52 protein-coding genes, 1 tRNA gene and 1 other RNA gene (2 of these 54 cut by a window edge) are annotated in these 56,519 nt (G+C 65.6%); 24 read left to right on the top strand and 30 right to left on the bottom strand.

Translation table 11 applies throughout. The features are described 5' to 3' along the window. From prfB to NNX34_RS00750, 8 genes are all read left to right on the top strand, one after another. Positions 1-460: the final stretch of a peptide chain release factor 2 gene (gene prfB, locus NNX34_RS00785; protein WP_227933148.1), read on the top strand. The gene continues 659 nt to the left of window position 1, outside the view; only the last 460 of its 1,119 coding nucleotides appear in the window; the start codon falls outside the window, past its left edge; its stop codon occupies positions 458-460. Positions 461-654: 194 nt separating this feature from the next. Then, positions 655-1,410 carry a cell division ATP-binding protein FtsE gene (gene ftsE, locus NNX34_RS00780; RefSeq protein ID WP_255764691.1) on the top strand — a complete coding sequence of 252 codons (756 nt, stop codon included), beginning with the start codon at positions 655-657 and terminating at the stop codon, positions 1,408-1,410. Beyond that, complete coding sequence (ftsX, locus tag NNX34_RS00775; RefSeq protein ID WP_255764690.1) at positions 1,407-2,309, top strand: permease-like cell division protein FtsX; 903 nt, start codon at positions 1,407-1,409, stop codon at positions 2,307-2,309. Before ftsE ends, ftsX begins: the two co-directional genes overlap by 4 nt. A gap of 62 nt (positions 2,310-2,371) precedes the next feature. After that, positions 2,372-3,763 (top strand): M23 family metallopeptidase, encoded by a 1,392-nt coding sequence (locus NNX34_RS00770; protein ID WP_255764689.1) that lies wholly within the window; start codon positions 2,372-2,374, stop codon positions 3,761-3,763. A 44-nt stretch (positions 3,764-3,807) separates the two neighbouring features. Further along, positions 3,808-4,281, top strand: coding sequence for an SsrA-binding protein SmpB (gene smpB, locus NNX34_RS00765; protein WP_230020787.1), 474 nt, complete (start codon positions 3,808-3,810; stop codon positions 4,279-4,281). Then, positions 4,278-4,637, top strand: coding sequence for a hypothetical protein (locus NNX34_RS00760; RefSeq protein WP_255764687.1), 360 nt, complete (start codon positions 4,278-4,280; stop codon positions 4,635-4,637). Before smpB ends, NNX34_RS00760 begins: the two co-directional genes overlap by 4 nt. A 64-nt stretch (positions 4,638-4,701) precedes the next feature. Continuing rightward, positions 4,702-5,073: a transfer-messenger RNA gene (gene ssrA / locus NNX34_RS00755) on the top strand. A 238-nt stretch (positions 5,074-5,311) separates the two neighbouring features. Next, entirely contained in the window at positions 5,312-5,944 is a 633-nt protein-coding gene (locus tag NNX34_RS00750; RefSeq protein ID WP_255764686.1) for a uracil-DNA glycosylase, read from the top strand. Between the two features lie 169 nt (positions 5,945-6,113). Here NNX34_RS00750 and NNX34_RS00745 read toward each other — a convergent pair whose 3' ends face one another. Together NNX34_RS00745 and NNX34_RS00740 are read right to left on the bottom strand one after the other, a co-directional pair. Continuing rightward, a complete protein-coding gene (locus NNX34_RS00745) occupies positions 6,114-6,491 on the bottom strand; it encodes a hypothetical protein (RefSeq protein ID WP_255764685.1) in 378 nt (125 codons plus the stop codon). A gap of 95 nt (positions 6,492-6,586) precedes the next feature. Continuing rightward, a complete protein-coding gene (locus tag NNX34_RS00740; protein WP_255764684.1) occupies positions 6,587-7,087 on the bottom strand; it encodes a DUF1269 domain-containing protein in 501 nt (166 codons plus the stop codon). A gap of 200 nt (positions 7,088-7,287) precedes the next feature. Here NNX34_RS00740 and NNX34_RS00735 point away from each other — a divergent pair, with 200 nt between their 5' ends. Next, positions 7,288-8,991: an alpha-glucosidase gene (locus tag NNX34_RS00735; RefSeq protein WP_255764683.1), complete on the top strand. Its 1,704-nt coding sequence runs from the start codon at positions 7,288-7,290 to the stop codon at positions 8,989-8,991. A 17-nt stretch (positions 8,992-9,008) separates the two neighbouring features. On the opposite strand, the gene NNX34_RS00730 is transcribed toward NNX34_RS00735, so the two are convergent. From NNX34_RS00730 to NNX34_RS00705, 6 genes are all read right to left on the bottom strand, one after another. Further along, on the bottom strand, positions 9,009-10,103 hold the full coding sequence (locus NNX34_RS00730) for a glutamate--cysteine ligase (protein WP_255764682.1): 1,095 nt from the start codon (positions 10,101-10,103) through the stop codon (positions 9,009-9,011). Positions 10,104-10,172: 69 nt separating this feature from the next. Beyond that, a complete protein-coding gene (locus NNX34_RS00725; protein WP_255764681.1) occupies positions 10,173-10,964 on the bottom strand; it encodes a class I SAM-dependent methyltransferase in 792 nt (263 codons plus the stop codon). A 2-nt stretch (positions 10,965-10,966) separates the two neighbouring features. Beyond that, a complete protein-coding gene (hisN, locus tag NNX34_RS00720) occupies positions 10,967-11,776 on the bottom strand; it encodes a histidinol-phosphatase (RefSeq protein WP_227918322.1) in 810 nt (269 codons plus the stop codon). Positions 11,777-11,893: 117 nt separating this feature from the next. Beyond that, entirely contained in the window at positions 11,894-13,009 is a 1,116-nt protein-coding gene (locus NNX34_RS00715; protein ID WP_227918321.1) for a ribosome small subunit-dependent GTPase A, read from the bottom strand. Further along, complete coding sequence (gene aroA / locus NNX34_RS00710; RefSeq protein ID WP_255764680.1) at positions 13,006-14,322, bottom strand: 3-phosphoshikimate 1-carboxyvinyltransferase; 1,317 nt, start codon at positions 14,320-14,322, stop codon at positions 13,006-13,008. The genes NNX34_RS00715 and aroA overlap by 4 nt, the downstream gene beginning before the upstream one ends. 5 nt (positions 14,323-14,327) lie before the next feature. After that, positions 14,328-14,876: a DoxX family protein gene (locus NNX34_RS00705; protein WP_229949595.1), complete on the bottom strand. Its 549-nt coding sequence runs from the start codon at positions 14,874-14,876 to the stop codon at positions 14,328-14,330. Between the two features lie 312 nt (positions 14,877-15,188). Here NNX34_RS00705 and NNX34_RS00700 point away from each other — a divergent pair, with 312 nt between their 5' ends. Together NNX34_RS00700 and rsrA are read left to right on the top strand one after the other, a co-directional pair. Beyond that, positions 15,189-15,872: a sigma-70 family RNA polymerase sigma factor gene (locus NNX34_RS00700; protein WP_227918318.1), complete on the top strand. Its 684-nt coding sequence runs from the start codon at positions 15,189-15,191 to the stop codon at positions 15,870-15,872. Next, positions 15,869-16,129 carry a mycothiol system anti-sigma-R factor gene (gene rsrA, locus NNX34_RS00695; RefSeq protein ID WP_255764679.1) on the top strand — a complete coding sequence of 87 codons (261 nt, stop codon included), beginning with the start codon at positions 15,869-15,871 and terminating at the stop codon, positions 16,127-16,129. The genes NNX34_RS00700 and rsrA overlap by 4 nt, the downstream gene beginning before the upstream one ends. A 105-nt stretch (positions 16,130-16,234) precedes the next feature. On the opposite strand, the gene NNX34_RS16085 is transcribed toward rsrA, so the two are convergent. Both NNX34_RS16085 and NNX34_RS00690 read right to left on the bottom strand, forming a co-directional pair. After that, positions 16,235-16,309: a 50S ribosomal protein bL37 gene (locus tag NNX34_RS16085; RefSeq protein ID WP_104061284.1), complete on the bottom strand. Its 75-nt coding sequence runs from the start codon at positions 16,307-16,309 to the stop codon at positions 16,235-16,237. 81 nt (positions 16,310-16,390) lie between these two features. Then, positions 16,391-17,524, bottom strand: coding sequence for an acyl-CoA dehydrogenase family protein (locus NNX34_RS00690; RefSeq protein WP_255765689.1), 1,134 nt, complete (start codon positions 17,522-17,524; stop codon positions 16,391-16,393). A 310-nt stretch (positions 17,525-17,834) separates the two neighbouring features. On the opposite strand from NNX34_RS00690, the gene NNX34_RS00685 reads away from it, so the two are divergent. After that, entirely contained in the window at positions 17,835-18,341 is a 507-nt protein-coding gene (locus tag NNX34_RS00685) for a MarR family winged helix-turn-helix transcriptional regulator (RefSeq protein WP_255764678.1), read from the top strand. Positions 18,342-18,364: 23 nt separating this feature from the next. On the opposite strand, the gene NNX34_RS00680 is transcribed toward NNX34_RS00685, so the two are convergent. From NNX34_RS00680 to NNX34_RS00635, 10 genes are all read right to left on the bottom strand, one after another. Beyond that, on the bottom strand, positions 18,365-19,144 hold the full coding sequence (locus tag NNX34_RS00680; RefSeq protein WP_255764677.1) for an enoyl-CoA hydratase: 780 nt from the start codon (positions 19,142-19,144) through the stop codon (positions 18,365-18,367). 55 nt (positions 19,145-19,199) lie between these two features. After that, positions 19,200-20,147, bottom strand: coding sequence for a 3-hydroxyisobutyrate dehydrogenase (gene mmsB / locus NNX34_RS00675; RefSeq protein WP_255764676.1), 948 nt, complete (start codon positions 20,145-20,147; stop codon positions 19,200-19,202). Then, entirely contained in the window at positions 20,140-21,213 is a 1,074-nt protein-coding gene (locus NNX34_RS00670; protein WP_255764675.1) for an enoyl-CoA hydratase/isomerase family protein, read from the bottom strand. Before NNX34_RS00670 ends, mmsB begins: the two co-directional genes overlap by 8 nt. Further along, positions 21,213-22,712, bottom strand: a complete 1,500-nt coding sequence (locus tag NNX34_RS00665; RefSeq protein WP_255765688.1) for a CoA-acylating methylmalonate-semialdehyde dehydrogenase — start codon at positions 22,710-22,712, stop codon at positions 21,213-21,215. The genes NNX34_RS00670 and NNX34_RS00665 overlap by 1 nt, the downstream gene beginning before the upstream one ends. A 215-nt stretch (positions 22,713-22,927) precedes the next feature. Continuing rightward, positions 22,928-24,712: an ABC transporter ATP-binding protein gene (locus NNX34_RS00660; RefSeq protein ID WP_255764674.1), complete on the bottom strand. Its 1,785-nt coding sequence runs from the start codon at positions 24,710-24,712 to the stop codon at positions 22,928-22,930. Then, positions 24,709-25,752: an ABC transporter permease gene (locus NNX34_RS00655; protein WP_255764673.1), complete on the bottom strand. Its 1,044-nt coding sequence runs from the start codon at positions 25,750-25,752 to the stop codon at positions 24,709-24,711. Before NNX34_RS00655 ends, NNX34_RS00660 begins: the two co-directional genes overlap by 4 nt. 11 nt (positions 25,753-25,763) lie before the next feature. Beyond that, positions 25,764-27,296 (bottom strand): ABC transporter permease, encoded by a 1,533-nt coding sequence (locus tag NNX34_RS00650; RefSeq protein ID WP_255764672.1) that lies wholly within the window; start codon positions 27,294-27,296, stop codon positions 25,764-25,766. 111 nt (positions 27,297-27,407) lie between these two features. Further along, entirely contained in the window at positions 27,408-29,168 is a 1,761-nt protein-coding gene (locus tag NNX34_RS00645) for an ABC transporter family substrate-binding protein (RefSeq protein WP_255764671.1), read from the bottom strand. 249 nt (positions 29,169-29,417) lie between these two features. Continuing rightward, on the bottom strand, positions 29,418-30,017 hold the full coding sequence (locus NNX34_RS00640; RefSeq protein ID WP_227918308.1) for a GDSL-type esterase/lipase family protein: 600 nt from the start codon (positions 30,015-30,017) through the stop codon (positions 29,418-29,420). Between the two features lie 63 nt (positions 30,018-30,080). Next, positions 30,081-33,890 carry a multifunctional oxoglutarate decarboxylase/oxoglutarate dehydrogenase thiamine pyrophosphate-binding subunit/dihydrolipoyllysine-residue succinyltransferase subunit gene (locus NNX34_RS00635; RefSeq protein WP_255764670.1) on the bottom strand — a complete coding sequence of 1,270 codons (3,810 nt, stop codon included), beginning with the start codon at positions 33,888-33,890 and terminating at the stop codon, positions 30,081-30,083. A gap of 472 nt (positions 33,891-34,362) precedes the next feature. Here NNX34_RS00635 and NNX34_RS00630 point away from each other — a divergent pair, with 472 nt between their 5' ends. From NNX34_RS00630 to NNX34_RS00610, 5 genes are all read left to right on the top strand, one after another. After that, positions 34,363-35,751, top strand: coding sequence for a hemolysin family protein (locus NNX34_RS00630; RefSeq protein WP_255764669.1), 1,389 nt, complete (start codon positions 34,363-34,365; stop codon positions 35,749-35,751). Next, a complete protein-coding gene (locus tag NNX34_RS00625) occupies positions 35,748-36,815 on the top strand; it encodes a hemolysin family protein (RefSeq protein WP_255764668.1) in 1,068 nt (355 codons plus the stop codon). Before NNX34_RS00630 ends, NNX34_RS00625 begins: the two co-directional genes overlap by 4 nt. A 106-nt stretch (positions 36,816-36,921) precedes the next feature. Further along, positions 36,922-37,899, top strand: coding sequence for a metal ABC transporter solute-binding protein, Zn/Mn family (locus tag NNX34_RS00620; RefSeq protein ID WP_255764667.1), 978 nt, complete (start codon positions 36,922-36,924; stop codon positions 37,897-37,899). Between the two features lie 26 nt (positions 37,900-37,925). Next, entirely contained in the window at positions 37,926-38,726 is an 801-nt protein-coding gene (locus NNX34_RS00615; protein ID WP_255765687.1) for a metal ABC transporter ATP-binding protein, read from the top strand. Then, positions 38,713-39,600 carry a metal ABC transporter permease gene (locus NNX34_RS00610; RefSeq protein WP_255764666.1) on the top strand — a complete coding sequence of 296 codons (888 nt, stop codon included), beginning with the start codon at positions 38,713-38,715 and terminating at the stop codon, positions 39,598-39,600. Before NNX34_RS00615 ends, NNX34_RS00610 begins: the two co-directional genes overlap by 14 nt. On the opposite strand, the gene NNX34_RS00605 is transcribed toward NNX34_RS00610, so the two are convergent. After that, the gene (locus NNX34_RS00605; protein WP_255764665.1) at positions 39,597-40,028 is read right to left on the bottom strand and encodes a Fur family transcriptional regulator; all 432 of its coding nucleotides are present in this window, start codon (positions 40,026-40,028) and stop codon (positions 39,597-39,599) included. The two genes, NNX34_RS00610 and NNX34_RS00605, sit on opposite strands and share 4 nt — an antisense overlap. Positions 40,029-40,159: 131 nt before the next feature. Here NNX34_RS00605 and NNX34_RS00600 point away from each other — a divergent pair, with 131 nt between their 5' ends. The 3 genes from NNX34_RS00600 to NNX34_RS00590 all read left to right on the top strand — a co-directional run bounded on the left by NNX34_RS00600 (position 40,160) and on the right by NNX34_RS00590 (position 42,207). Beyond that, positions 40,160-40,819 carry an MBL fold metallo-hydrolase gene (locus tag NNX34_RS00600; RefSeq protein ID WP_255764664.1) on the top strand — a complete coding sequence of 220 codons (660 nt, stop codon included), beginning with the start codon at positions 40,160-40,162 and terminating at the stop codon, positions 40,817-40,819. Continuing rightward, positions 40,819-41,685: a sulfurtransferase gene (locus tag NNX34_RS00595; protein WP_255764663.1), complete on the top strand. Its 867-nt coding sequence runs from the start codon at positions 40,819-40,821 to the stop codon at positions 41,683-41,685. The genes NNX34_RS00600 and NNX34_RS00595 overlap by 1 nt, the downstream gene beginning before the upstream one ends. Before the next feature lie 93 nt (positions 41,686-41,778). Continuing rightward, entirely contained in the window at positions 41,779-42,207 is a 429-nt protein-coding gene (locus tag NNX34_RS00590) for an HIT family protein (protein WP_255764662.1), read from the top strand. A gap of 20 nt (positions 42,208-42,227) precedes the next feature. On the opposite strand, the gene hrpA is transcribed toward NNX34_RS00590, so the two are convergent. Continuing rightward, positions 42,228-46,148: an ATP-dependent RNA helicase HrpA gene (gene hrpA, locus NNX34_RS00585; protein WP_255764661.1), complete on the bottom strand. Its 3,921-nt coding sequence runs from the start codon at positions 46,146-46,148 to the stop codon at positions 42,228-42,230. 13 nt (positions 46,149-46,161) lie between these two features. After that, positions 46,162-47,160 (bottom strand): YafY family protein, encoded by a 999-nt coding sequence (locus NNX34_RS00580; RefSeq protein ID WP_255764660.1) that lies wholly within the window; start codon positions 47,158-47,160, stop codon positions 46,162-46,164. Positions 47,161-47,415: 255 nt separating this feature from the next. Here NNX34_RS00580 and fabG point away from each other — a divergent pair, with 255 nt between their 5' ends. Beyond that, positions 47,416-48,189: a 3-oxoacyl-ACP reductase FabG gene (gene fabG / locus NNX34_RS00575; RefSeq protein ID WP_255764659.1), complete on the top strand. Its 774-nt coding sequence runs from the start codon at positions 47,416-47,418 to the stop codon at positions 48,187-48,189. Positions 48,190-48,191: 2 nt separating this feature from the next. Then, the gene (locus NNX34_RS00570; RefSeq protein WP_255764658.1) at positions 48,192-48,644 is read left to right on the top strand and encodes a MaoC family dehydratase; all 453 of its coding nucleotides are present in this window, start codon (positions 48,192-48,194) and stop codon (positions 48,642-48,644) included. A gap of 118 nt (positions 48,645-48,762) precedes the next feature. On the opposite strand, the gene NNX34_RS00565 is transcribed toward NNX34_RS00570, so the two are convergent. The 6 genes from NNX34_RS00565 to NNX34_RS00540 all read right to left on the bottom strand — a co-directional run bounded on the left by NNX34_RS00565 (position 48,763) and on the right by NNX34_RS00540 (position 54,234). Next, positions 48,763-50,040, bottom strand: a complete 1,278-nt coding sequence (locus NNX34_RS00565; protein WP_255764657.1) for an ABC transporter substrate-binding protein — start codon at positions 50,038-50,040, stop codon at positions 48,763-48,765. After that, entirely contained in the window at positions 50,040-51,173 is a 1,134-nt protein-coding gene (locus tag NNX34_RS00560) for a branched-chain amino acid ABC transporter permease (protein ID WP_255764656.1), read from the bottom strand. Before NNX34_RS00560 ends, NNX34_RS00565 begins: the two co-directional genes overlap by 1 nt. Then, positions 51,170-52,048: a branched-chain amino acid ABC transporter permease gene (locus NNX34_RS00555; RefSeq protein ID WP_227918292.1), complete on the bottom strand. Its 879-nt coding sequence runs from the start codon at positions 52,046-52,048 to the stop codon at positions 51,170-51,172. Before NNX34_RS00555 ends, NNX34_RS00560 begins: the two co-directional genes overlap by 4 nt. Beyond that, positions 52,048-52,767 carry an ABC transporter ATP-binding protein gene (locus NNX34_RS00550; RefSeq protein WP_255764655.1) on the bottom strand — a complete coding sequence of 240 codons (720 nt, stop codon included), beginning with the start codon at positions 52,765-52,767 and terminating at the stop codon, positions 52,048-52,050. The genes NNX34_RS00555 and NNX34_RS00550 overlap by 1 nt, the downstream gene beginning before the upstream one ends. Next, entirely contained in the window at positions 52,764-53,549 is a 786-nt protein-coding gene (locus NNX34_RS00545) for an ABC transporter ATP-binding protein (RefSeq protein WP_255764654.1), read from the bottom strand. The genes NNX34_RS00550 and NNX34_RS00545 overlap by 4 nt, the downstream gene beginning before the upstream one ends. A 106-nt stretch (positions 53,550-53,655) precedes the next feature. After that, positions 53,656-54,234, bottom strand: a complete 579-nt coding sequence (locus tag NNX34_RS00540) for a TetR/AcrR family transcriptional regulator (protein ID WP_255764653.1) — start codon at positions 54,232-54,234, stop codon at positions 53,656-53,658. A gap of 167 nt (positions 54,235-54,401) precedes the next feature. Between NNX34_RS00540 and NNX34_RS00535 the strand changes: the two genes are divergently transcribed. Next, positions 54,402-54,851 (top strand): DUF6176 family protein, encoded by a 450-nt coding sequence (locus NNX34_RS00535; protein WP_255764652.1) that lies wholly within the window; start codon positions 54,402-54,404, stop codon positions 54,849-54,851. 79 nt (positions 54,852-54,930) lie between these two features. Here the strand turns inward: NNX34_RS00535 and NNX34_RS00530 are convergent. Continuing rightward, positions 54,931-55,003: transfer RNA gene (locus tag NNX34_RS00530), tRNA-Arg, on the bottom strand. A 281-nt stretch (positions 55,004-55,284) separates the two neighbouring features. Here NNX34_RS00530 and NNX34_RS00525 point away from each other — a divergent pair. After that, a protein-coding gene (locus NNX34_RS00525; protein WP_255764651.1) for an HNH endonuclease signature motif containing protein crosses the window boundary here: on the top strand, positions 55,285-56,519 show its 5' portion. It continues 514 nt past the right edge of the window; 1,235 of the gene's 1,749 nt are visible here — the first part of the coding sequence; the start codon lies at positions 55,285-55,287; its stop codon lies beyond the right edge, outside the window.

Below are 56,519 nucleotides of genomic sequence, written 5' to 3'. Positions count from 1 at the left end.
GGTCATTCCGCTGATCGCACCCACGGACCACATCGACATCCCGGACAACGAAATCCGCGTCGACGTCTTCCGCTCCTCCGGTCCGGGCGGCCAGTCCGTGAACACCACCGACTCCGCCGTCCGGCTCACCCACCTTCCCACCGGCACGGTGGTCTCCATGCAGAACGAAAAGTCTCAGCTGCAAAACCGTGCCGCCGCCATGCGCGTGCTCCAGTCCCGCCTGCTGCTGTTGAAGAAGGAGCAGGAGGACGCCGAGAAGAAGGCCTTTGCCGGCGACGTCAAGGCTTCCTGGGGCGACCAGATGCGCTCCTACGTGCTCAACCCGTACCAGATGGTCAAGGACCTCCGCACCGAACACGAGGTGGGCAACACCTCCGCAGTGTTCGACGGCGAGATTGACGACTTCATCGATGCCGGCATCCGCTGGCGTGCGCACGGCAGCGTCTCCGCCCGCAAATAGGCCGCGGCGGCTGCGGTCGGGGACTGGACCCCGTCCGCGGGCAGGTTCCCGGCCCCCTGGTGCCGGTGTGCAGTCCGACACGCGCTATCGGGTTGTGGCTCACTGCGTCGGAAGCTGGCTATAGTCGAGAGGCCGGTGCCCATACCCCGAACCAAGGCCCGTGTCTCCGGCCGCTTCATGGGCACTAAGTAGTGATGATCACTTTCGACAATGTCACCAAGCTCTATGACCGGAACTCCCGGCCTGCGCTCAACTCGGTCAGCCTTGACGTGGACCGCGGCGAGTTCGTGTTTCTCGTAGGCGCTTCCGGCTCCGGTAAATCGACGTTTATCCGGCTGATCATGAAAGAGGAGCACGCCACCAAGGGCACCGTCTACGTAGCCGGCGCCAACGTGGCGAAGATTCCGAGCTGGCGGGTGCCGCGGCTCCGCCGGGGGATCGGCGTCGTATTCCAGGACTTCCGCCTGCTTCCCAACAAGACGGTTTTTGCGAACGTTGCCTTCGCCATGCAGGTGATCGGCCGCAGCCGTGCCGTTATCCGCGACTCGGTGCCCGAAGTCCTCAAGACGGTCGGGCTCGAGGGGAAGGGTAACCGCATGCCGCACGAACTTTCCGGCGGTGAACAGCAGCGCGTGGCAATCGCAAGGGCGATTGTGAATAAGCCCGGCATCCTGCTCGCCGATGAGCCGACCGGAAACCTGGACCCCACCACGTCTTTGGGCATCATGAAGGTGCTGGACCGGGTGAACCAGAACGGCACCACGGTGGTGATGGCTACGCACGACGACGATATCGTCAACGCCATGCGCAAGCGCGTGGTGGAACTGCGCAACGGCAAGATCATCCGTGACGAGCATGAGGGCATCTACCTGGGCGAACCGGAGCCGGAGCGGGACGGATCAGACGTGCCGGATGGGTCCAGCCGTACGGAGAGCGGGGTAGCCGAATGAGGCTCGCATTTGTCCTGGGCGAGATCGGTTCCGGGCTCCGCCGGAACCTGTCCATGGTTGTCTCCGTAATCCTCGTGACCTTCGTGTCGCTGACGTTTGTGGGGGCGGCAGGGCTGCTGCAGCTGCAGATCGGCCAGATGAAGGGCTATTGGTATGACCGCGTGCAGGTTGCGGTCTACCTGTGCACAGAGAACGACACCTCCGCGTCCTGCGCTTCCGGTGCCGTCACCGACGAGCAGCGCTCTGCCATCGAGGCGGACCTGCAGGCGGACCGTTACGTGGAAACCGTTGAGTATGAAGACCAGGAAACCGCGCTGACCCACTTCCGCGAGCAGTTCGCGAACTCTCCGATCGTGGACAGCATCACCGCCGACATGCTGCCGGAGTCCTTCCGGGTGTCCCTGGTGGACCCCGAAAAGTATGAGGTCATCAACGAGGCGTTCTCCTCCAAGCCTGGCGTCGAGTCCGTCAGCGACCAGCGTGAACTCTTCGAAAAGATGTTTACGTACCTGAACCTTGCCTCCGTTGCCGCGCTGTCCATCGCCGGCGTTATGCTGGTCTGCGCCATCCTGCTGATTGCCACCACCATCCGGCTTTCGGCGTTCAGCCGACGGCGGGAAACGGGCATCATGCGCCTGGTGGGCGCCTCCAAGGCCGTCATCCAGCTGCCGTTCGTGCTGGAAGGTGTGATCGCCGCCGTCATCGGTGCAGTGCTGGCCTCAGCGGCACTATGGAGCACCGCGCACTTCTTTATCGGAAACCTGGCGCGGCAATACCCCACCACGGCCTTTATCTCGTCGGAACAGGTCCTGTACCTGACACCCGTTCTACTTGTTCTCGGAGCGCTGTTGGCGGGAGTATCCTCGCTCTTGACACTCCGCCGGTACCTGAAGGTCTAGAGTCATGAGCACTGGGAATGGAATCTGCAAGATCATGGAGAGTCTCATCAATGGATAATGCTGTGCCTAAACGAATCGGACGTGCGCCGGCGTCCCGGGCCCTGGCGGCGGTTGTCGCCCTCCTGACGCTGACGCTCTCCGTTGCGTTCAGCAGCGCGGCAAGTGCAGACGACCTCGAGGACCGCAAGGCTGCCATCGAAGCCGAGAAGCAGAAGGTCCAGGAAGACTACGAGTACCTCGGCGAAGATATTGCCGAGACGGTAGCCAAGCTCAACATCTACAAGGGCCAGCTCCCGGCCGCACAGCAGCAGCTCGCCGATGCCGAGGGACGTGTCGACAGTGCCGCCGGCAAGGTGAGCGCCTTGAATGAACGCGTTGCCCTCGCCCAGAACACCCACGAAACCATTACGGCGCAGATCGAGAAGGACCGTGAGAACATTGCGGCCACCGAAAAGGCGATCGGACAGATTGCCTCCCAGGCCTATAAAAACGGCGGTGTTCCCTCCACCCTCTCGCTGATGTTCGGCGCCAAGGGTGCGGACAGCCTCACCGATTCGCTCGGCATGGCGGAACAAGCGCTTAAGGGCCAGAACGCCGCCGTGGAAAAGCTGTCCCAGCAGAACGCCAATAACGTGAATTCCGAGGCGCGGCTGTCAGCTGTGGCCGACGAGATCAGCAAGCTCAAGGCCCAGGCGGAAGAAGCACTCAAGGCCGAACAGTCCGCGCGTGACGCGGCAGCCGCGGAGAAGCAGAAGGTGGACGACCTGGTTGCCCAGACCACGGCGATGAACCAGGAGCTGGAGGCGCAGAAGCCGAAGCTCCAGTCCCAGATGGCCAGCTTGGAAAAGGAAAGTGCCCAGGTCACTGCGGATATCGCGGAGCGGCAGCGGGTCCTGCTCGAGGAACACCGCAAACGCGAACAGGCCCGCATTGACGAAGCCAACCGCGCAGCGGCCGAAGAAGCAGCGCGGAACAACCGTCCCGCACCGCCGGCCCAGAACATTCCGCAGCCGGGCAGTCCGTCCTCCTTCGGGCTTCGCCCTCCGGTAGTCGGCGCTCCTATTTCCTCCGGCTTCGGCTGGCGCGCAACCCCGGCCGGATCCATCGACTTCTTCGGCAACGGCGGTTACCTGCACTCCGGCATCGACTATGCGCCGTCCTGCAACACGCCGGTCTATGCGCCTGCCGCAGGCGAGGTCTGGCGGGCCGACCAGGGCGGCGGGGAAATGATCGGAACGGGCAACCGGATTGTCCTCAATCACGGTGTGGTGAAGGGCAACGTCCTGGCCACCAACTATTACCACCTCAACGGCTTCGCGGTGGGCGCCGGACAGTGGGTGGAGCAGGGCCAGCTGATCGGATATGTGGGGAGCACCGGAAATTCCACCGGCTGCCACCTGCATTTCGAGACAGTGCTCAATGGTGCCCTGGTGGACCCGAGGACGTTGCTCTAGGCCTACAATAGAGCTTTCGCTAGAACCTACTAAGGAGTTGCCCCGTGCCTAAGGAAAGTGGCCGTAAGGTAGTGGCCACCAATCGCAAGGCCCGGCACGACTACGAAATCCTCGATACCTACGAGGCCGGGATGGTTTTGATGGGGACCGAGGTGAAGTCGCTGCGTGAGGGCCGCGCCTCATTGGTGGACGGGTTCGCCACGTTCTACAACAACGAGCTCTGGCTCGAAGCCGCCTACATTCCCGAGTACCTCAACGGCAGCTGGACCAACCACTCCGCCCGCCGCCGCCGCAAGCTGCTGCTGCACCGCGAGCAGCTGGAAAAGATCATGCGCAAAACCAGCGAATCGGGTTTTACCATCGTGCCGCTGCAGCTGTATTTCCTGGACGGACGGGCCAAGGTGGAGATCGCCGTCGCCCGCGGTAAGCGGGAGTACGACAAGCGCAATACCCTGCGGGAGAAGCAGGACAACCGTGAAGCACTTCGCGCGATGCGCGAGAAGAACCGCGGCGCATGAGTGGAACGTTCTGGGAGCCGCAGGCAGAAGTGGACGAGGAAGCCGCCGCCCGCAAGCCGGCCTGGACGTGGATCGTTACGGCCGTCGACCTCCTGATAGTCCTCGCAGTGTTGCCGGTGGTCATCCTGGTAGTGGTTCCGTTCTTTGCCGCGTACTACCTGTTCCTTGCACACGTGCTGGTATGGCTCGCGCCGGTGCTGGTCCTGGCGAACATCGCCTTGTTCGCCTGGGCCTTCCGCAGCAAGGCGCCGGGCATGACCGCGCTGAGCATCCTCTCGGTCCTCTTCGTGCTCGTCTCGTGGATTCTGCTGGTGGTTTGGGGCTCACCCGTAGTGGTCTTCGGCATCCGGCTCTGAAGCGCTCTGTGAATCATGCGGTACAATGAGTGTTCCGGCTTCGGCCGGATTGGTAACTCAATAAGGGGATGACCGGTTTCGACGATGTTTTGTTGAGACAGGGGAAGCGGGCCGAGGATACAGGGTTATCTCGTTAACGATCTCTGTAAACCAATAAGTGCCGAATCAAAGCGCACTGACTTCGCTCTTGCTGCCTAAGCAGTAAGGCATAGTCCGTCAGCCCGGGGATGCTCTCGCCCCGGTGCCTGGCGTCATTTAGAGGGCCACTGCTGAACACCTTCGCCGTTGGGGTGTTCGGGACTTTTAGACGGCTGGGTCCGGATCAGCCACTTGTCTGCGTGATGGCTGGGACCGAGAAAATCCGCTGCAGACTGCGCCCGGAGAAGCCCTGACAAAGCGACATCGGACGGGGGTTCGATTCCCCCCATCTCCACTGAGAAATCTCCAGCCAAAGCGGGAAGCGCCTTAGGGCGTTCCCCGCTTTGCTGGTTTAAGCCGGGTTGCACGGGAGAGTTGTTTCTCACACCCGTGCGGTTTACCCCGTTGCGGGGCCTCTTCCCGTCCGGCAGGGCAAGGTGCGTTGGTAAACTTTGTCGTAGGCAGTACCCGCGCCGGCAGGACCCGGAGCGGGCGATATAACCGGTCGGAAGACCTTGTAGGAGACGCACCACTTTATGCAAAGCCCGGCACTCGAATCCCAGCATGACGACCTTTGGAACCGACGCTATGAGCCCAATGTCGCTGAGGTGAACCAGCTTTGCGACTCCCTGGCTGAAATGAAGCCGGGAAGCCAGGTGCCCTACGTCGATCCCATGCACGATATCGGGGAATGCCGGATCGTGAGCCTGTTTTCCAACATCGGCACCGCCCACGAGTCCGGGTTCATCACGGCAGGTGACAATGAGGCCGTGGCACGGCTGCTCGGCGTGCACTGGCAGGCAGGACTGCGGCCGGAGTTCGTTATGCCGTGGAACGCCTACCCGTGGCATGTGCCGGGTGAGCCCAATGGCAAGCTGAGCAAGGAACAGGTCCAGGAGGGGCTGCGGCCGCTGCTGCGCTTCCTGGCCCTGGTGCCCCGCGCTTCCGTCATCGTGGCCCACGGCACCGAGGCGCAGCGCCTCGCCGCGCTGTTCCTCAAGACCGAGAACCGGATGATCTACCGTCGCAGCATCAAGGTCTACAAGGCCCGCTCGCTTTCCGGGCGGTCCTTCGGCGCCACCGCGGAACGTCAGCAGGAGGCGCTGGACGATATGCGCGCTGCCTATACCGACGCTATGGCCCGCACCGGGCTGACTGCCGCACGCTAGGCATGTGACCGGCCGGCGCCGGTCAGGTTCCGGCCCGGCCGTTCCGGCCCGCACCGGGCTGACTGCCGCACGCTAGGCATGTGACCGGCCGGCGCCGGTCAGGTTCCGGCCCGGCCGTTCCGGCCCGGACAGGCCCCGGCCGGAACGGTCCGGCGGGGCAGCGAGCGGGTCAGGCCTCGGCCGGCTCAGCCGGGGCGTCCACTACCCCGATGAAGCGGGAGCCCACTCCCGGGTACTCGGTGCGGACTGATCCGGCGGCCAGCTCGGGAAGTTCCCGTACCCGGTGGTCTTCGCACGCTATGAAGGTGAACTCGGGCCACCACTTCTTGGGTCGGGCAGCCTCCGTGTAGCCGCAGACTGTGCAGGAAAGCTGTACCCACACGGGACGTTTTCCGGTGCGGTTGGCCCTGGACTGGACCAGCCATCCGGGCGGGTCGGCCTGCATCCGTGCCAGCTCGGCGTCATCCACGTGCGCGGGAATACCGTGGCGGATGGCCATTTCAAGCGGAATATCAAGGATCAGGGCGGCCTGGCGTCGAGTAGTCATCAGTTAAACGATACGCGTTGAAGCATCGCCGCACGCACCGCGGGGCGGCGGCCGCCCGGCCGCCGCCCCGCCGTCGTGCAGGGGAAATATCCGCCCTAGGCCGGCGTTGACTCGAAGAAGGCATCCCGCAGGTTGGCTTCCTCATCCTTGGAGAGGTTCGTGTAGATCAGCTTTACCCCCGAGAAGTCCTTGAAGGCCTCGGCTACCCGGTCCTCCACCGCATCGGAGGACAGGACGAACAACGCCGAGGTGCCGGGAGTGACCTCCTGGCGTACCCGCGAGATGAAATCGTCGTTGATCCCCACGTCCACCATGGAGCCGGACATCGCGCCGATGGCGGCGCCCACCGCCGCACCGATGAGCGGAACAAAGAAGATGAGCCCAAAAAGAAGTCCCCAGAAGCCGCCGCCCAAGGCACCGGCCCCCACCATGTTGTGTTCCTGGATGGTCTTGGGCTTCTTGCGCCCTTCAGGCCAGGTCACGATGGCTTCGTCCTGGACAGCGATGAGGCCCTGGGACTGGAGGCTGGCGAGGGTCTGCGTGGCGCGTTCCGCAGCGTCCGCATCCGAAAATTTCCAAACGGTCAGTGTTGCCATGTCAGTTACTCCAAACGCTAGAGTTCGGGGCAGGTCCGCATACGGAACCTGTCGGCAGCGCCAACGTTAGTGCCGCGCCCGGGCACGTACAAGGAAAACTGCCGTCCCGGGCAGAGCCTGCACTGTAACTCCCGGCAGCCCTGTGCGGGCTGACGGCTCGGACGTATTATGCACAGGACACGCTGAAAGGACGGCCGTCCATGGTGCCTCCCAACGATCCCGCCTGGTGGACGAACGCCGTCGTCTACCAGATCTATCCCCGCAGCTTTGCAGACTCGACCGGTGACGGCATCGGCGACCTCGGCGGCATCATCGAACACCTGGACTACTTGGCCGAACTGGGGGTGGACGTGGTGTGGCTGTCGCCGATCCAGCAGTCGCCCCAGTTCGATAATGGCTATGACATCAGCGATTACCGCCGGATCGACGAAATGTTCGGCACGGAGGAACAGTTCGACCTCCTGTTGGAAGGCCTGCACGAACGCGGCATCCGCCTGATCATGGACCTGGTGGTCAACCACACCTCCATCGAATACCCGGGCTTCCAGTCCTCCAGGAACAAGACGTCGCCGAAGCGGGACCGCTATTGGTGGCGGGACGCCCGCCCGGGCTTCGAACCAGGGGAACCGGGGGCGGAGCCGAACAACTGGCGCTCGTTTTTCGGCGGTTCGGCGTGGACCTTCGATCCACTCACCAGCCAGTACTACCTGCACCTGTTCACCCCGCAGCAGCCGGACCTGAACTGGGAGAACCCCCGGGTCCGGGCAAAGGTGTACGCGATGATGAACTGGTGGCTGGACCGGGGCGTGGACGGATTCCGGATGGACGTCATCAACTTCATTTCGAAGGACCCGGCATTGCCGGACGGAGTGGTGGAAACCGGCGGGATCTGGGGCGACGGATCGCCGTACTTCGTATCGGGGCCGCGTATCCATGAATTCCTGCAGGAAATGCACCGGGAGGTCTTCGACGGCCGCAGCGGCCAGTACCTGACGGTGGGGGAGACGCCCGGAGTCACGGTCGAACAGGCGCTGCTGTTCACCGATGCGCAGCGGCGGGAGCTGGACATGGTGTTCCAGTTCGAACACGTCAGCCTGGACCAGGGCACCGGCAAGTTCGACCACCGGCCGCTGTCCCTGCCGGAGCTGAAAACGAGCTGGAACCGCTGGCAGCGCGGGCTCGCCGACAGGGGATGGAACAGCCTGTACTTGAACAACCATGACCAGCCGCGCGTCGTCTCCCGCTTCGGGGATGACCAGCGGTACCGGTACGAATCAGCCACCATGTGGGCCACCCTGCTGCACCTGCAGCGGGGCACCCCCTACATCTACCAGGGCGAGGAGATCGGCATGACGAACGCCGGGTTCACCTCGATAGACCAATACCGGGACGTGGAATCACTGAACTACTATGCGGAGGCGCTCGAACAGGGGATGGACCGGGAACGGGTCCTGGAAGCGCTGCGCCGGATGAGCAGGGACAACGCACGCACCCCCATGCAGTGGACCGCGGGCGAGAATGCCGGTTTTTCCGAAGTGGAACCCTGGATTCCGGTGGCTGCGAACTACCCCTCGGTCAACGTGGAAACGGACCGGGCCGCCGAGCAGTCCGTCTTCGGCTACTACCGGGAGCTGGTTCGGCTCCGGCACGAATCGGACCTGGTGTCGCTCGGGGACTTCCACCTGCTGGACCCGGGGCATCCGACACTGTTTGCCTATAAGCGCACCCGCGGGGATCGGGCGCTGCTGGTCCTGGGCAACGTGTCCGGCGAGGAGCTGGGGGTGCCGTCCAACCTGGAGGCCGGAAGCCTCGTCCTGGGCAACTACCCCGACCCCGGCGACCATCACCTGCTGCGCCCCTGGGAAGCCCGGATCCTGGACATTTCCACCTATGCGGGGGGCTAAGGCGGGGGCCAAGCCGGCTATTCGGCGCTGAGGCTGCGGGTGTAAAGGTCCGCGAGACCCGCGTAACCGCCGGACCGGAAGGCGGTGCGCTGCCGTTCCGCGCCGGTACCGCCGGCAAGGACGCGGGCGACGCCGGCAACCGCGTATTCCCGGTCGCCGGCTTCCTCCAGCGCCGGTGCAACATACTCCAACAGCGCAGAGAGGTGATCGGCCGCGGGCAGGCTGCCGCCGGGATGCGAAACCAGGTTACCGCTCATGCCGAAGCGGGCAGCCTGCCACAGGCCGACGTCGAGCAGTTCCGGATCCGGGACGGCTGCCGGAACCGCGGGGACGGCAGACGCCAGGGTGGCCACCAGCGCCCGCACGAGGGTTGCCAGCAGCAGGGAGTCCCGGGCCTGGAGCTGGGCATCCGCAATGCGGACCTCGACCGTGGGAAAGGTATCGGAGAGCCGTGCCGCCCAGCCCACATGGCCGGCGTCGAGCACCACGTCGGTGGCGAGCAGGCTTTCCAGCCGTCGGGTGTAGTCCTGCGCATCGGCGAACAGGGGAGGGCAGCCCTGTACTGACCAGCGCCGGTAGTGTACCATGCGCCAGCTGGCGAAACTGCTGTCCTGTCCCCGCCAATAGGGGGAATTCGCGGCAACGGCACCGAGCAGCGCGAGCCAGGGGCGGAGCCCGTTCAGTACGCGTACCCCTGTGTCGCGGGAGGGGATGCCGACGTGGATGTGGGTGCCGTTGACGTACTGTTCGTGCGCGACGGCTCCCGTCAGGATTCCCATCCGCTGGTACCGGTCGGAGGAATTGAGCACCGGCGGTCCCTCCTGGATCCGCGGTGCCGCTCCGGTGGGGGCAACCCGTACGCCCGCCGACGCTGCCGCTTCGGCCAGCCGGGAGCGGAACCCCAACAGGGCGTCCAGGGCCTCCTCCCGGGTGGTGCAGACCCGGGTGGAGCTCTCCACCTGTGCGTCCAATAGCTCGGCGGAACTGGAGAAGACGCCGTGCTCCGGGGAGATCAGGGCGCGTGTCAGTTCCTGGGCTCCGGTGGGGAACCCGGTGGAGGCATCCATGAGGAGGAACTCTTCTTCGATGCCGAAGGTGAAGACCATACGCATTTCTCCTAAACACCCGCCATGCCGGACTTGGACAATTGTAGGTAGGCGGGGAAGGCGGCGCACCAGGGGTCAGACGGACAACCCCGCCCGTACTGCCCGCCACGTCAGCGTGAGGTAGGGCAGGTCCAGGACGTCCCCCGGTGCGTGTCCGAGGTGCTCGTAAAGGTACCAGGACAGGTTCGAGTGCAGTTTTTCCCGCGCGGCAGCGCCGGCCGACAGATAGAACGCACGTGACCGGGCCAGCTCAAACAGGTCTTCCGGGGTCATCGGCTGCGTCCAGGCTACGGTGGAGGACTCTTCCAGCGTGAACTCCGGTCCGAGCTCGGGCCGGAAGCCAGGGCGCAGGACATCTCCGGCATGGATGATGCGCGAATAGCGGTGGACCCAGGGGATGCTCACGTCGAGCTGGTTCCAGACCAGGCCGAGGATCCCGTGCGGCCGCAGGATGCGGGCGAACTCCCGGCTCGCCGCGGCAGGATCGCACCAGTGCCAGGCCTGGGCCACGGTCACGGCGTCCAGCGAAGCGGCGGGCAGGCCCGTCTGCTCCGCCGTGCCGACCCGCACCGGAACGTCGGGCAGCAGCCGGGAGAGCTGGTCGAGCATGTCGCGGGACGGGTCGACGGCGCAGACATCCAGTCCGGCGGCGTGCAGCTCCCGGGTGTACTTGCCGGTGCCGGCGCCGACGTCGGCCACGTCCCGGACCGCGGGGCCGTCGGGGATGCCGGGACGGGCGAACAACCACTTCACGGCCTCGGCCGGATAGCCGGGGCGGATGCGGTCGTAGTGTTCCCCGCCCGCCTGGTAGCTGTCCGCCAGCTGCCGGCGGCGCAGCGCCTCGAGCCGTGGTCCGGAGGTGCCCACAGTTACAGGAGGTCGTCCAGATCGGGATTCAGGCGCTGCAGCACTTCGCTGTGCAGCGTCCCGTTGGTCGCCAGCGCGTTTCCGCCGAAGGGGCCGTCCTCGCCGTCGAGTGAGGAAAAGCGGCCGCCGGCCTCGGTCACGATCGGAACGAGGGCCGCCATGTCATAAAGGTTCAGTTCGGGTTCGCAGGCAATGTCCACGGCACCCTCGGCCACCATGCAGTAGGACCAGAAATCGCCGTAGGCGCGGGTACGCCAAACGGACTCGGTCAGGTCCAGGAATTCTTCGAGGTTGCCGCGGTCCTTCCAGCCGCCGAGGCTGGAGTAGGACATCGAGGCGTCGGACAGCCGGGAAACGTTGGAGACGTGCAGGCGGGTGGCCGCAGCCAGGGACCGGCCCATGTAGGCCCCCGTGCCGGTGGCTGCCCACCAGCGCTTGCCCAGCGCGGGCGCGCTGACCAGGCCGACCACCGGGACGCCGTCGTCCACCAGTGCAATCAGGGTGGCCCACACGGGGACGCCGCGGATGAAGTTCTTGGTGCCGTCGATCGGATCGATGATCCAGCGCCGCGGGCCGGAGCCGCTGGAACCGAATTCCTCGCCCAGTACGGCATCGCGGGGCCGGGCGCGCGAGAGCTGCCCGCGGATGGCATCTTCAGCGGCCTTGTCGGCGTCGGTTACCGGTGTGAAGTCCGGCTTGGTCTCGATCTTCAGATCCAGGGCCCGGAAGCGCGACATGGTCTGGTCATCCACGGAATCAGCCATCACATGGGCCAAGCGCAGGTCATCGTTGTAGTTCTGAACGAAGGGCATACTCTTCAACTTATCCTTATTCGGCGGGCACAGCCCCGCATTAGGCCCGTTAGCGGGCGGTGTCCTCATGATTCCCGGGTGGATTCTTCGGCGGCGGGAACTCCGCCGTCCGTGGGGCTATTGCTCGCCGAGCTCCTTCGCGGACGACTTGTTCTCCGTGCGGGTTCCGGTGCCCAGCAGCCGCCGCAGCGACGCGAGCCGCGCGGGGCCCGCCGGGCCCGCATGGCCGCCTTCCACCCACGGGTCCAGCCCGCAGCCGACGGCGACGGAATCGTGCCGGCAGCCGCGCTCACAGTCGGCCGTTCCCGGCTCAAGGTCGGGGAAGGCCTGCAGGATCCGGTCCGGGTCCACGTGGGCCAGGCCGAAGGAACGGATGCCCGGGGTGTCGATGATCCAGCTGCCTGCGGGGGAGTCGCTCAGCCGCAGGGCCAGTGCCGAGGAGGACGTGTGCCGGCCGCGGCCGGTGACGGCATTGACGCCGCCGGTGGCCCGGGCCGAACCCGTCAGGGCGTTGACCAGGGTGGATTTGCCGACTCCGGAGGGCCCCACCAGGACGCTGACGTTGCCCTTCAGCACCTCGTGGAGGGCCTCGACGGCGGTGCCCTGGAGGCGTGCGGAAAGGCCGTCGTCGGAGCGCGCATCGATGCCCGAGGCATCAGCTGCCGCGGTGCGGCTGATAATGACGTCCATGTCCAGGTGTTCGTAGTTGGCCAGCAGGTCGGCGGGGTCCTTGATGTCCGCCTTGGTGATGCAGAGGACGGGGGAGATCCCGGCGTCGTACGCAGCGACGAGGGCGCGGTCGATGAAGCCGGTTCGGGGTTCGGGGTTGGCGGCAGCAACCACGATCACCAGCTGGTCGGCGTTGGCCACCACCACGCGTTCCACGGGATCTGTGTCGTCGGCGCTGCGCCGCAGCAGGGTGCGGCGTTCCTCGACACGGACAAGCCGGGCGAGGGTGTCCGGAGCGCCGCTTACGTCACCGACCAGCGCCACCAGGTCCCCGGCGACTACCGGCGTGCGCCGCAGCTCCCTGGCGCGGGCGGCAATGACGGTGCGCTCGTTGGCGGTGTCTTCATCAACCACGGCGGTATACCGGCCGCGGTCCACGGTGATGATCCGCCCGATGACGGCGTCGTCGTGGGCGGGGCGGTCCTTGGTGCGGGGCCGGGAGCCTTTTTTGTTCGGACGGACCCGGACATCGGACTCGTCCCAGCCGCTGGTACTGCGTGTCATGCTTCCGCCGATCGGGTCAGCTGCTGCCAGAGTTCGGGGAACTGCGGCAGGGTCTTGGCTGTTGTGGAGATGTCGCGTATGACGACGCCGGGCACGGCCAGGCCGATCAGGGCGCCGGCAGTGGCCATCCGGTGGTCCGCGTAGGTTTCCCAGGTGCCGCCGTGCATTGTCGACGGCCGGATGACCAGGCCGTCGGATGTTTCTTCCGCGTCGCCGCCGAGCCGGTTAATTTCGGTGACGAGTGCGGCCAGCCGGTCCGTCTCGTGGCCGCGGAGGTGCGCTATCCCGGTGAGGCGGGACGGCGTATCTGCAAGGGCGCAGAGTGCGGCAACTGTCGGGGCCAGCTCGCTGGTGTCTGCCAGGTCGGCGCCGCGGATGCGGCCGGTGCCGGTGACGGTGAGGGTGCCGTCGGCCAGGTCCACGGACGCGCCCAGGGCCGGGAGGATGCTCTGCCACTTATCGCCCACTTGGGTGGTTGAGGCGGGCCAGCCGGTCACGCGCACGGTCCCGCCGGCCACCAGCGCCGCGGCGAGGAAAGGCCCGGCATTGGACAGGTCCGGTTCAATCACGGTGTCGAAGGCGGCAATGGGGCCGGGGGTCACCCGCCATTCGTTGGGAACGGAATCATCAACGTCTACGCCGACGCCGCGCAGTACGGAGACCGTCATGGCAATGTGGTCCGGGCTGGGCAGCGTACTGCCGCGGTGGACCAGGTGCAGGCCGTTGTCGAAACGGGGTGCTGCCAGCAGCAGGGCCGAGACGAACTGGGAGGAGGCGCCGGCATCGATTTCCAGGCGGCCGCCTGCAACGCTGCCGGAGCCGGTGACGGTGAAGGGCAGGGAACCGGCGCCGCCGTCGTCCACCTGCACCCCGAGCGAGCGCAGGGCGTCGATGATGGCGGACATGGGCCGGGTGCGGGCGTGGGGATCGCCGTCGAACCCGGTGGTTCCGGTGACGAGTCCTGCCAGGGGCGGGACAAAGCGCATGACCGTCCCGGCCAGGCCGCAGTCAATCTGCCGGGTGCCCGGGGCTGCTGCCGGGACCGGATCTATGACCAGGTCCGGGCCGAAGCTGCCGTCGCCGGGGATTTCCGTAACGGTGGCTCCGAGGGAGCGCAGGGCGGAGACCATAAGCTCCGAATCCCGCGAATGCAGGGGTGCCCGCAGCCGGGACCTGCCGTCTGCAAGGGCGGCGAGGACCAGGTATCGGTTGGTCAGCGACTTCGAACCCGGCACCGCGACTGTTGCGTCGACGGGCGAGGTGGCGAAGGGTGCCGGCCAGGTAGCCGGCACCCCGGCATTCGGAGCACTCATTGCTGCTAGGAACCGACGATGTCCGAAGCGGCGTTGGACACTGCCTTGAGCTGCTTGCGCGTGCTCTTCGAAACCGACTTGGAGACGGCGCGGGTCTTGCGGCTGGTGCCCGAGGCAAGGTGCCCGGCGCGCCAGGCAAGTCCCGGACGGCCGTTGGTGTCAACGGCAGCGAGCAGGACGCCGCCGATCAGGGAGAGGTTCTTGAGCAGCTGGTTGCGGCGTTCCTTGCGCTCGGCCGCGGTGGAAGCCTCGGCATTGCGGTATTCCACCACGGAGTTCAGTGCGGCGGTGCCGGCGAGCAGGAGGGACGCCAGGCGGGCGAACTTGCCCGTGCCGAGCATCGAGGCTGCGCCGACCTGCGTGTAGCCGACAACCTTGGCTACGAGTGCCGGATTGGACGTGAATGCTGCGGCGGCCGGAACGGTGCTGCCGATCTTCTTCAGCGTGGGGGCGAGCTGTTCGGCGGTCTGGTCAGCGTTGCGAAGGCGCTCCACGCCTACAGCCACGAAGCCGGTTGCGAGCAAAGGTCGGGCAATCAAACGGACTATCGACATAGTGCCTCCTGGGAAATCCCTCAGTTACGCGAAAAAAACAACATTTGGTGCTGCTTCCACCTTAGTCTGGCATTTTGCGGCCTGCGGCACACGTTTCGTCCCGCGGCCCCTCGGCTGGCCGTTCCCGCCGCCTGCCGGGGAGGGAACGGGAATAGCGGGCCCGGCGTCGTCGTTGGCACCAGTATCAGGATGTGCTTTGTCGACAGTCAGGAGAAAAGCATCGTGCCAGCCGCCACGCTGAACTCAGCGCCGACTGCCCGCGGGCCGAAGCTACGCGTACGGGTTCCCGCCCGCACCGTAGACTGGGAGGTGATGAGAACTGACGCGCCGGAAGGCAGCCCCCACGTGGAAAACTTCGAACTCGACGTTGCCACCGAATCGGATGAGGCACGCAAGCTTCGTTTTGAGCAGGACGCCATGCAGTATGTGGACCAGCTCTATTCCGCCGCCATGCGCATGGCTCGCAATCCCTCGGACGCGGAGGACCTCGTGCAGGAGGCCTACACCAAGGCTTTCTCCGCTTTCCACCAGTACCGGCCGGGGACCAACCTCAAGGCCTGGCTGTACCGCATCCTGACCAACACGTACATCAACCTTTATCGGAAGCGGCAGCGGGAACCCCTGCAGGCCAACTCCGACGGCGTTGAGGACTGGCAGCTGGCCCGTGCGGCTGAGCACAGCTCAACCGGGCTTCGGTCCGCTGAAGCAGTTGCTTTGGACCACCTGCCGGATTCCGATGTCAAGGATGCCCTGCAGTCCATTCCGGAGGAGTTCCGGCTTGCCGTGTATTTCTCCGATGTGGAGGGCTTCGCGTACAAGGAAATTTCAGAAATCATGAATACGCCGATCGGCACTGTGATGTCCCGGCTGCACCGTGGACGCAAGATGCTCCGCGAGCTTTTGGCGGAGTACGCACACGAGCGCGGTATCAAGGGCAAAGTGCCCGCAGCCGAAGCCGCCGGCGCATCAACCAAGAAACAGGGGAATGAGCTATGAGCGATTGCCAGAGCCTGGGCGATTGCGACGACGCCCGCATCGAACGGCTGTACGAGTACCTGGACGGCGCCCTGTCCCACGAGGACCTGGTGGAAATCAAGGAACACCTCGACGGCTGTCCCGAATGCGCCCAGGAACATGACCTTGAGTGCGTCATCCGTTCGGTCGTCAAACGGTCCTGCACTGAGGCAGCACCCGAGACGCTGAAGGCCAGCATCCTTAGCCGCATCAGCCAGATCCAGACGGCGGACCACTAGTCCCGTCGTCGGGCCTCACCACAGGCACAAAGAACCCCCGGTACCAAAAGGTTCCGGGGGTTCTTTGTGCCTGGCCGTCCGGCCACGCGGCTACCTAAGCTCTGCTTAGGCGTTGGGACGCTTACCGTGGTTAGCGCCGCCGCGCTTACGGTCACGACGCTTGCGTGCACGCTTGCTCATAGCTGCCTCCTTTGATTCGAAAAGTTCTGCCCTCCAGTGTCCCACATGCCTTACGCGCACGCCTAACGCGGATCCGGCTGCCTAGACGAAGGCCGATTTCCCGGTCACGGCCCGCGCCACGATCAGGGAATTGATCTCGTAGCTGCCCTCGTAGGTGTAGAGGATTTCGGCATCGCCGAAAAGCTTGCCCATCTCATAGTCCGTGCTGATCCCGTTGCCGCCCAGCAGGGACCGCCCCATGGCCACCGAGGCCCGGGCCAGCCGGGTAGTGGTGGACTTGGCCATCGCCGCCTGCACCATTTCGAGCTTGCCGTCCTGCTGGATGCGGGCGAGCTGTGCCATCAGTGCGAGCGAGACGGAGGCGTTGCCCAGGATTTCGGCCAGCTGCTGCTGGATCAGCTGGAACCGGGCGAGCTCTTTGCCGAACTGCTTCCGGCTCAAGGCGTAGGAACGTGCGACGTCGAACGCGGCCAGTTGTATGCCCGCGGCCTGCCAGCCCACCCAGGCACGCGAATCGCGCAGCAGCTCATTGGCTTTGGAAAAATCGGTGGCACCCGGCAGGAGGTTCGCCGCCGGGATGCGGACGTCGTCGAGGACGATGTCCGCGTTCTGCATAATGCGCAGGCCGATCTTGTTTGCGATCTTTGCGGCGGTGTAGCCGGGACGGTCCGTTTCGACGAGGAAGCACTTTATCTGCTGGTCGGCGGCGTCCCGCGCCCAGACCAGGGCAAAGTCGGCGATGGTGCCGGCGCCGATCCACCGCTTGGCGCCGTTGATCACCCACTCGTCCCCCTCGCGGCGCGCGGTGGTGGCCAGCCCGCCGGCTATGTCCGAGCCGTGATCGGGTTCGGTCAGGGCGAAGGCGCCGATCTGCGTGAGGGCGGTGAGGCCCGGCAGCCAGCGCGCCTTCTGCTCCTCCGAGCCGAGCTGGTGAACCATGCCGACGATCAGCTCGTTGTGGATCCCCACCAGGGCGGAGAGGGAAACATCGGCCCGCGCCACTTCCGCGTACATAAGTCCCTTGAACAGCTTCGAGGTGCCGTCTGTCTGCAGGGCGCCGAGGCCGTACTTGCCCAGCTCCGCGACCAGCTCGAAGGGGAATTCCTCCCTGTTCCAGTAATCGATCGAAGCGCCCCGGATCCGGGACTGGAGGAAGCTGCGGACCTCGAGATAGCGGGACTGTTCCTCCGGCGGAAGCAGGTCAACGACGTACATGAGGTCAACGTCCGGGAAAGGCGGGACGAACGCGTTGTCCGCCTCCGTGCGGTTCTGTCCGGTGGCACGTCTCTGTGTCTGCACGGGGGAGCATCCCTTCGTAGTGATCCGGTATGAAATGAACCGGCTCCGCCTAACCCTTGGACGTCCTACTATATTGCAGCGTGATGTAGATCACCATCCCGCCGGTGGCCGGGCAGGGCCCGGAACGCGGAGCTCGTCGGCAGGCCCCGAGCCGCCGAAGCCGACTTTCCGACGCTGAAAAGCTAGGCTGGGCCTATGAAATCCATAACGGGAAGCCGGGGGTGCCGTGGCAACGCCGCTGCCGCGTGATCCCATTGCGGATGCCAGGGGAAATTGGGAACGGCACGGTTGGTCCGACGTCGCCGCACCGATGGCTGCCATCACTGCCATCATGCGGACCCAGCAGATTCTGCTGGCCCGGATTGAGGGGGTCCTGAAGCCGTTCGGGCTGACGTTTGCCCGCTATGAACTCCTCACCCTGCTCAGCTTTGCCCGCAGCGGCGCGCTGCCCATGAACAAGGCCAGTGCGCTTCTCCAGGTGCACCCCACTTCGGTGACGAACGCCGTCGACCGTCTGCAGGACGCGGAACTGGTGATCCGCTCACCGCATCCCACAGACGGGCGTACCACCCTGATTGAGCTCACTCCGGAGGGGCGGACGCTGGCCAAGCAGGCCACCCTGGCCCTGAACTCCGCGGTGTTCGCACAGTCCGGATTCGGCGAGCAGGATGTGGACCAGCTGATCCAGATCCTCGGCAGCTTCCGCAGGAACGCCGGCGACTTCAGCGACTGACCGGCACGGCCGGACGCGCCGCCTCAGCGGTGGGTGAAGTCCGGCTTGCGCTTCTCGACGAAGGCGGCCATGCCTTCCTTCTGGTCCTCGGTGGCGAACAGCGAGTGGAAGACACGCCGTTCGAAGAGCACTCCCTGGGCCAGCCCTGTCTCGAACGCTGCGTTGACGGCTTCCTTGGCAACCATGGCTACCGGCTTGGACTTGGAGGCAATGGCCTCGGCGGCTTCCATCGCTTCCTCGACCACGTCAGCCGCCGGGACTACCCGGGAAACGAGGCCGGCGCGTTCGGCTTCCTCGGCGCCCATGAAGCGCCCGGTCAGGATCATGTCCATCGCCTTGGACTTTCCCACGGCGCGGGTGAGCCGCTGGGAGCCGCCCATCCCGGGGAGCACTCCGAGATTGATTTCGGGCTGGCCGAATTTGGCATTGTCACCGGCAATAATGAAATCGCACATCATCGCGAGCTCGCAGCCGCCGCCGAGGGCGAATCCGGACACTGCAGCTATCACCGGGATGCGCAGGCGGGTGAAGTCTTCCCAGCCGCGGAACCAGTCCGCGGCATACATGTCCATGTAGCCCTTGGACTGCATTTCCTTGATATCCGCCCCGGCCGCGAAGGCCTTGCCGGACCCGGTCACCACGACCGCCCCGATTGCGGGATCGGCATCCATGGCGGACACGGCCCTCACGAGTTCGTCCATGGTTGCCTTGTTCAGCGCGTTCAGCGCCTCGGGCCGGTTGAGCGTTACGAGCCCCACCCGCCCGCGCTGTTCTACGAGAATGCTGGTGTACTGCTCCGTCATGTCTGGCCCTTCAGCTGCTGTTTCAAATCGTGTCGTTTGTCCGGTGCGCAAAAAGCTAGGGCGCGGACTTGTCCCGGATATCGGTGATGATCCCGGAGAAATCCCGGCCCGCGCCGCCTTCCGCAGCAAAGTCATCGTAAATTGCAGAAGCGAGCGGTCCTAACTGCGCGGCGACACCCGTGCTTTCGAGTGCGTTGAGGGCGAGCTTCAGGTCCTTCGCCATCAGGGCTCCGGCGAAACCCGGCTGGTAGTCGCGGTTGGCGGGGCTGGCGGGCACCGGACCCGGCACGGGACAGTTGGTGGTCAGCGCCCAGCACTGGCCGGAGGCTGCCGAGGCAACATCGAAGAGGGCCTGGTGGGTCAGGCCCAGCTTTTCGCCCAGCACGAAGGCTTCGCTGACCGCGATCATCGAGATTCCGAGGATCATGTTGTTGCAGATCTTGGCGGCCTGGCCTGCGCCGTGATCTCCGCAGTGCACTACGCGCCGGCCCATCACTTCGAGCATCGGGCTGACTGCCTTGAAGTCCGCCGGCAACGCGCCCACCATAAACGTCAAAGTGCCTGCCTCGGCACCCACGACGCCGCCGGAGACCGGTGCGTCTACGGCACGGTGGCCGGCGGCAACCGCGAGCTCTGCCGCTTCCCGGGCTTCCTCCACGTTGATGGTGGAGCAATCCAGGAAAAGGGTATTCGGTGCGGCAGCGGCGAGCAGGCCCGGCTGGCCTCCGGTGCCCCGATACGCATCCAGCAGATGTTTGCCGCTGGGCAGCATGGTGAGGACGACGCCGGCGCCGGCCACCGCCGCGGCGGCGCTGCCGGCCGTGGCGATGCCGTTTGCCTCAGCCGTTTCGAGGGCGGCGGGCACCACATCGAAGCCGGTTACGGAGTATCCGGCGTTCACGAGTCGAACGGCCATCGGCCCGCCCATGTGGCCCAGCCCGAGGAAGGCGACCGGAGCGGCCTGCTCCTCGGCGTTCAGTGCCGAAGCGAATGGTTCAGACATTGTTGTGCTCCTTGGAAAGTATCAGTTCACGGTTCCCCAGCGGCGCGAAATAGGATTCGACGTCCTCGCCGCTGACCTCGGCCAGCGTGGCAGGCCGCCAGTGCGGGGAATAGTCCTTATCCACCACCTGGGCACGGATGCCCTCCCGGAAATCGGGCCCGGCGAGGAACCTCAGGCCCACCCGGTACTCCTGTTCCAGGGCTTCCTCCAGGCCCAGCCCCTTCACCCGGCGCAGCGATTCCAGCGCCACTTTCACCGCGGTGGGTGACTTCGCTGCTATTGCCTCGGCAGCCTTGGCCGCTTCCTCCCGGGCCTGCCCGTCGAAAGCCCGCAGCCGCCGCAGAATCTCCTCGGCATCGTTCCCCGCATAGCAGGTGTCTATCCAGTCCTGCCCTGCGAGTCCGGACGGCGGGGCCTCCTCTGCGAAGCGTGCGACGGCGGAGTCCACGGGTTCGCTTTCGAGCGACTGGGCGAGGTCCGCCAGCTTCGCCGACGGAACGAAGCGGTCCGCGAACCCCAGGTACACCGCATCGGCGGCGTTCAGATGGGCGCCGGTCAGTGCTGCATGGGTGCCGGCCTCCCCGGGCGCGCGGGAGAGCAGCAGGGTTCCGCCGACGTCGGGCACGAAGCCGATGGTGGTTTCCGGCATGCCCAGCCGGGTCCGCTCCGTGACGATCCGGATGGAGCCGTGGGCGGAAATACCCACTCCGCCCCCGAGCACCAGCCCGTCCATAAAGGCCACATAAGGCTTGGGGTAGTTCGAAATAAGCGAGTTGAGCGTGTATTCCTCCGCCCAGAAGGCGGCCGTGGCAGTGCCGCCGTCGAGCATGTCGCGGTAGATGGCCACTATGTCGCCGCCCGCGCACAACCCCCGTTCGCCGGAGCCCCGTACCAGCACGGCCGCGACGGCGTCGTCGCCGGCCCAAAGCCTGAGCTGCTCCAGCATGGCCGATGCCATGCCGGCCGTCAGCGCATTGACCGCTCGGGGGCGGTTAAGCGTGATCACGCCCAGCCGGCCGCGGCATTCGAACAGCACCTCGTCCGTGACAGGCGTCCCGGGGCCCATCAGCTGCCTTCCGGCATAACGAAGCTGGCACCGGTGCGGATCCCCGACGGCCAGCGCGTGGTGACCGTCTTGGTCTTGGTATAGAAGCGGAAGGCGTCCGCGCCGTGCTGGTTGAGGTCGCCGAATCCGGAAGCCTTCCAGCCGCCGAAGGTGTAGTAGGCGATGGGGACCGGGATGGGGACGTTGATGCCCACCATGCCGACCTGGACGCGGCTTGCGAAATCACGGGCGGAGTCGCCGTCCCTGGTGAAGATGGCCACTCCGTTGCCGAACTCGTGCTCGCTGCACAGGCGGAGGGCCTCGTCGTAGTCCTCTGCCCGGAGCACGCTGAGCACGGGACCGAAGATCTCTTCCTTGTAGATGGTCATGTCCTTGGTGACGTGGTCGAAGAGGGTGGGCCCCACCCAGAAGCCGCCCTCGTAGCCCTCTACCGCGAGGCCGCGCCCGTCGGCCAGCAGGGTGGCGCCCTCATCCACGCCGGCCTGGATGTACCCTTCGATCCGTTCCTTCGCGGAAGCCGCGACCACCGGGCCGAAATCCGAATCATCTGCGAGGCTGTGGCCAACCTTCAGACCTGCGATCCGCTCCTCAAGCTTCGCAACGAGCGCGTCGCCGGTGGCCTTGCCGACCGGCACGGCCACGGAGATCGCCATGCAGCGTTCACCGGCGGAACCGAAGCCGGCCCCGATCAGGGCATCTGCTGCCATATCCAGGTCGGCATCCGGCATGATCACCATGTGGTTTTTCGCGCCGCCGAAGCACTGGGCGCGCTTTCCGTGTGCAGCGGCAGTGGCATAGATGTACTGCGCAATGGGGGTGGAGCCGACAAAGCCGATGGCAGAGACCCTCGGATCCTCCAGCAGGGCATCAACCGCTTCCTTGTCACCGTTGACCACATTGAAGACACCGGCCGGAAGGCCTGCCTCCGTAAAGAGCTCGGCGAGGCGCAGCGGCACCGAAGGGTCCCGCTCGGAGGGCTTGAGGATGAAGGAATTGCCTGCAGCCAGTGCCGGACCGGATTTCCACAGCGGGATCATGGCCGGAAAGTTGAACGGCGTGATTCCGGCTACGACGCCGAGCGGCTGGCGCAGCGAGTGGACATCGATGCCGGCCCCCGCGTTGTCCGAGAATTCACCTTTGAGCAGGTGCGGGGCGCCGGCGGCGAATTCCACCACCTCGATGCCCCGTTGGATGTCGCCCTTCGCATCGAGGAGGGTCTTGCCGTGCTCCGAGGACAGCAAGGTGGCCAGTTCATCCATGTTCCGGTTCACCAGGTCAACGAACCGAAGCAGGATCCGTCCGCGCCGCTGCGGATTCATGGCCGCCCATTCCAGCTGGCCCTTCTCCGCGTTGGAAACAACGTTGCGGACTTCCTCGGTGCTGGCCAGGGGCACCCTTGCCTGGACCTCGCCGGTGCAGGGATCGTAGACATCGCTGAAGCGCCCGGAAGTGCCTCCGACATGCTGTCCGTCAACGTAATGCGATAGCTCGCGAACCATCATGGAATGCTCCTTTGCACCGTGGAATTTCGAAGCTGCATCCCGGCCGCGTGTGAGCCGTGACACTATCTTCCCACCCCAACATAGTCCAACTTAGTTCCAGACCGGCAACGGAACCCTGACAACGACGACGGCGGCGCCGTGGGGAAGATGGTCTTCCTCCACTGACGCCGCCGCGGTTTCGTCCTGCTGTGTTTACCGTCCTGCTGTGTGCCCTATTCGGTGTTGCCGGCCGCGAGGAGCGCGTAGCGCTGCTCTCGGCGGTAGGCCTGCTCGGCCGGGTCCGGCACCGGTGCCGCTGCCAGCAGGCGCCGCGTGTACGGATCCTGCGGGTACTTCAGGACCTGCTCGGTGGAACCCTGCTCCACCATCCTGCCCTTGTTCAGCACGGCGATATGGCTGGCCAGGATTTCGACCACCGCCAGGTCATGGCTGACGAACAGGCAGGCGAAGCCGTACTCCTTCTGCAGGTCCTGCAGCAGCGCCAGCACCCGTGCCTGCACTGACACATCCAGCGCCGACGTCGGCTCGTCCGCCACGAGCAGGGACGGCCGCAGCGAGAGCGCCCGGGCAATCCCCACCCGCTGGCGCTGGCCGCCGGAGAGTTCGTGCGGGTACCGGTTACGGAAGCTCTTGGGCAGCTGGACGTCATCGAGCAGGTTCGCCACCCGGTTATCCAGTTCGGCCTTGGACAGCTTCTCATGCAGGAACAGCGGCTCGCCGATGCTCTCGCCGATGGACATCCGCGGATTCAGCGATGCTGCCGGGTCCTGGAAGACGATGGCGAACTTCCGCCGGAGCGGCCGCATTTTTTTCGGTGACAGCCCCGCGATGTCTGTTCCGTTGATCCGGACGCTACCGTCGGCCACCGGCAGCAGGCCGGTGACAGCGCGCCCGATGGTGGACTTTCCCGAGCCGGATTCGCCCACGAGGCCCATGACTTCGCCGGGCATGATCGTGAAGGAAACGTCGGAAACGGCGCGGAAGGCAGGGGTGCGGAACCGCCCGGGATACTCGATGGCCACGTTCTCGAGCTGCAGGGCGGGCGTCTGCGACGACGTCGGTTCGGCCACTTCCTCGGAGGCCTTCATGACCGACAGGGGTGCGTCGGTGATCTGCAGGGATCCGTCGTCCTCCACCTCGACGGCTGCCAGCACGCCGCCCACCTTGGAACCGAGGTGCGGCACGGCGTCGAGCAGGGCCTTGGTGTAGTCCTGCTGCGGTGCAGCGAAGAGATCCACTACGGCGGAGGCTTCCACGATCCGCCCGTTTTGCATCACCACCACGTTGTCCGCAAGGTCGGCCACTACGCCCATGTCATGGGTGATGAGCAGGATGGCACTGTTCAGGCGTTTGTTGAGCTTGCGCAGCAGTTCGAGTACTTCCGCCTGGACCGTGACGTCCAGGGCGGTCGTGGGTTCATCGGCGATCAGCAGGATCGGATCATTGGCAATGGCAATGGCAATCATGGCCCGCTGGCGCTGCCCGCCGGAGAACTGGTGCGGGTAGCTGTCGTAACGGGTCTCCGGATCCGGAATCTCCACCATGCGCAGCAGCTCAATGGCGCGTGCCTTGGCATCGGCGGGGGACGCATCGGTGTGCTGCTCGATGATCTCCTTCACCTGTTCACCCACCGTGAGGACCGGGTTCAAGGCCGTCATTGGCTCCTGGAAAATCATGGCAATGTCATTGCCGCGGATCTTCCGCAGCGCCGACTGCGGTGCGCCGATGAGTTCCTTGCCGTGCAGTTTCGCACTGCCGGTGGACCGCCCGTTGCCGGGCAGCAGGCCGAGCAGTGCCATGGAGGACATGCTCTTTCCCGAGCCGGATTCGCCGACGATCGCCAGGATCTCCCCGGGATAAACCTTGTAGTTCACGTCTTCGGCGGCCATGACCCATTCGTTGTCAACGTTGAAATCGACGCCGAGTCCGGTGACCTCAAGGATGGGGGAACCGGTTCCCGTTGCCGGGGTGTCGCTGTATACCGGTGTGGAGGTCATTGCTTGTTCCTTGTCTGTCGGGGATCAAACGCATCCCGGAGCCCGTCGCCGATGAAGTTGACGGCGAGGGCAATGGCCACGATAAACACGCCGGGCCAAAGGAAGACCCACGGGCGCACGGTCATGGCTGACCGGTTTTCATTGATCAGCTTGCCCAGCGAGGTGTCCGGCTCCTGCACGCCCAGGCCCAGGAAGCCGAGCGCGGTTTCCAGCAGGATGGCGCCGGAGATGGCGAGCGTGGCCGAGACGATGATGACGCCAACGGTGTTGGGCAGGATGTGCTTGAAGATGATCCGGGCCGAGCTGGCGCCTACGGACTTCGCCGCCTCCACGAACTCCTTTTCCCGGAGGGAAAGGAACTCGCCGCGCACAATCCGGGCGAGGTTGGTCCAAGTGAGCATGCCCAGGAAGACCGCGAAGACGACGATTCCGAAGTCGGCCACGATGGTGGCCAGCACTGCGGCGACCACCAGGAGCGGGATGGTGATGATGACGTCGGTGAAGCGCATCAGGACGGCTTCGACCCGGCCGCGGTAATAGCCGGCCAGCGCACCGACGACGGTGCCGATGACGGTGCCGACAATACCCACGATGAAGGCAATGATCAGGGAGATCTGTGCCCCGCGCATGGTCATCGCGAAGTAGTCCCGGCCCAGGGCGTCCTGGCCGAACGGGTGGTCGCCCAGCCCGGTCCAGGACAGGGTGGGCTTCCCGCCGTCGGCGGTTTCCTGCACCTCGTAGAAGGTGTGCTGCCACCAGCCCGGAATATGCAGCGGGCCGACGTTGAAGCCGATTGAGGAGAATGCCAGCAGCACGATAAAGAGCAGGCCGATCATTCCGCCCATGGCGCCCTTATGCCGCAGGAAGCGTTCGCGGACCAGCTTGGACTGGCTTTTGGCCTCGGTGATTCTAGGTTCAGCTACGACGCCCCTGGTTGCGGGGGAGTCCGCCGTGACGGTCCGCTGGCTCTCCAGCGTCATGGCCGTCAGCTCCGGGCTGCTTTCCTTTGGCCCGTCCGCGGGAATCTTGTTATCAGTCATTGCTCTACCAATCAGTTCAGGCTGATGCGCGGATCGAGGAACGCGTACGCGATGTCAGCCAGCATGTTGAAGGTCACCGCGGCCACGCCCGTGACGAGGAAGAACGCCATGATGACATTGGGGTCCACGTTGGTGAGTCCGTCGGTGAACATCTTGCCCATGCCGTTCCAGCCGAACACCGATTCCGTGACCACGGCGCCGCCGAGCACGCCGGCGAAGTCGAAGGCCATCAGGGTGGTGATCGGGATCATCGCGTTGCGGAACGCATGCTTGACCACGACGGTCCGCTCGCTGAGGCCCTTGGCCCGAGCTGTACGGATGTAGTCCTGGGTCATGACGTCCAGCTGGCTGGCGCGGGTGTAGCGGGTGTACATGGCAAACGAAATCAGCATGATCGCAATGGTCGGCAGCACCAGGTACAGCGCATAATCCAGGTTCACTTCCCAGAAGGTTCCCTCGAGGTTGGGCGTGGAGGAACCGGTAGTGGGAATGGGCCGGCCGCCGGTCTTGCGGGACAGCGTCGGGTAGGCGTGCAGGAGCGAATCCAGGAACACGATGAAACCGATCAGCAGGCCGACGACGGCGGTAATCTGCCGGGTCTGCTTGGCGTACGGTCCGCCCACGAAATGCCCGATGGCAGCGGAAACGGCAACGGTCACCAGTGCCAGGCCGGCAATGGTCAGCCAGTCCGGGTCTTTCATGATGCCCATCGTGACCAGATAGCCGACAAAACCGGCTGCGGCCGTAGCAAGGGCTGCGTAGACAATCCGGTGACGCCGGAACCCGGCGAACAATGCCGTGACTCCGAGGGCGATGGCGAAGGCGCTCACCAGGATGCCGACGGGACCGAAGCCGGGGGTTTTGAACCAACCGGACATCAGCAGCACGAGCATGGTCCCCGAAGTTGCCACGGCCGATACCGCGAATACCTGGATGCGGCGTCGGCGGTCGCCGCCGACGACAACCATCCAGATCACCCCGGCCACCAACCCCAGCAGCACTATGCCCAGATAGGACATGGTTGGATTCTCCAGCCAGGTGTTGAGACCGATGGCGAGGTACTGCTTGAGGAGTGTGGAAAGCCAGAAGAGCGGCATGGAGAACAGGAGGAAGGCAACGAACGTGATCGAGTAGTCGAACACGCTGTACTGCCGCAGGGCGGTAACAACACCGATAAGCACACCCAGGATGATCGCGAGCACCGTTGCTACGACCACCAGGCGGAAGGTTGAACCGGCGGCGGATTGCAGCTGCTCGATGACGGGGTTGCCCACGCGGTCCAGGCCCAGCGTGCACTGTGCGCCGCCGGGCATGATGCAGCGGCCGATTTCCTGCAGCCAGAGCAGATAGCGGATGTGGATCGGCTGATCCAGGTGCATGGCTTCGGTACGGGCGGCTATGCGGGATTCCCGGTCATCGTTGCGCAGTTCGGCGAGGTCATGGAGGGGATCGCCGGAGTTGACGGCCAGGACAAACATCAGTGCCGTGGCGGCCAGGAGGATAAAGAACGAAGTGACCGCTCTTTTAAGAATGAAGTAGAACACCGTGGGGCTCCTTGGGGTGGGACTAAAGAACGCCGCGGACATAAGCAGGGGGATGGGCAGACTTTGAGTCTGCCCATCCCCGCTTATGCTGCGGCTAGCGTGGTGCTGCGGCTAGACCTGCTTTGTCCACTTGTAGGCGTTCCAGGTGATGCCGTTCTGGCTCGGGTTCAGTTCCACGTTCTCCAGCTTGGAGGAGTGTGCAACCACACCGGAGTTCGCGTACAGGACCACGTTGTAGACCTCGGCGGCGAGGATTTCCTCTGCCTTGGTCTTCAGTTCCTTGACCTCTTCTTCGTCAGTGGAGGTAGCGATCTGGTCCCAGAGCTTGTCGAGTTCAGCGTTGGCGAACTTGCCGTAGTTCTGCTCGCCGTCGGAGACGTAGATCGACTGTGCGCTGGCGGCCAGGCCGGAACCGGCCCAGGCGAACAGGATGGCGTCCCAGGCTCCGGGCTCGGCGAGCTTGGCGCTCCACTTGGGGTCCGGGGTGGGAACAATGTTGAAGCCGGCCTGGTCGCAGGAGGTCTTGATCAGGGTGACGATGTCAGCGCGCAGCTGGCTCGTGGAGGAGAACATCAGGCGGACCGACACGGGTTCGGTCTTGCCGGCATCGGCGAGCAGCTTCTTGGCGCCCTCGAGGTCGACTTCGTCGTACTCGCTGGCGGACGGAGCGCCTTCGAGGACCTCTTCGTAGTCTTCCTGGCCCGGCTGGTATTCGCGCAGGTTGTCCACCGTGGCGTTTTCATCGATGGGCTTGGCGAACTTCTCGACAATGTCCTCGCGCGGTACGCACTTGGAGAAGGCCTGGCGTACGGCCAGGTCCTTGAACACGCCGTTCTCCGACTGGTCCAGGTCAATGTGGCTGAAGGTCAGTTCCGGGCCGGTGAGCATGGTGACCGTTTCGCCGATGTTCTCGATGGCGGTCTTGGTGTCAACGGTGGGTCCGGACGGTTCGATGATATCGACCTCGCCGTTCTCCAGGGCCTGGACTGCTTCGGTGTCTGCGATGGTCTTGAAGACGATGGTCTCCGTCTTGCCCTTGCGCTCTTCGCCCCAGTAGTTCTCGTTGCGCTTGAGGGTCAGGGTGCCGTCGGTGGCGTTGTCCAGCATGTACGGGCCGGAGGACGGGATCATTTCGGCGTCCGGAAGCTTGGTGAGGTCGGCTTCGTAGTTCCAGCCGGTGTTCCAGAATTCGGCCAGCGGGGTCAGCGCCGCGATGTCCTTGTCCTGGATGGCCTTGATCAGCGCTTCGCCGTTGTTGTCGGTGGCGAGGCCGCCCTTTTCCGCTGCGATATGTGCGGGCATGATGGGGCCGATCATCAGGGCTTCCCAGTCCGCGTACGGGGTCTCGAAGACCATGTCGAACTCTTTGTCGCCGGCCTCGCCCTCGATCATCTTGGTCTGGGAGAAACCGTTGGTGGAGGACGGCTGGAAGATGTTCTCGCCCTCGGCGGGACCGACCTGTCCGGAGAAGGCCGCCCAGTTCAGCAGTACGTCATCGAAGTCAATGGGGGTGCCGTCGGACCACTTGGCGTCCTCATTGATCTTGTAGTGCACCGTCAGCGGATCGTCGCTGGTCTTTTCGAAGGTGCCGAACTCTTCGTCGTGGATGACGCCGTTGGGGCTGTATTCGACAAAGTTGCTGTGCACCAGGTTGTCGACGTAGCTGTTGTACGTGCTGTTGGTGTTGGCGGTGCTCGAGTTGTAGGCGTCAGGTGCCTGGCTGATGGCGATATTGATGGTGGAAGCGATGTTCTCGGTTGTTGCCTCCGAGCTGCTTTCACTTTCGGTTCCGCCCCCGGCGGAGCCGCAGGCGCCCAGGAACAGGGCCCCCACGGAGAGTGCGGCAAGAGCTGCCGTGCGCTTAGTACGCATAAGTAGTCCTAACTGGTGATGAGGAGTCAGGAACCACCGATGATGGCCCCCCAAAGCGGCCGTGAAGACCGCTGCATGTGGAGCAACACTAGCCACATATTGTTTCCACTGTGAGACAAGTTACACGTTGTTAACTGATCGTTACGCCGGACACGGTGGTTTTTCTACCCGAAACAGCCCCCGCATGCGCAAAAAACCCTTCCGGCTATTGCCGGAAGGGTTTTTTGACGTCCGTTTATGACGGAGGTTTCAGTTCATGTCGGGGAGGTCGAGCCACTGGTACCAGCCTCGGTGAAGCACCAGCCACGCCATGAGGCCGTAGCCGGCCTGGCCCGGCGTTCCGCCGTTGGCGGCCAGGTCCGTGCGCCACTGCTCATGGTTCAGCAGCGGGTTGAGGGTGTCCACGTACACGTGCTTCCGCCGTGTGGTCACGTCGCCGAACGCTGCGGAGAGATCCGCGAGCTTCCGGTTCCGTTCCGGGTCGAGGCCCGGAGGAGGGCCCACCACGAACACCTTGATGCTCATCTGTGCGGCGCCGTCGAGGATGTTCGCCAGGTTCAGGCGGCTTCGCGCCGTCGTCAGCTGAAGGTCCAGGTCCCGGTCCGACAATCCGATCACGAGGCGGTTCTCGCACCCGTCCTCGAACCGCCTGCCGGCTTCCGCGAGCCATCTGTTGGCCAGCGCCTCGGTGCCCTCGTTGGGTGCAGCCAGGCTGTATGCCTGGAGGTTGACGTTCTCGGGCGATGTTCGGGCCAGGACACGTCCCAGCCAGCCGAGTGCGCGCGGATCCCCGTGTCCGGCCAGCAGCTCATCACCTACAGCAGCAAGCCGAATTCTGCGTTGTTCCACTAGTCACCTTCTCGAATCAAAAAAACAGGGTGGGACGCCGAAGCGCCCCACCCTAAATCTAGCCTACTGACGTTCGAAGGCCTTTTTCACCAGGATGTCCTGCTCCACTGCGTGGCGCTTGGCAGAGCCCGTAGCGGTGGAGGCCGACGCCGGGCGTGAGACCAGGCGCAGGCGGCTGTCCAGGTGCTGGGGCAGGTTGAGGCCGATGAAGGGCCACGGACCCTGGTTCGCCGGTTCGTCCTGCGCCCAGACGATGTCCGCGTTGGGGTACTTGCCCACAGCGGCCCGGATCTCGTCGACGGGGAGCGGGTAGAGCTGCTCCACGCGGACGATCGCCGTCTTGTCATCGCCGGTCTTCTGGCGGTTTGCCAGCAGATCGTAGTACAGGCGGCCGGACACCAGCAGCACGCGGTCAACGGCGTTGGCATCCAGTTCGGCATGCTCGGCGATGACCGGCTGGAACTCGCCGTGCGTGAACTCCTCCACCGACGTTGCGGCCGCCTTCAGGCGCAGCAGCTGCTTGGGGGTGAAGACCACCAGCGGCTTGCGCGGCCGGCTGTACGCCTGCCGGCGCAGCAGGTGGAAGTGCGAGGCACCCGTGGTGGGGTTGGCAACAATCATGTTGTCCTCGGCACACATCTGCAGGAAACGCTCGATCCGTGCGGACGAGTGGTCCGGTCCCTGTCCCTCGTAGCCGTGCGGAAGCATCAGCACCAGCGAGGACCGCTGGCCCCACTTCTGCTCAGCCGACGAGATGAACTCGTCAATGATGGTCTGGGCGCCGTTGACGAAGTCACCGAACTGGGCTTCCCAGAGCACGAGGGCATCCGGACGCTCCACCGAGTAGCCGTACTCGAAGCCCATGGCGGCGAATTCGGAAAGCAGGGAGTCGTAGATCCACAGCTTGGCCTGGTTCGGGTCAAGCTCAGCCAGCGGCATCCACTCTGCACCCGTGGCGCGGTCGTGGAAGACCGCGTGGCGCTGGGTGAAGGTTCCGCGGCGTGAATCCTGCCCGGCGAGGCGTACGGGGACGCCTTCCATCAGCAGCGAACCGAAGGCCGCGATTTCGGCAAAGCCCCAGTCGATGTTGCCCTCACGGGACATCTGGTCACGCTTTTCCAGCAGGGACTTCAGCTTCGGGTGGACCGTGAAGCCCTCGGGGACGGCCACGTGGGCCTTGCCGATGTGCGCCAGGACCTCGGCGGAGACCGCAGTGCTTGCCGGCTTGATGATCGTGGTGCCTTCCTGCTGGGCAGCAGGACGTTCCAGATCGGAAACCGCTTCGGAATCCTTGGTGATCACCGGGATGGGCGAGGTCTGGGCAGCGTGCGTTTCCGCGAAGACGCGCTCGAGGCGGCCCTGGTAGTCACGCAGCGCCTGCTCGGCCTCGTCCTGGCTGATATCGCCTCGTCCGATCAGGGACTCGGTGTACAGCTTGCGCACGGAGCGCTTGGCCTCGATCAGGCTGTACATCATCGGCTGGGTCATCGAAGGGTCATCGCCTTCGTTGTGGCCGCGGCGGCGGTAGCAGACCATGTCGATGACGACGTCCTTGTGGAAGCGCTGACGGTACTCGTAGGCCAGCTGGCCAACCCGTACAACTGCTTCGGGATCATCTCCGTTGACATGGAAGATCGGTGCCTGGACCATCTTCGCGACGTCGGTGGAATAGACCGAGGAGCGCGAGGACGTGGGCGACGTCGTGAAGCCCACCTGGTTGTTGACCACCACGTGGATGGTGCCGCCGGTGCGGTAGCCGCGCAGCTGGGAGAGGTTGAGCGTTTCCGCCACCACGCCCTGGCCCGCGAAGGCGGCATCGCCGTGCACGAGGATCGGCAGCACGGGGAACTCGTCGCCCTTGTCCAGCCGGTCCTGCTTGGCGCGGACAATGCCCTCCAGCACGGAATCGCCGGCTTCGAGGTGGGACGGGTTGGCCGCGAGGTAGACCTTGGTCTGCTTCCCGTTGTCCGAAGTGAAGGTGCCCTCGGTGCCGAGGTGGTACTTCACGTCGCCGGAACCCTGCACGCTGCGCGGGTCCTGGGTGCCTTCGAATTCGCGGAAGACCTGTGCGTAGGTCTTGCCTGCGATGTTCGTCAGGACGTTGAGGCGGCCGCGGTGGGCCATGCCGATGCCGACTTCCTCGAGGCCGTCGTCGGCGGCACCTGAAATCACGGCGTCCAGCAGCGGAATCAGGGATTCGCCGCCCTCAAGGGAGAAGCGCTTCTGCCCAACGAACTTCGTCTGGAGGAACGTTTCGAAAGCCTCGGCAGCGTTGAGCTTGCTGAGGATGCGCAGCTGCTCTTCGCGGGTGGGCTTCGTGTACTTGGTCTCCAGGCGGTCCTGGAACCAGAGGCGCTCCTCGGGATCCTGGATGTGCATGTATTCGATACCTGCCGTGCGGCAGTACGCGTCCCGCAGCACACCGAGGATCTTGCGGAGCTTGAGCATCGGCTTGCCGCCGAAGCCGCCCGTGGGCCACTCCCGGTCCAGGTCCCAGAGCGTCAGGCCGTGGTTCAGGATGTCCAGGTCGGCATGCCGGCGCTGGACGTATTCCAGCGGGTTCGTGTCCGCCATGAGGTGGCCGCGGACCCGGTAGGCGTGGATCAGCTGCTGGATGCGGGCAACCTTGTTGATCTGCTCGTCCGGGTTGACCTGGATGTCCGGGCTCCAGCGGACCGGCTCGTACGGGATCCGCAGGGATTCGAAGATCTCGTCGTAGAAGTTCTGCTCACCCAGCAGCAGCTGGTGGATGATGCGCAGGAACTCGCCGCTGCCGGCACCCTGGATGACGCGGTGGTCATAGGTGGAGGTCAGGGTGATGATCTTGCTGATGGCGTTGCGGGCCAGGATCTTCTCGTTGGCACCCTGGAATTCAGCCGGGTACTCAAGGGCGCCGGCGCCGATGATGGCGGCCTGTCCCTTGGAGAGGCGGGGCACCGAGTGCACGGTGCCGATGCCGCCCGGGTTGGTCAGGGAGATGGTGGTGCCGCGGTAGTCGTCCGCGCCGAGCTTGCCGTTGCGGGCCCGCTTGACCAGCTCTTCATAGGCGTGCCAGAACTCCGAGAAGTTCAGCGTTTCTGCCTTCTTGATGTTCGGCACCACCAGCAGGCGGGTTCCGTCCGGCTTGGGCATGTCGATGGCCAGGCCGAAGTTGACGTGTGCGGGCTGGACGGCAACGGGCTTGCCGTCCACTTCGTCGTAGTGCACGTTCATCGACGGGAACTGGGCGGCAGCGCGGATGATGGCGTAGCCCAGCAGGTGGGTGAAGGAGATCTTGCCGCCGCGGGCACGTTCCAGGTGGCTGTTGATGACAATGCGGTTATCAATCAGCAGCTTGGCCGGAATGGCCCGCACGGTGGTTGCCGTGGGGACGCTCAGGCTGAGGTCCATGTTCGTGGCGATGGCCTTGGCCGGACCGCGCAGCACGGTGACCTTGTCCTCTTCCGCAGCGGCATCGCTGGGCTGGGTCTTGGGCAGCTGCGCAGGAATCGGCGCCGCCTTGGGCTCGGCCTTCGGCTCGCTCTTCGCAGCGGGTTCGGCCTTCGCCTGTTCCTTGGCTACCGGCGGCTTGCCCGACTGCTGCGTTGCAGCGGGCGATTCGCCTGATGCCTTCGGTGCGTTGGGTGCCGTACTTTCGGCTTTCACTACCGGAAGCTGGCGGGTGGCGGGCCGGGAACCGTCCGGGGATCCGGCGCCGTTTCCGTTGGATCCGTTGCCGGACTGGGAGTCTTCAGCCTTGAAGGATTCGAAGATGCTCCACCACTTTTTGTCAACGGAGTCCTTGTTCGACAAATACTGCTCGTACAGTTCATCGACAAGCCACTCGTTGCCGCCGAATTCCTCCGGCAGGCGGTGGTTGGATTGGTCTGGCACTAGATATACGCCTCTTCCATGAGTTGCCGTTTGCCCTGATGGCACCATGTTCTGACGCTTCCGCCTCAAGTACTGGTGCGGCCCGGTGCGCAGTGACCGAGACTTCATGCCAGTCTAGTGACATAGTCGAACATGTGGCCAATCCCGCACCAGTTGATGAAGGCGCCTGCTGGCCGCAGACCGGCGGGAACCGCCCAGGGAAGCCGCTGTGGCGGGCCCGGAACAAACCTGTAAACTGGGGATTCTATGGACAGTTTCTCTAGGCGCCGGCCTGCGTCACGGACTGCGGTTGCCGCAGTCGGTGCGCCACGAGCCGGCAACGCCCGCACACCCACGGCCCAGCATTCACCTGCCTCGTCATCGGAGCCTTCCAGTCCGGCCGCAGCCGACCACCCTCCGTCTGAACGTTTCCGTGCAGCAAATCATCCCTTTCTTTTAAGCCGGTCTGCCCCGACGGCGGGGGAGTGCTGACATGGAGTGGCTATACCTCCTCTTCGGCCTCCTGCTCATTCTCGGCACCGGATTCTTCGTCGCCGTGGAATTCGCCCTCGTGGCACTGGACCAGCCGGCCGTCCGCCGCGCAGTGGACGAGGGTGACAAAGCGGCTGAACCGCTGCTGCGCTGCCTGACCACCCTCTCCACCCAGCTCTCCAGCTGCCAGCTGGGCATCACCATGACCACCCTGCTGACCGGGTTTGTTATGGAACCCTCCGTTGGGCGCCTGCTGGAGGGTCCGTTGGCCTCCTTCGGCCTGCCGCCCGTGGCCGTGGACTCGGTGTCCGTCACCGTTGCGATGGTCCTGGCGACCTTCCTTTCGATGCTGCTGGGCGAACTGATCCCCAAGAACATGTCCATCGCCATGCCGTTCCGTGTCGGTAAGGCACTGGCACGGCCGCAGCTGGCTTTCACCGTGGTCTTCAAGCCCGCGGTGCTCCTGCTGAACGGTTTCGCCAACAAGATCCTCCATCTCTTTGGCCTCGAGGCCAAAGAAGAGGTCAGCGGAGCGCGGACGCCGGCCGAGCTGTCCTCCATGGCGCGGCGCTCCGCGGAGATGGGCACCCTGGACAAGGGCACTGCCGACTTCCTCTCCCGGACCTTCTCCTTTGCGGGACGAACCGCTGCCGATGTCATGACTCCGCGCATCCGGCTCGAAACGATCGACGCCGAGCAGCCCGTGGCCGATGTCATCGAGGCGGCGCGGCGCACCGGGTACTCCCGCTTCCCGGTCCTCGGGGATTCACCGGACGACATCCGCGGCGTTGTCCACGTCAAGAAAGCCGTGGCCGTGCCGCGCAGCAGGCGGGCCACCCTGCCGGCGGCCGCGATCATGAGCGAGATCCTCCGGGTGCCGGAAACGGTCCACCTGGACTCACTGCTTTCCGAACTCCGCAGCGCCAACCTGCAGCTCGCCGTCGTCCTCGACGAATACGGCGGAACCGCCGGCGTCGCCACCCTGGAGGACCTGGTCGAAGAGATCGTCGGCGAAGTATCCGACGAGCACGACAAGGCCAAGCCCGGCGTGCTGCAAAGCGCGTCCGGTGCCTGGTACTTCCCGGGCATCATGCGGCCAGACGAAGTCACCGCCCTGGTTCCGCTGCTGCGGATGCCGGACGAAGCCGGATACGAAACCGTGGGCGGCTACATCATGGCCGAGCTCGGCCGCATCGCCGAGGCAGGGGACCGCGTAGAGGTGCCCGGCGGCGTGCTCGAGGTGGAACGGATGGACGGTCGGCGCATTGACCGCGTCAGCTTCATCCCCGCCGCCGAGGGGGCCGAATCCGGCCAGGCCGAACACATTGAAGACGAAGACAACACCGGCCGAAGCGCGGAGCGCCCGGCACGCAGGGAAGGCATCCGATGAGCGGCGACCTGGCGGGAATCTTCTGGCTGGTGGTCCTGCTCCTGGGCAACGCCTTCTTCGTCGGCAGCGAATTCGCGGTGATGTCCGCGCGGCGCAGCCAGATCGAGCCGCATGCCGAAGCCGGATCGAAGCGGGCCAAGACCACCTTGTGGGCCATGGAGCACGTGTCCCTGATGCTCGCGTGTGCGCAGCTGGGTATCACCGTCTGCTCCCTGCTGATCCTCTCGGTGGCCGAACCTGCTATCCACCACCTGCTTTCGGTGCCGCTGAAGGCCGTGGGCCTGCCGATCGAAATAGCTGACGGTGCCGGGTTCCTGGTGGCGCTGCTCCTCGTGACCTTCCTGCACGTCACCATCGGCGAGATGGTTCCGAAGAACATCTCGGTGTCCGTTGCCGACCGCGCAGTGCTGCTGCTCGCCCCGCCGCTGGTCTTCATTTCCCGCCTGGTGCGCCCGATCATCGGCACGCTCAACTGGATGGCCAACCACGCGCTGCGCCTCATGGGGATCACCCCGAGGGACGAAGTCGCCTCGGCCTTCACCCTGGAGGAGATGCAGTCCATCGTGGAGGAATCCACGAAACACGGGACCGTCGCCGACGATTCCGGCCTGATCTCGGGTGCACTCGAGTTCTCCGGACAGACCGCGGGGACGGTGATGGTGCCGCTGGACGAACTCGTGAGCCTGGGCACGGACTCCACCCCGGCGGAATTCGAGCGTGCCGTGGGCCGGACCGGCTTCTCCCGCTTCGTCCTCGTGGACGACGCCGGGAACCTCACCGGGTACATGCACCTGAAGGACGTGATGTCCATCCCGCTGGAGGCCTATGAACGGCCGATCACGGAGAACAAGGTCCGTACCCTGGCCAACCTGCGCCTGGACGATGAAATCGAGGATGCCCTGGCCGTGATGCAGCGGACCGGCTCCCATCTGGCCCGCGTGCTGGGCCCGGATGGAACCACGCGCGGCGTGCTGTTCCTGGAAGACATCATTGAACAGCTGGTCGGCGAGATCAGGGACGCGACCCAGGCGCAGGGCATCCGCCGGACCGGAGAAAGCCTCTAGCGCCTAGATGCGAATGATTCGCGTTTAGGTTATGCTGAAAAAGCTTCGGCGGTGCCGGGGCCCGTCTTCGCCGCCATGAACCGCCTACCCAGGGATACCAAACCTTATGCGCCGCTTTCCCGTCCGCCTGGCCGGAACCGTCCTTGCAGCAGCCGCACTCGCCCTGACCGGCTGCAGCGGCGGCAGCGGGGACGACGGTGGTGAAGCCGAGGGCAGTGACGGCGTCGTTCGCGTGGTGGCGTCCACCGATGTCTACGGCAGCATCCTCGCCGGGATCGGCGGGGACAACGTCGAAGTGACCTCCCTGATTGACCGGCCCAGCCAGGATCCGCACTCCTACGAGGCCTCGGCGCGGGACCGGCTCGCCGTATCCAAGGCGGACCTGGTGGTGCTCAACGGCGGCGGGTACGACACCTTCCTGGAGAAGCTCGCGGCAGACGAAGGCATCCCCGCCGAGAACATCCTCAACGCCGTGGAGATCTCCGGCCTCGAGGACTCCGACTCAGCGGAAGCCGAAGAGAGCCACGACGCGGGCGAAGACCACCACGGCCATAACCACGGCTCCTTCAACGAACACGTCTGGTACAGCCCCGAGGCCATGGGGCGGCTTGCCGACGCCGCCGCCGAACGCCTCGGCGAACTGGATGCCGATGCCGCCGGCACGTTCCGCAGCAACGCGGCGGACTTCACTGCGGGCATTGCGGACATCGACGCTACCCTTGCCGCGCTTCGGGAAACGGCGGGCGGACGCGACGTCGCCCTGACCGAACCGGTGCCGGACTACCTCGTGGAAGCCGCGGGGCTGCACAACGCCACCCCGTCGGACTTCACGGAGGCCGTCGAGGAAGGCTCGGATGTTCCGCCGCATGTGCTGAAGGAAATGCAGGACCTGGTGACGGGCGGCTCCATTGCCTTCCTGGGCTACAACGAACAGACCTCTACCTCGCAGACGGAGGCGGTGCGCAAGGCCGCGCTGGATGCCGGTGTGCCCGTGATCGACTTCTCCGAAACCCTTCCCGAGGGCCAGGACTACCTGCAGTGGATGGCCGATAACACCGCCGACATGGAAAGCGTGCTGCAGTGAATGCTTCCGGTCAGCCCGCCCCGGTGGTGCGCCTGCGGGACGCAGGGCTGTCCTACGGTAACCGCACCCTGTGGAAGAACCTTGACCTGGACATCAATGCCGGTGAATTCCTCGCCGTCCTCGGCCCCAACGGGTCAGGCAAAACGAGTTTCCTGAAGGTCCTGCTGGGACTGCAGCCGCTCACCGGTGGCACTGTCACCGTCAACGGCCGCAACGTGCAGCGGGGCAGCAAGGACATCGGCTACATCCCGCAGCAGAAGTCCTTCAGCCCCGGCACCCCGCTGCGTGGCCGGGACCTGGTGGGGCTCGGCGTCGACGGCGACCGCTGGGGCCTGCGGCTCCGCGGAAAGCCGGTGCGCCGCCGCGTGGACCGGCTGCTCGAGCAGGTGGGGGCCACGTCCTACGCGGATGAACCCGTGGGACGGCTCTCCGGCGGCGAGCTGCAGCGCCTGCGCGCGGCCCAGGCGCTGGCCACCAACCCGGATCTGCTGCTCTGCGACGAGCCGCTGCTCTCGCTGGACCTGCACCACCAGCAGGCCATCAGCTCCCTGATCGAACGGCGCTGCCATGACGACGGCGCCGCCGTCGTCTTCGTGACCCACGAAATCAATCCCGTCATCGAGTACGTGGACCGTGTGCTGTACCTGGCCGGCGGACAGTTCCGCACCGGCACCCCCGCCGAAGTCCTGCGCAGCGACGTGCTTTCGGAAATGTACGGCAGCCGCGTCGAAGTCCTGCGCAGCCACGGCCGGATTGTGGTCCTGGGCATCCCGGACGCCACCACCCACCACCACGGAGAAAGCGAGGGCGACCTTGGACCTGCGTAGTTTCTTCGATGCGGTTTTTGATTTCAGCGATTACGGCGAGCTGCTTCCGCTGGTGAGCAATTCCATCTGGGCCGCCGCGATCCTCGGCCTGGTCGGCGGGCTGATCGGCACCTTCGTCCTGATGCGTGACCTGGCCTTCGCCGTGCACGGCATTGCCGAGCTCTCTTTCGCCGGGGCGTCCTTTGCCCTGCTGATCGGCGTGAACGTGGTGGTCGGTTCGCTGGTCGGATCAGTGGCGGCGGCCGTCCTGCTGGCCGTCATGGGCCTGCGGGCCCGGGACCGGAACTCGATCATCGGCGTCATCATGCCCTTCGGGCTGGGCCTGGGCATCCTGTTCCTTGGCCTCTACGAGGGCCGTTCCGCCAACAAGTTCGGGCTGCTGACCGGCCAGATCGTCTCGGTGGATACCGTGCAGCTGAACCTGCTGGCAGGGGTTGCCGCCGTCGTGGTGGCTGCCCTGCTCTTCATCTGGCGCCCCCTGACCTTCGCCAGTGCGGACCCGGACCTCGCAGAGGCCCGCGGCGTGCCCGTGCGGGTGCTGTCGATTGTCTTTATGTTCCTGCTGGGCCTGGCCGTGGCCCTGTCCATCCAGGTGGTGGGGGCCCTGCTGGTGCTCTCCCTGCTGATTACTCCGGCGGCGGCAGCCCTGCTCGTGACGTCCTCGCCGCGCCTGGTGGTGTTCCTGAGCGTGCTCTTCGCGCTGGCTTCCTCGGTCGGCGGCATCCTGCTGGCGCTGGGCGGCCGGATTCCGATCAGCCCCTACGTCACCACGGTGTCCTTCGCGATCTACCTGGCCTGCCGGATCATCCGGCGCATGCGCGGCGGGCACCGGCGCCGGGAGCTCAGCGCAAACACGGCTACAGCCGCAGCCTAGCCCTTACGCGCGCTGCACTCGGGGCACAGGCCGAAGACCTCGACGGTGTGCGCCACTTCGGTGAAGCCGTACTTGGCGCCCAGGCCCGCGGCCCAGCTCTCCACCGCAGGTGCTTCCACCTCCACGGCCTTGCCGCAGTTCCGGCAGACCAGGTGATGGTGGTGGTGTTCGACGGCGCACCGCCGGTACAGCGCCTCGCCGTCGCCGCCCCGGAGCACGTCCACGAGGTTCTCGTCCGCCATGGACTGCAGGACCCGGTAGGTAGTAGCCAGGGAAACCCTTTCGCCGCGCTCCTGCAGCAGCCGGAAGAGGTCCTGGGTGCTGACGAAGTCGTCGAGTTCGTCCAGGGTGCGGCCCACGGCCAGCCGCTGGCGGGTTACACGCTGCTCCGGTGCGCGTTTGGATGTCCGGGATGTCTCGGGTGACACGGAGGTTCCTCCAGCGGGTGGGACGGCAGGCGGGCGGCACCGTGGCCGCAGGGATGTAGACCCCTAAGATTATCAGCAGTACCGCAGCGCCCGTCCTGCGCGGCCGATCACCTCCGGAGTAGGGTGGCGCTATGAAAATGACGAAGTTCACGCATTCCTGTGTCCGGTTCGAGCAGGGAGGGCACGTCCTGGTGCTGGATCCCGGCACCTTTTCCGAAGTTGAAACGGCGCTGAAGGAGGCGGATGCCATCCTGGTGACGCACGAGCACGCGGACCACCTGGACCGCCCGCGGGTGCTTGCCGCAATGCAGGAGCAACCGTCGCTGGAACTCCATGCCCCGGCGGGTCTTGCTGCACTCCTTCGCAGCGAATCCCCGGAGGAGGTGGGCGGCCGCATCCACGATGTTGAGCCCAACACCAGCTTCACCGTTGCCGGTTTCGGCATCCAGTCCTTCGGCGGCCAGCATGCCCTGATCCATCCGTTGATTCCCGTCGTGGCCAACATCGGCTACCTGGTGGAAGGCCGGATCTACCACCCGGGGGATTCGTTCGTGGTTCCCAACGGCCTGCGGCCGCGGACCGTGCTGGTGCCGATGCATGCACCCTGGTCCAAGGCGGGGGAGGTCATCGACTTCGTCATCGCCACCGGTGCGGAGCGGGCCTATCCCATCCATGACGCGCTTTTGAACGAGCGGGGGCTGGGGATGGTCGAGGGGCATGTGACCCGGTTCGGCAAGGTTTACGGCACCGAGTTCCGGCATCTGGACGCCGGGGAAACCGTGGACCTGTAATGGATGTCCTGATCTCCCCGCAGCAGCTGCACGAACGCCTCGGCACGGCGCGCCGGCCTGTGCTGCTGGATGTGCGGTGGGTCCTTGGCGCCGCCGACGGCGAGGAAAAGTACCTGCACGAACATCTGCCCGGTGCGGTGTACGTGGACATGGACACCGAGCTTTCGGCCCCTGCCGTTCCCGGGGAGGGGCGGCATCCCCTGCCGGATCCCGCTGCCTTCGCCGCGGCCGCCCGCAGCTGGGGCCTGAATGACGGGGACACAGTGGTGGTGTACGACGACGCCGGGGGCACGGCCGCCGCACGCGCCTGGTGGCTGCTGCGGCACGCCGGCTGTCAGGACGTGTTCCTGCTCGACGGCGGCCTCGCGGCCTGGCGCAGGGCAGGACTGCCGCTGGAAAGCGGTCCGGTGGAGCCGTTGCCCGGGACGGCGCACCTGTCCTGGGGGCACATGCCCGTGGCATCCCTCCGGGACGTCAGCCGGGTGGCGGCCGAGGGGATACTCATCGACGCCCGTGCGCCGGAACGATACCGCGGAGAAACCGAACCGGTGGATCCACGGGCCGGGCATATCCCGGGCGCGGTCAACCGGCCCTCCACCGACAACCTCACCCCGGACGGCAGCTTCCGGTCACCGGCGGAACTGGGCCGCGCCTTCGTGGACCTCGGTGTGCGGCCGGACCGGCCCGTTGCGGCGTACTGCGGTTCGGGGATCTTCGCCTCCCACGAGGTGGCCGCACTGGCGCAGGCAGGCATCACCGCGGCGCTTTACCCGGGCTCCTGGTCGCAGTGGTCCAACACGCCCGGCACCCCCGCGGCCGTTGGCCCGGATCCGGGCAGGGCCGAAAACCCGCCGCAAAAGGGGTAGCGTCGAATCATGTTTACCGGCCGACCCGTTCCTCCGCCGCTGCGGGCACCCCTGTCCGCCGCCGCGTCAAAGGGACAACCTGAAGGAGCACCCATGCCTACACTCTTTACCCGGATCATCAACGGCGAAATTCCCGGACATTTCGTCTGGAAGGACGACGACGTCGTCGCGTTCCTCAGCATCGGTCCGCTCAGCGACGGCCACACCCTGGTGGTGCCGCGCGCGGAGATCAACAAGTGGACGGATGCGCCCGCGGACCTCCTGCAGAAGCTCACCACAGTGGCCCAGGCCATCGGCCAGGCGCAGGTGTCCGTCTTCGGCTCGGAGCGGGCCGGCCTCAGCATTGCCGGCTTCGAGGTGGATCACCTGCACCTGCACGTCTGGCCGGCCAATTCGCTGCAGGACTTCGACTTCAGCCGGGCCGAGTCCAACCCGGACCCCGAGCGGATGGCGGCCAACGCGGAAAAGCTGCGCCAGGGCCTGCGCGATGCCGGGCACGGGGAATCCGTTCCCGCAGCCTAGGCAGCCGGGCCGGCTCCGGCCTAAGCCGGAGCCAGCGCCGAGTTCAGGGCGGTCCGGATCCGTTTCTCCGAAACGGTCCGGGCCGTTCCCAGTTCCTGCGCAAAGAAGCTGATCCGCAGCTCCTCGATCATCCAGCGGACCTCCGCGAGTTCCGGGGGAGTGCCGCGGCCGGGCGCCAGCGCCGCCACGGCGTCGTCGTACTCGTCCTCGAGGCGGTGGATCACGGCCATGGACAGGCCGTCCCGCTGTACGTTGCCCGGAAGTTTTTCCAGCCGCCGTTCAATACCGGCCAGGTAGCGGGGCAGGTGCATCAGCTGCGCATAGCCGGTGCGGGCCACGAAACCGGGGTACACCAGGGCATCCAGCTGCGCCCTGATGTCATTCAGGGCGCTGATCAGCGCCAGCGAGGTGGTGCCCTTGAGCGCCTTCGTGATCCGCCGGGTGCTGGCCAGGATCTTCTCCACGATGGCCGTGACGGTGAAGACGGTGTCGATCAGTTCGGCACGCACTGTCTCATACAGGGCGTCGAACTCGGCCCGCGTCCACGGGAGCTTCTCCGGTGTGAGCTTGTCCACCGCGGCCAGGGTGCAGTCTTCGATGAGCGCGGCCACACTCCCGTGCGGGTTCTGGCTGAAGGTCAGCTTTTCGGTGTTGCTCAGGTGCTCCAGCACGTACTTGGCCGGGCTGGGAACGCGGAGCACCAGCAGCCGGATGACGCCGGCACGCATGGCGGCCTGCTGCTCGCCGGCACTCTGGAAGATCCGGACCCCGGCGGTGCTGCCCTCGTCCACCAGCGCCGGGTAGCCGGTCACGGTGTGGCCGGCGACGAGCCGCTGGACCTGCTTCTCCAGGGTGCCGATGCTCCACTCGGTCAGGCCGGTCTGCTCCGCCACGGAGGAACCGGTGTCGGAACCGATGCCCGTGCCGTTGGCTGAACTGTTTCCGGTGCCGGCTTTGCCCTTGCCGTTGGGTCCCTTGGGGCCGCGCGGCTGGACGGTGGATGGCGTGGCGCCGAGGGATTCGGCAATGGCGCGGCGGGTGGCCGGGGCCAGGGACTCCTGCAGTGCGGCCAGGTCCTTGCCCTCGTCCAGCACCCGTCCGGCGGAATCCACGACGGTGAACGTCATCCGCAGGTGGTCCGGCACGGCGTCCCAGTTCCAGGACCCCGGCGGAATGATGGATCCCTTCAACCGGCGCAGCACCAGTTCCAGGGACGGTTCCAGCTCGTCTGAAGCGGGGTCGAAATCCGCAGCCAAGGCAGCGGCAGCCGAGCGGGCGACGTCGGGCGCCGGGACGAAATTCTTCCGCACCGCCTTGGGCAGGGACTTGATCAGCGCCGTAATGAGCTCGGCGCGAAGTCCCGGGATCTGCCAGGCAAACGGCCCCGGGGTGAGCTGGTTCAGGAACAATACGGGCACCTCGACGGTCACGCCGTCGTTGGCCGAGGGCACGCCGGGGGTGAATTCGTAGGTGAGCGGGAGTTCGAAGGACCCGTAGAAGAAGGACTTCGGGAAGTCGTTCTCGTCCAGGCCCTCGGCATCGTCCGTGCGTAGGGCGTCCGGGTCGAAGTCCAGCAGGGACGGGTTTTCGTGCCGGGCGTGCTTCCACCACTTGTCGAAGTGCCGCTCGGAGACAACGTCGGCACCCACCCGCTCGTCGTAGAACTCGAAGAGGGTTTCATCGTCCACGCGCAGCCCGCGGCGCCGGACCCGGTTCTCCAGCTCCTCCACCTCGGCCAGCAGCGCCTGGTTGCGGTGGAAGAACTTGTGGTGCGTGCGCCAGTCGCCCTCGACCAGGGCATGGCGGATGAACATCTCCCGGGAGAGCACCGGGTCGATGCGGCCGTAGTTGATGCTCCGCTGCGGAACCACCGGTACGCCGTAGAGGGTGACCTTCTCATAGGCCATCACGGCTCCGCGGCTCTTGGACCAGTGCGGTTCGCTGTAGCTGCGTTTGACCAGGTGCGGGGCCACTTCCTCGGCCCACAGCGGATCGAACTTCGCCGCCACCCGCGCCCACAGTCGCGAGGTCTCCACGAGTTCGGCGGCCATCACCCAGTCCGGGGACTTCTTGAACAACGCAGAGCCGGGGAAGACCGCGAACCGGGTGCCGCGTGCACCGGCGTATTCGCGCTTGCGCTGGTCGTAGAGGCCGATGTGGCTGAGCAGGCCGGCCAGCAGGGACATGTGGATCTCCCGGTACTTGCCGACCGGGTCCACCGGCTCCGGGGCGAGGGTGATCCCCAGCGGCTTGGCCAGCTGGCGCAGCTGGGCAAAGAGGTCCTGCCATTCGCGGATGCGCAGGAAGTTCAGGAACTCGTTCTTGCACAGGCGGCGGAAGGCCGAGGAGGAAAGCTCCTTCTGCTTTTCCTCCACATAGCGCCACAGGTTCAGGAAACCGGTGAAGTCGGAGTTCTCGTCCACGAAGCGCTTGTGCATTTCGGCGGCCTTCTGGGCCCGGGCGGGGTCATCCTTGGATGGACGCTCGCGGGGATCCTGGATGGTCAGGGCGGCAGTGAGCACCATGACCTCCTTGGTGCAGCCGCGGTTGCCCGCTTCGACAATCATCCGGCCCAGCCGGGGGTCCACCGGAAGCTGGGACAGCTTGCGGCCCACCTCGGTGATGCCGCCCTGGGGGTGCAGCGCTCCGAGTTCGCGCAGCAGCACCGCACCGTCGTTGATTGCCTTGGAATCCGGGGGCTGGACGAACGGGAAGTCGGCAACATCCTTGGGTCCCTTGGCCACGCCCATGGCGGCCATCTGCAGGATCACGGCGGCGAGGTTGGTGCGCAGGATTTCGGGATCGGTGAATTCGGGCCGGGACTCGAAGTCCTCCTGCGAGTACAGCCGGATGGCGATGCCGTCGGAAACGCGGCCGCAGCGGCCTGACCGCTGGTTGGCGGAGGCCTGGGAGATCCGCTCGATCGGAAGCCGCTGGACCTTGGTGCGGTGCGAATAGCGCGAGATGCGGGCCGTGCCGGTGTCGATCACGTATTTGATGCCCGGGACCGTCAGCGAGGTCTCGGCGACGTTGGTGGCCAGGACAATCCGGCGGTTCCGGCCCGGGGAAAAGACCTTGTGCTGCTCGGCAAGGGAAAGCCGGGCGAAGAGCGGCAGGATTTCGGTATTGGCCAGCCGGGGATTGCGGGCAACGGAGGAACGCAGGGCGTCTGCGGCATCGCGGATTTCCCGCTCGCCCGAGAAGAACACCAGGACGTCGCCGGGTGCTTCGCGGGAGAGCTCGTCGACGGCGTCGCAGACGGCGTCCACCGGGTCCCGGTCCTCTTCCAGCTCGTCGTCGATGCAGTCTTCGTCGCTGCCCCCGTCCGACGGCTGGTTCAGCGGGCGGTAGCGGATCTCCACCGGGAAGGTACGGCCGGACACCTCGATGATGGGTGCAGGGGTGCCGTTGAGGGCGAAGTGTTCGGCGAACCGCTGCGGATCGATGGTGGCCGAGGTAATGATGACCTTCAGGTCCGGGCGCGTCGGCAGCAGCCGGCGCAGGTACCCGAGAATGAAGTCGATGTTCAGGCTGCGCTCGTGGGCCTCATCGATGATGATGGTGCTGTACTTCTTCAGCTTCGGATCATGCCGGATCTCCGCCAGCAGGATGCCGTCGGTCATCAGCTTGACCTTGGTTTTCCGGCCGGTCTCACCGGTGAAGCGGACCTGGAAGCCCACTTCCTCGCCGAGCTCGACGTCGAGCTCGGAAGCGATCCGCTCGGCGACGGTGCGCGCGGCAAGGCGCCGGGGCTGGGTGTGCCCGATCAGGCCGTTCTCGGCCAGGCCCAGTTCCAGGCACATCTTCGGAATCTGCGTGGTTTTTCCGGACCCGGTTTCGCCCGCGATGACGGTGACCTGGTTGGCGGCAATCGCTGCCATGATGTCTTCGCGGCGTTCGGAAACGGGCAGCTGTTCGGGATAGGAAATTGTCAGTGCCATGATTGCCACCAGTCTAGTGGCTTGGCCGGACGGACTTTCCGGATTCCGCCGTGGGCGGGATTTCGATGGCGCGCTGCAGCAGGGAGACCACGCTGCGGGCCCGCTCGCGCATCTCCGGCGGGTCGAGGATTTCGAAGGGCACGCCCCAGGCTGTCAGGTTGATCAGGGGCAGGTCTAGGGAGTCCCAGCCGCCGCGCACGATGGTGTGCCCGGGGCCGTCCGCTTCAATGCTGGCCACATCCGGGGGCACCCGCTCGGCAACCGCCGCCAGCGGTGCAGCCAACCGCACCACCACGGAATAGCGGTAGGGGTTGCGGGTAATCGATTCCTGGACGTAGGCGGCGAGGTCCCGGGCCGGGAGGGGCCGGGGCGCGAACCGCTCGCGCGGGGCGGGGGTGCTGGTGCAGCGGTCCACCCGGAAGGTCCGCCAGTCAGCGCGGTCCAGGTCCCAGGCGACGGCGTACCAGCGCCTGCCGGTGCCGACCAGCCGGTAGGGCTCCACGATCCGGCGCCCGGAGCCGCCGTCGGCCGCGGTGTAACGGAAGCTCAGGACCCGGTGCTCGGTGATGCCGGCGGAAAAGGCGGTGAGGATTCCCGGGTCGACGCCGCCCGGCGGCCCGGCCAGTGTGGAGACGGATTGGCGCAGGGCGGAGAACTTGGGACGGAGCCGCCCGGGCAGGACCTGTTCCAGCTTTGCCAGTGCCCGAACCGACGCTTCCCCGATTCCGGTCACCGGTCCCGTTGCCACGGCGGCAAGCCCGAGTGCGACGGCGAGGGCTTCGTCGTCGTCGAGCAGCAGCGGCGGCAGCTGCGCGCCGGCGCCTAGCTGGTAACCGCCGGCAATGCCCGGGGATGCTGAGATGGGATACCCGAGGGTGCGCAGCTTGCCGATGTCGCGGCGTACCGTGCGTTCGGTGATGGACAACCGTTCCGCGAGCGCTGCCCCGGTCCACTCGCGCCGCAGCTGCAGCAGCGAAAGCAGCTGCAGGAGCCGGGCGGATGTCTCCAACATGGAATCAAAACTACGCGTCAATGCGGTCGAAAGCTGACCTGTTCCGGAACTAATTCCGGCGGGAAGCCGCCTTGCCGGCGGGGCGCAGGCGGGTCAGTAGACGGTCCCGTCCCGGGAACGGTGGGACGGGAGGCCGGGGAGCCGGCCGTGACCGTGGCCCGGCGGCCTCCCGTTGCGCCCGTACCGTCCGGTCGGTACCCTCGCAAAAGAGACGCAGCACACACCCGGTGCGCTGCCGCCACCGGCAGGAGAGACATGACTGAGGCACCAGCACAATTGGACCAGCGCACCGCCGTCGTCACCGGAGCAGGACGCGGGATCGGCGCAGCGGTTGCGATGCGGCTCGCAGCGGACGGGCACCGCGTCGCCGTCCTTGACCTGCGGGAGGAGGACACGGCCGCCACGGTGGAGGCCATCAACAACTCCGGCGGCAAAGCCGTGGGCGTAGGCGCCGACGTCGCCGATGCCGCCGCCGTCGGGCAGGCAGTGGGCCGCATCGCCGAGGAGCTGGGGGCGCCCACCATCCTGGTCAACAACGCGGGCATCCTCCGGGACAACCTGCTGTTCAAGATGACGGACACGGACTGGGATGCCGTCATGGGCGTGCACCTGCGCGGAGCGTTCCTCATGAGCCGTGCGGTGCAGGCGCACCAGGTGCAGCAGAAATGGGGGCGCATCATCAACCTCTCCAGCACCTCCGCGCTCGGCAACCGCGGCCAGGCGAACTACGCCGCCGCCAAGGCCGGCATCCAGGGCTTCACCAAGACACTGGCCATCGAACTGGGCCGCTACAACGTCACGGTCAACGCGATTGCCCCCGGCTTCATCCAGACGGACATGACACGGGCGACGGCGGAACGCGTGGGAGTGCCGTTCGAAGACTTCGTGGCGCATGCGGCGAAGGAGATTCCCGTGGGACGGGCCGGAAACCCGGCGGACATCGCTGCGGCGGCGTCCTTCTTTGCCCGCGAGGAGGCCTCGTTCGTTTCCGGACAGGTGCTCTACGTCGCCGGCGGACCGAAGGCCTAGCGGTGGCGCATTTCGGTTCCGTGCAGGAACTCCAGGAAGCAGTGGGGAGCCAGGAAACCAGCGAGTGGGTCCTCATTGACCAGGAACGCGTGAACCTGTTCGCCGAGGCCACTGATGACCACCAGTGGATCCATGTGGATCCCGAACGGGCCGCCAAGGGCCCCTTCGGCGGCACCATTGCGCACGGCTATCTGAGCCTGGCCCTGCTGCCGGCGCTCGCCTCCGGCCGGTTCCGGGTGGACGGCATGGTGATGGGGGTGAACTACGGCCTGGACCGGGTGCGTTTCCCGCACCCGGTGCCGGTGGGCAGCCGGGTGCGTGCCCGGTCGGAGATCGCCTCGGTGGAGACCGTGGCGCAGGGGGTGCGGGTCAAACTCCTGGTCACCATCGAGATCGAGGGTGGGCACAAGCCGGCCTGCGTCGCGGAGTCGATTTCGCTGTACGTGCTGGGGTAGCTGGCCCTGCACCGCTGCAACAAACACTGAGGGCCCGTCCAATCGGACGGGCCCTCAGTGTTTGTTGCAGCTGCTGGTTTGATGGGCTGCCTTGCGTGCCGGTTGGCCGGCGCTGCCCCTACTCGGGCAGGCCGTCTGCCGGCATGGCAGGCCGTTCTTCGGTGTACTCCTCCACCTCGTCACCTGTTACCACGAACGGGGTGCCGAAGTAGGACTGCACGCCGTTGTCCACCCGGGTCAGCATTGCTCCGGTGTATCCCTGGTGGCTGTCTTCGCCGAAGCCCAGCGGCGCGTGGCCGTTGCCGGTGACGTTGCCGGATTCGAGTGCTTCGAGCAGGGATTCCCGGGTCGGGTTCTCCCCGGCTTCCTTCAGCGCCTCAACGAAGAGGTAGCCGATGGACATTCCGAAGATGGTGTTGCCGTCAAACGGAGCCCCGGCGTTGTATTCCTCGTTGATCTCGGAGAATTTTGCCGTCCATTCGTCCTCGGTGTCCGAGTAGGAAGGAAGGTAGTTGGCACTGACGAAGCCCTGCAGCAGCTTGTTCGTGTTCTCGCCGAGGTATCCGGACAGGGTGTTCAGATCTCCGCCCGCCGAGGACGCCATCCACTGCGGGAAGTAGCCGAGTTTCGCGGCCGTCCCCACTGCCTGGGCGCTGAAGCCGTTGATGGTGGCCAGGAAGTTCACCTCGCACCCGGCTTCCTTCATCGCACTGATCTGCGCCGCGATATCGGTATTAGCCGTGGAATAGACCTGGGTGTCGGCCAGTCCGTCCTCTCCGAGCACCGCTTCAAGCCCTGCCTGGAATTCCTCGCCGAAGTCATCATCCTGGCCGAAGAAGCAGTAGGTCTTGTCCGGGAACTCCTCCTGCGCGTAAGTGGCCAGGATCCGTGATTCGGTGGGGTAGTCCACCATGAAGCCGTAGGTGTACGGGTAGTCGTCGGGCTGGTTCCAGGTGGGGCTGCCGGAAGCCACGAAGAGATCCGGCACTTCGTTATCGTTCACGAAGTCCAGGACGGCGCTGTGCGGCGGCGTGCCGAGACCGCCCACCAGGGCGAAGACCTCGTCCTGGAGCACCATCTCGCGTACCGCGGTCTGGGTGTTGGCCGGGTTGTAGCCGTCATCCTTCACGATGTACTCAATAGTGCGGCCGTTGACTCCGCCGTTGTCGTTCACGTAATCGAAGTACGCCTTCGTGGCCGGTGAAATCGTAGAGTAGCCGGCCGCTGCCGGTCCGGTGAGCGGCTGGTGCGTACCGACGGTGACGGTGGTGTCGGTGATTCCGGGAACGTCTTCGGCAGCCGGCTCGCCTCCCTCGTCCGGTGAAGCACATGAGGCCAGGCCGAGGGCAGCGGCTGCAAGGACGGCGGTACCCAGTCGGAGCTTGGAACGGATCATCATTGACCTTTCGGGGTTGCCGGTAGCTGCTCGGGCTCGTGCCGGGCGGATAACCGGGTTGGTGTACTGGATGCTGGTGATGGTGCGGTTTTGGGGGACTGCGGCGGAACGGAAGCGGAACGGGCCTGACCCAGCCGGCGGCCGGCCCGGACCAGCAGGCCCTGGATGCCCTGCGGGGCCAGCAGCACCACGAGGACCAGGACCAGTCCGAAGATGGCCACCGCAAGGTTGCCGTCCAGCCGCTGGGCCAGGTCCGTGGACAGTTCGAGCCGGGAAGTGGCCGTACTGATCAGATGCGGCAGGGCAACCAGGAGCGCGGCGCCCCAGACTGCTCCCGTCAGGGAACCGATGCCGCCGACCACGGCGGCCATGAGCAGGAAGAGGGAGAACACCAGTGAATAGGCGCCTGGACTGGCACTCTGCGTGGTGTACGCCAGCAGGCCGCCGCCCATGCCTGCCGCGGCCGAGCTGATGACGAAGGCGGTGACTTTGGTGCGGGCCGGGTTGATGCCGGCGAGCGCCGCCGCCACCGGGTTATCCCGTACCGCCCTCAGGTGCCGGCCGAAGCGTCCGTGCAGCAGGTTCGCCAGCAGGGTCAGGACCAGGACGGAACAGACGACGGCGAGCCACGCCTGCCACGCTTCATTGGACACCATGCCGCGCAGCGAGGACGGGCGTTTCTCCACGGAGATCCACAACCCCTGGTCGCCGCCGAGCACTGAGGAAAAGGTGCTGGTGACCGCGGGAAGGGCCACCACCAGCGCCATGGTGAAGCCGGCCAGATAGGGGCCGTGAAGCCGCCCGGCAGCGAGTCCGATCACCAGGCCGAGGACGGCTGCACCGATGACAGCTGCAACCAGCGGCACCAGGAGCAGCAGCGGGCCCTCCGTGCCGGCGTCGGCCATCGTGTTGGCGGTCAACGCGTAGCTGTACGCTCCGGCGGCCATGAGGGCCGCCTGCCCAAGGGACAGCTGGCCGCCGGCGCCCGTCAGCAGGGTGAGCCCGGCGATGCCGCACAGATAGGCGCAGGCAGTGGCGAGCTGATACGAGGAGAACGACGGAATGACGAACGTGAGGCCAATCAGCAGGACCATCGCTGCCCCGGCAAAGCCGTACCGCTTGCTGACGCTCATACCGTTCGCTCCTTGGTCATTGAGAAGATTCCGCCGGGGCGGACCAGCAGCACGGCCAGCAGCAGGACCAGGATGGCGATGGGAGCCAGGGTGGCGCCCCCGTAGCCGCTGACCCAGCTCAGCAGCACGCCCACGGCCAATCCGCCCAGGACGGCACCGGCGGGGGAATCCAGTCCGCCGATGACGGCAACGGTGAACGCATAGACGAAGACCGTGTCCGCGGCGTGCGGATTGAGCCCCAGTTCGGTGGGGATGACCAGCAGGGCGGCGAGTGCGCCCAGGGCGGAGGACATGGCCCAGCCAAGGGTGAGCATCCGTGAGGTCCGCACGCCGAGGAGCCTGGCCAGATCGGGGGCGAAGGCGGAGGCCCGCAGCCGCAGTCCCAGGGGCGTCTTCGTGAACAGCAGGACCAGGCCGCCGACCAAAAGGGCTATGCAGGCAAACACGAAGAGGTCATAGGAGGAGAAGACGGTGATGCCGAAGATCTCCACCGGGTTTGAGCTGAACGGCGTCACCATGGTCCGGTAGCTGTTTCCGAACACCATGCCCAGGATGGCTTGGATCAGCATCAGCAGGCCCAGCCCGGCAATGACCGGGTTCAAGGCGGAGCCGTTGCCCACGAAGCGCATGACGCCGCGTTCCACCAGGGCTCCGATCAGGAAACCCGCCAGGAGCGCTGCGGCGAGTCCCGCCCAGTAGCTCCCTGTGAGGGCGGTGACCGTGAAGGCGATGTAGGTTGCCGCCACCGCCATGGCGCCCTGCGCAAAGTTCACGATCCGCGCAGCACGCCAGATCAGCACCAGGGAGAGCGCGAAGGCAGCGAGTACTGCACCGCGGGCGAGGCCGTCAAAGGTGAGGAAGAGAAATCTGTCCATTAGAACCCCAGGTAGGTGTGGCGGAGGTCGGTGTCTTCGGCCAGCTCGGCCGCCGGCCGCGAGGCGACAATCCGGCCCAGGTTGAGTACGACGCCGTGGTCCGCGACCGCGAGCGCGCTCCGGACGTTCTGCTCGATCAGCAGTACGGTCAGGCCGGTGTCGTCGCGGAGGCGGCGCAGCATGCCCAGGATCTGTGCGGTCACCTTGGGGGCCAGCCCCAGGGACGGCTCGTCCAGCAGGAGGAGCGACGGTGCGGCCATCAGGGCCCGCCCCAGCGCAAGCATCTGGCGCTCGCCGCCGGAGAGCTGGTGTCCGGCAGCCTTCCGGCGCCGTGCAAGGGGCTCGAACAGTTCGTACATCGCGGTGAGCACCTCATCCGCTGCCTTACGGTCCTTCCGCCACAGCCCGCCCAGGCGCAGGTTTTCATCCACCGTCAGTTCGGTGATGACGCCGCGGCCTTCGGGAACCAGTGCGACGCCGTGGCGCACCATGTCCTCGACCGGCACCCGGGTCAGGTCCTTGCCGTCCTTGATGCGGATACTGCCGGCCGAAGGCCGCAGCTGGCCGGTGATGGTCCGCAGGAGGGTGGTCTTTCCGGCGCCGTTGGCTCCGACGACGGTGGTGATGGAGCCCTCCGGAACGGAAAGGTCGATCCCGTGCAGTACGCGGACGGCGCCGTAGCCTGCGCTGACGCCTTCCAATACCAGCGCGCCGGTCATGCCACCTCAACTCCCAGGTAGGCATCTGCGACGGCGGGATCGGCGCCGATTTCGGCCGGTGTGCCTTCGGCGATCAGACGGCCGAAATCCAGCACGGCGATGCGGTCGCAGACCTCCATGACCAGGTCCACGTGGTGTTCCACGAGAACCACCGAACACCCGTCGCCGGGCACGGTGCGGATGATGGAAGCCAGTTCCTCAATATCGTCATGGCTGAGTCCGCCGGCAGGTTCATCCAGCAGCAGCAACCTCGGTTCGCTGACCAGTGCCCGGGCCAGGGCCACCTTCTTGCGGATTCCGTAGGGGAGGGTGTCGGGCAGGGAAGCCGCGTACCCGGCGATGCCGAGGGCTTCCAGTGCTTGCATCGACCGCTCTGCGAGCCGGACTTCGCGCCGGACGGAGCCTGGCAGGGCCAGGAGGTCGAGTCCTCCGCGTGAGCCGGCTGCCAAGCCCGTCGTGACGTTCTGCAGCACGGTCAGCCCGGGGAACAGGCCGAGCCCCTGCAGGGTGCGTGCTACTCCGGAGCGGGTCAGGCGGTGCGGACGAGGGACAAACCCCTGTCCATCCAGCTCCAGGCTGCCTTCCGTGGGCGGGAACACCCCGCAGATCACGTTGAACAGGGTGGTCTTTCCGGCTCCGTTGGGGCCCATAACCCCCACGATCCTGCCGGCGGGGATGTCCAGGGACACCGAATCCAGCGCGGTGAGTCCGCCGAACCGGACGGTGATCCCGTCCAAGCGGAGACGCGGCGGTTCCGACCGGTCGGTATGTTGCTCCTGCATGAGTACTCCATCGTCTCTGCTCTTACCTTGCATGGTGCTGTCTCGAAGGTGGTGCGGGAGGTGCGGTGGTGCGGTATTGATGCGGTGCGATGGTGCGGTAAGCCGGTTACTTTGCCTGCAGTCCGGCCAGGTAAAGATCGGTCAGTTGCGCGGCTGCCTGCTCGCGGCTGATGGACCCGCCGGGGGAGTACCAGTACGAGAGGTAGTGCGGGTCGGAGAAGAAGTTGGCAGCCAGCACAGGTATCGGAATGTCGGTGCGGAAGACGCCGTCGGACTGGCCGCGGACCAGGATGGCGGTGAACGCCTCGTTGTATTCGCGTCGCCTCCGCTTCACTTCCTCCTGGCGGTCCTCGCTGAGCATGTGCTGGGAGCGGAAGAACACGGATCCTTCACGGATCCAGTCGATGGACGTCATGATCACGTCCTCGCAGACCAGTCTCATGGTTTCAGCCGCCGGCAGGCCCCGCCCGATGATCTCGGTCAGGTGCTCGCGCTGGAGCGTCAGGATGCGGTCGTAGATGTCAAAGAGCAGATCGTCCTTGGAGTTGAAGTAGTGATAGAGAGCGCCTTTCGTCACCCCGGCCGCGTCAACGATCTGCTGCACGCTCGTCTTTGCGTAGCCGTGCCGCGCGAAAAGCTCCACGGAGGTCCGTGCGAGCTCTTCCTTGATGTTCAGGGTTTTCATGCGGGGTGGTGTCCGGGTTTCTCGTGAAGCGGACCGGCGGTAGGAACCGACCGGTTGGTATGTGCGAACACCATAACCCCGAAGGGGGCGGGCTGCGCAAGGGTTTGGCCGAAAGAATTCCGGCGGGCGGTCCATGCCGCCTTGGCGATTCCCCTAAAGTCATGCGCATGACTCCTTCCACGCACCCGCCTATTCCGTTCGAGCCTGCTGCCCGGGACTTCCCCGGCTGGACCATGCCGCCGTCCGTGCCGGAGGGCATGCGGATGGAGTTGAGCCGGGCACGGCTACTGGATTCCCGCGAGTCTTCGTTCGATGACTGGATGACAATGCTCCACGAGCGCTACGACGAATGCCTGGCTACGCTGGGCCGGGAACTCATGGCACTGGAAGCCACGTTCCTGAACCAGGAAGCGGACGGGTCCTGGTGGATGTACCACTTCCAGCTGATGGGAAATGCCAGCCCCGGGTTAGTACCCGACAATCCCTTGGACCAGGCACACCTGGAGTACGGGAAAAAGACCAAGCATCCGGGGTGGGAAGAGCTCCAGCCGCGGTTCTTCCTTTGCCCGCCGGCGGTGCGTGCCGCCGTCGAGGGTGCCGGGGGTGCCGGGGGCTAGGCGCACGCTGGGACATCGCCGTAAAACAAGAAGAACCCCGCAGCCGGAGGCTGCGGGGTTCTTCTCTTATGTCTCAATGTGCCCTCGATAGGATTCGAACCTACGGCCTGTTGCTCCGGAGGCAACCGCTCTATCCCCTGAGCTACGAGGGCAAGGACTGCAGGTAAACCGGCAGGTCCTGTGGGACTCAAGAAGCTTAGCAGGTTTCAGGCGGGCGGGGAAAACCTGGCGCTACCGCGGATGGGCTGGGTGCCGGACTCGTTTCCTGTGCCGTTTCCGAGCGTTTTAACTGCGTCGCCTGAAACCGGTGGTTCAGGTTCGTTTGTGCGGGTAGGTAGTGGTTTCAAAAAGACGCGTATTTTCGGTTTCCGGGAGCCCCCTTTTGGGCCTGTTTTCGGCCTGGAAATGTCAGTGCCGGATGAAATCCTGAGGTATGGATCAGCTCGGGAATACAAAACCGACAACTGAAGAGCAGGGCGGTGAGAACCAGCAGGCGGCAGGGCAGGCCGGCGACACAGAGCCGCCCTGCTCTCCCGTCACCCTGGCGGTGTTTCGCGCGGCGCTGGCAGTGACTGTCGGTGACGGCGGGAAGCCCGACGCCGGCACGACCGGACCTGCCTCCACTTCCACGGCTACCCCTTCTGGTTTCCCCGCCGAAACCGACCCGGTGGAAACGGTTTTTCCGAATGGAGCCGCGGAAACCCGCGCCGCCGGGGACACTGCTGATGCTTACCCGGACGGTTTCACCGGGACCCTTGCGTTGCAGAACCTTGAAGCCTTCGACGAAGCCGCGGTTGGTGAGGCCTTGGTCCGGGTGGAGCATCTGATTTCCTGGGGGCAGGCGCAGCGGGCCCGCCTGTTGAACCGCATGGAGGAAATCTTCCGGGACAAGTTCTTCGACCCGTCGGAGCGGGATAAACCCGGGATCGCTTTCAGCCTCGCGGCTGCCGAATGTGCCGCCATCCTGAATGTTCCGCAGGTGACCGGTCAGCGGCTGCTGAGCGAGGCCGGGCAGCTGTGCGGCACCCATACGGCGACCCTGACCGGGCTGGAGGAGGGGCGGTTCTCGTACCAGCATGCCCAGGTGGTCCTGGAGCAGTGCCAGAACGTTCCTGCGGAGAAACTCCCCGGGTTCGAGGCCGACCTGCTGAAGGCTGCGGAGGGTCAGACGCGGGCGCAGTTCTCGGCCAAGGCCCGGCGGCTGCGCGAAAAGATGTTCCCGGAGACGGTCAGCAAAAGGCACCTGACCGCTTTCGAGCAGCGCAAGGTCACCCTGGACCGTGAAGAAGACGGCATGTCCTGTCTGTCGGCTCATCTGCGTGCGGCGGAAGCGCAGCAGATCTATACCGCTCTCAGTGCTGCGGCGCGGGGTGAGCAGGCGGGAGGGGATTCCCGGACCATGGACCAGCTGCGTGCCGATATTTTGGCGCAGCTGCTGATGGGCGGCACAGGTTCCACCGGTAATGGCGGGGTGGGCGGCGCAGTCGGTGAGAGCGGAACCGGCGGCGGCGCGACAACAGGTGCGCGCGGAACCGGTAATGATGGCGCCGGACCGGACGAGGCAATCATTCCGAGGGCGGAAATCATGGTCCTGATCAGCGCCGAAACCCTCTTCGGAGCCGACGAGCAGCCCGCCGAGCTGCATGGCTACGGCCCCATCAGCGCTGA

Origin of the sequence: Arthrobacter sp. zg-Y1116 (genome assembly GCF_024385485.1) — a bacterium.
Lineage (GTDB): Bacteria > Actinomycetota > Actinomycetes > Actinomycetales > Micrococcaceae > Arthrobacter_B.
Note: the sequence above shows the minus strand (reverse complement) of the source record. Positions and strands in the feature narration are given on the sequence as shown.

Excerpts from the sequence above, each read along its gene's own strand:
- rsrA (WP_255764679.1), top strand. The coding sequence starts at position 15,869 with ATGAGCGATTGCCAGAGCCTGGGCGATTGCGACGACGCCCGCATCGAA.
- NNX34_RS00625 (WP_255764668.1), top strand. The coding sequence starts at position 35,748 with ATGAGCGGCGACCTGGCGGGAATCTTCTGGCTGGTGGTCCTGCTCCTG.
- NNX34_RS00660 (WP_255764674.1), bottom strand. The coding sequence starts at position 24,712 with ATGACCTCCACACCGGTATACAGCGACACCCCGGCAACGGGAACCGGT.
- NNX34_RS00715 (WP_227918321.1), bottom strand. The coding sequence starts at position 13,009 with ATGACACGCAGTACCAGCGGCTGGGACGAGTCCGATGTCCGGGTCCGT.
- NNX34_RS00535 (WP_255764652.1), top strand. The coding sequence starts at position 54,402 with ATGACTCCTTCCACGCACCCGCCTATTCCGTTCGAGCCTGCTGCCCGG.
- NNX34_RS00700 (WP_227918318.1), top strand. The coding sequence starts at position 15,189 with ATGAGAACTGACGCGCCGGAAGGCAGCCCCCACGTGGAAAACTTCGAA.
- aroA (WP_255764680.1), bottom strand. The coding sequence starts at position 14,322 with ATGAGTGCTCCGAATGCCGGGGTGCCGGCTACCTGGCCGGCACCCTTC.
- NNX34_RS00550 (WP_255764655.1), bottom strand. The coding sequence starts at position 52,767 with ATGACCGGCGCGCTGGTATTGGAAGGCGTCAGCGCAGGCTACGGCGCC.
- hrpA (WP_255764661.1), bottom strand. The coding sequence starts at position 46,148 with ATGGCACTGACAATTTCCTATCCCGAACAGCTGCCCGTTTCCGAACGC.
- NNX34_RS00630 (WP_255764669.1), top strand. The coding sequence starts at position 34,363 with ATGGAGTGGCTATACCTCCTCTTCGGCCTCCTGCTCATTCTCGGCACC.
- hisN (WP_227918322.1), bottom strand. The coding sequence starts at position 11,776 with ATGCCCTTCGTTCAGAACTACAACGATGACCTGCGCTTGGCCCATGTG.
- fabG (WP_255764659.1), top strand. The coding sequence starts at position 47,416 with ATGACTGAGGCACCAGCACAATTGGACCAGCGCACCGCCGTCGTCACC.
- NNX34_RS00705 (WP_229949595.1), bottom strand. The coding sequence starts at position 14,876 with ATGTCGATAGTCCGTTTGATTGCCCGACCTTTGCTCGCAACCGGCTTC.
- NNX34_RS00580 (WP_255764660.1), bottom strand. The coding sequence starts at position 47,160 with ATGTTGGAGACATCCGCCCGGCTCCTGCAGCTGCTTTCGCTGCTGCAG.
- ftsE (WP_255764691.1), top strand. The coding sequence starts at position 655 with ATGATCACTTTCGACAATGTCACCAAGCTCTATGACCGGAACTCCCGG.
- NNX34_RS00590 (WP_255764662.1), top strand. The coding sequence starts at position 41,779 with ATGCCTACACTCTTTACCCGGATCATCAACGGCGAAATTCCCGGACAT.
- NNX34_RS00645 (WP_255764671.1), bottom strand. The coding sequence starts at position 29,168 with ATGCGTACTAAGCGCACGGCAGCTCTTGCCGCACTCTCCGTGGGGGCC.
- NNX34_RS00540 (WP_255764653.1), bottom strand. The coding sequence starts at position 54,234 with ATGAAAACCCTGAACATCAAGGAAGAGCTCGCACGGACCTCCGTGGAG.
- NNX34_RS00565 (WP_255764657.1), bottom strand. The coding sequence starts at position 50,040 with ATGATCCGTTCCAAGCTCCGACTGGGTACCGCCGTCCTTGCAGCCGCT.
- NNX34_RS00545 (WP_255764654.1), bottom strand. The coding sequence starts at position 53,549 with ATGCAGGAGCAACATACCGACCGGTCGGAACCGCCGCGTCTCCGCTTG.
- NNX34_RS00620 (WP_255764667.1), top strand. The coding sequence starts at position 36,922 with ATGCGCCGCTTTCCCGTCCGCCTGGCCGGAACCGTCCTTGCAGCAGCC.
- NNX34_RS00600 (WP_255764664.1), top strand. The coding sequence starts at position 40,160 with ATGAAAATGACGAAGTTCACGCATTCCTGTGTCCGGTTCGAGCAGGGA.
- NNX34_RS00735 (WP_255764683.1), top strand. The coding sequence starts at position 7,288 with ATGGTGCCTCCCAACGATCCCGCCTGGTGGACGAACGCCGTCGTCTAC.
- NNX34_RS00670 (WP_255764675.1), bottom strand. The coding sequence starts at position 21,213 with ATGGGCCCCGGGACGCCTGTCACGGACGAGGTGCTGTTCGAATGCCGC.
- NNX34_RS00750 (WP_255764686.1), top strand. The coding sequence starts at position 5,312 with ATGCAAAGCCCGGCACTCGAATCCCAGCATGACGACCTTTGGAACCGA.
- NNX34_RS00760 (WP_255764687.1), top strand. The coding sequence starts at position 4,278 with ATGAGTGGAACGTTCTGGGAGCCGCAGGCAGAAGTGGACGAGGAAGCC.
- NNX34_RS00680 (WP_255764677.1), bottom strand. The coding sequence starts at position 19,144 with ATGACGGAGCAGTACACCAGCATTCTCGTAGAACAGCGCGGGCGGGTG.
- NNX34_RS00595 (WP_255764663.1), top strand. The coding sequence starts at position 40,819 with ATGGATGTCCTGATCTCCCCGCAGCAGCTGCACGAACGCCTCGGCACG.
- NNX34_RS00560 (WP_255764656.1), bottom strand. The coding sequence starts at position 51,173 with ATGAGCGTCAGCAAGCGGTACGGCTTTGCCGGGGCAGCGATGGTCCTG.
- NNX34_RS00740 (WP_255764684.1), bottom strand. The coding sequence starts at position 7,087 with ATGGCAACACTGACCGTTTGGAAATTTTCGGATGCGGACGCTGCGGAA.
- NNX34_RS00745 (WP_255764685.1), bottom strand. The coding sequence starts at position 6,491 with ATGACTACTCGACGCCAGGCCGCCCTGATCCTTGATATTCCGCTTGAA.
- NNX34_RS00555 (WP_227918292.1), bottom strand. The coding sequence starts at position 52,048 with ATGGACAGATTTCTCTTCCTCACCTTTGACGGCCTCGCCCGCGGTGCA.
- NNX34_RS00665 (WP_255765688.1), bottom strand. The coding sequence starts at position 22,712 with ATGGTTCGCGAGCTATCGCATTACGTTGACGGACAGCATGTCGGAGGC.
- ftsX (WP_255764690.1), top strand. The coding sequence starts at position 1,407 with ATGAGGCTCGCATTTGTCCTGGGCGAGATCGGTTCCGGGCTCCGCCGG.
- NNX34_RS00730 (WP_255764682.1), bottom strand. The coding sequence starts at position 10,103 with ATGCGTATGGTCTTCACCTTCGGCATCGAAGAAGAGTTCCTCCTCATG.
- mmsB (WP_255764676.1), bottom strand. The coding sequence starts at position 20,147 with ATGTCTGAACCATTCGCTTCGGCACTGAACGCCGAGGAGCAGGCCGCT.
- NNX34_RS00690 (WP_255765689.1), bottom strand. The coding sequence starts at position 17,524 with ATGTACGTCGTTGACCTGCTTCCGCCGGAGGAACAGTCCCGCTATCTC.
- NNX34_RS00655 (WP_255764673.1), bottom strand. The coding sequence starts at position 25,752 with ATGACTGATAACAAGATTCCCGCGGACGGGCCAAAGGAAAGCAGCCCG.